Annotated in this window: 51 protein-coding genes and 1 riboswitch (1 of these 52 only partly in view); of the genes, 18 read left to right on the top strand and 33 right to left on the bottom strand. The window is 65.8% G+C overall.

Annotated features, from left to right (window positions below; translation table 11 throughout):
- Together DOM33_RS08025 and DOM33_RS08020 are read right to left on the bottom strand one after the other, a co-directional pair.
- Positions 1-1753 carry the 5' portion of an ABC transporter permease gene (locus DOM33_RS08025; RefSeq protein WP_110667723.1) on the bottom strand. The gene continues 767 nt to the left of window position 1, outside the view, so the window shows 1753 of its 2520 coding nt (coding positions 1-1753); the start codon lies at positions 1751-1753; the stop codon falls past the left edge of the window.
- The gene (locus DOM33_RS08020; protein WP_110667721.1) at positions 1750-2475 is read right to left on the bottom strand and encodes an ABC transporter ATP-binding protein; all 726 of its coding nucleotides are present in this window, start codon (positions 2473-2475) and stop codon (positions 1750-1752) included. The genes DOM33_RS08025 and DOM33_RS08020 overlap by 4 nt, the downstream gene beginning before the upstream one ends.
- Here DOM33_RS08020 and DOM33_RS08015 point away from each other — a divergent pair.
- Together DOM33_RS08015 and DOM33_RS08010 are read left to right on the top strand one after the other, a co-directional pair.
- Positions 2474-3166: an arylesterase gene (locus DOM33_RS08015; protein WP_110667719.1), complete on the top strand. Its 693-nt coding sequence runs from the start codon at positions 2474-2476 to the stop codon at positions 3164-3166. The genes DOM33_RS08020 and DOM33_RS08015 overlap by 2 nt on opposite strands.
- A gap of 93 nt (positions 3167-3259) precedes the next feature.
- Positions 3260-4249, top strand: a complete 990-nt coding sequence (locus tag DOM33_RS08010) for a zinc transporter ZntB (protein ID WP_110667718.1) — start codon at positions 3260-3262, stop codon at positions 4247-4249.
- A gap of 21 nt (positions 4250-4270) precedes the next feature.
- Here the strand turns inward: DOM33_RS08010 and DOM33_RS08005 are convergent, their stop codons facing one another.
- The gene (locus tag DOM33_RS08005) at positions 4271-4561 is read right to left on the bottom strand and encodes an Rdx family protein (protein ID WP_110667716.1); all 291 of its coding nucleotides are present in this window, start codon (positions 4559-4561) and stop codon (positions 4271-4273) included.
- A gap of 231 nt (positions 4562-4792) precedes the next feature.
- On the opposite strand from DOM33_RS08005, the gene DOM33_RS08000 reads away from it, so the two are divergent.
- From DOM33_RS08000 to ettA, 4 genes are all read left to right on the top strand, one after another.
- Positions 4793-6109, top strand: coding sequence for an MFS transporter (locus DOM33_RS08000; RefSeq protein WP_110667714.1), 1317 nt, complete (start codon positions 4793-4795; stop codon positions 6107-6109).
- Positions 6110-6228: 119 nt separating this feature from the next.
- On the top strand, positions 6229-6648 hold the full coding sequence (locus DOM33_RS07995) for a PAS domain-containing protein (protein ID WP_110667713.1): 420 nt from the start codon (positions 6229-6231) through the stop codon (positions 6646-6648).
- Positions 6649-6828: 180 nt separating this feature from the next.
- The gene (locus DOM33_RS07990) at positions 6829-7023 is read left to right on the top strand and encodes a PA3496 family putative envelope integrity protein (RefSeq protein ID WP_110667711.1); all 195 of its coding nucleotides are present in this window, start codon (positions 6829-6831) and stop codon (positions 7021-7023) included.
- Positions 7024-7186: 163 nt separating this feature from the next.
- The gene (ettA, locus tag DOM33_RS07985) at positions 7187-8848 is read left to right on the top strand and encodes an energy-dependent translational throttle protein EttA (protein ID WP_110667709.1); all 1662 of its coding nucleotides are present in this window, start codon (positions 7187-7189) and stop codon (positions 8846-8848) included.
- 161 nt (positions 8849-9009) lie between these two features.
- Here the strand turns inward: ettA and DOM33_RS07980 are convergent, their stop codons facing one another.
- The 14 genes from DOM33_RS07980 to DOM33_RS07915 form a co-directional block, all read right to left on the bottom strand.
- Positions 9010-9168, bottom strand: a complete 159-nt coding sequence (locus DOM33_RS07980) for a DUF1328 domain-containing protein (protein WP_110667707.1) — start codon at positions 9166-9168, stop codon at positions 9010-9012.
- A 172-nt stretch (positions 9169-9340) separates the two neighbouring features.
- Positions 9341-10255, bottom strand: coding sequence for an LpxL/LpxP family Kdo(2)-lipid IV(A) lauroyl/palmitoleoyl acyltransferase (lpxL, locus tag DOM33_RS07975; RefSeq protein WP_110667704.1), 915 nt, complete (start codon positions 10253-10255; stop codon positions 9341-9343).
- 12 nt (positions 10256-10267) lie between these two features.
- Positions 10268-11392, bottom strand: coding sequence for an alanine racemase (gene alr, locus DOM33_RS07970; protein ID WP_110667702.1), 1125 nt, complete (start codon positions 11390-11392; stop codon positions 10268-10270).
- Positions 11393-11525: 133 nt separating this feature from the next.
- Positions 11526-13064: a TolC family outer membrane protein gene (locus DOM33_RS07965; RefSeq protein WP_110667700.1), complete on the bottom strand. Its 1539-nt coding sequence runs from the start codon at positions 13062-13064 to the stop codon at positions 11526-11528.
- A 306-nt stretch (positions 13065-13370) separates the two neighbouring features.
- Positions 13371-14345, bottom strand: coding sequence for an RNA polymerase sigma factor RpoS (gene rpoS / locus DOM33_RS07960; RefSeq protein ID WP_110667698.1), 975 nt, complete (start codon positions 14343-14345; stop codon positions 13371-13373).
- Between the two features lie 291 nt (positions 14346-14636).
- Positions 14637-15821 carry a peptidoglycan DD-metalloendopeptidase family protein gene (locus DOM33_RS07955; protein WP_110667697.1) on the bottom strand — a complete coding sequence of 395 codons (1185 nt, stop codon included), beginning with the start codon at positions 15819-15821 and terminating at the stop codon, positions 14637-14639.
- Between the two features lie 70 nt (positions 15822-15891).
- Complete coding sequence (locus tag DOM33_RS07950; RefSeq protein WP_239495303.1) at positions 15892-16806, bottom strand: DUF368 domain-containing protein; 915 nt, start codon at positions 16804-16806, stop codon at positions 15892-15894.
- Positions 16803-17438 (bottom strand): protein-L-isoaspartate(D-aspartate) O-methyltransferase, encoded by a 636-nt coding sequence (locus tag DOM33_RS07945; RefSeq protein ID WP_239495302.1) that lies wholly within the window; start codon positions 17436-17438, stop codon positions 16803-16805. The genes DOM33_RS07950 and DOM33_RS07945 overlap by 4 nt, the downstream gene beginning before the upstream one ends.
- Positions 17439-17457: 19 nt before the next feature.
- Complete coding sequence (gene surE / locus DOM33_RS07940) at positions 17458-18210, bottom strand: 5'/3'-nucleotidase SurE (RefSeq protein WP_110668600.1); 753 nt, start codon at positions 18208-18210, stop codon at positions 17458-17460.
- Positions 18211-18281: 71 nt separating this feature from the next.
- Positions 18282-19331: a tRNA pseudouridine(13) synthase TruD gene (truD, locus tag DOM33_RS07935; RefSeq protein WP_110667694.1), complete on the bottom strand. Its 1050-nt coding sequence runs from the start codon at positions 19329-19331 to the stop codon at positions 18282-18284.
- Positions 19328-19807, bottom strand: a complete 480-nt coding sequence (gene ispF / locus DOM33_RS07930; RefSeq protein ID WP_110668598.1) for a 2-C-methyl-D-erythritol 2,4-cyclodiphosphate synthase — start codon at positions 19805-19807, stop codon at positions 19328-19330. Before ispF ends, truD begins: the two co-directional genes overlap by 4 nt.
- 2 nt (positions 19808-19809) lie before the next feature.
- Entirely contained in the window at positions 19810-20547 is a 738-nt protein-coding gene (ispD, locus tag DOM33_RS07925; RefSeq protein ID WP_110667692.1) for a 2-C-methyl-D-erythritol 4-phosphate cytidylyltransferase, read from the bottom strand.
- On the bottom strand, positions 20544-20864 hold the full coding sequence (ftsB, locus tag DOM33_RS07920; protein WP_110667691.1) for a cell division protein FtsB: 321 nt from the start codon (positions 20862-20864) through the stop codon (positions 20544-20546). The genes ispD and ftsB overlap by 4 nt, the downstream gene beginning before the upstream one ends.
- Positions 20865-21019: 155 nt before the next feature.
- Positions 21020-21577: an NUDIX hydrolase gene (locus tag DOM33_RS07915; RefSeq protein ID WP_110667689.1), complete on the bottom strand. Its 558-nt coding sequence runs from the start codon at positions 21575-21577 to the stop codon at positions 21020-21022.
- Between the two features lie 82 nt (positions 21578-21659).
- On the opposite strand from DOM33_RS07915, the gene DOM33_RS07910 reads away from it, so the two are divergent.
- Both DOM33_RS07910 and DOM33_RS07905 read left to right on the top strand, forming a co-directional pair.
- Positions 21660-22307, top strand: a complete 648-nt coding sequence (locus DOM33_RS07910) for a CoA pyrophosphatase (protein WP_110667687.1) — start codon at positions 21660-21662, stop codon at positions 22305-22307.
- Between the two features lie 37 nt (positions 22308-22344).
- Positions 22345-23040: a 2OG-Fe(II) oxygenase gene (locus DOM33_RS07905; protein WP_110667685.1), complete on the top strand. Its 696-nt coding sequence runs from the start codon at positions 22345-22347 to the stop codon at positions 23038-23040.
- Between the two features lie 37 nt (positions 23041-23077).
- On the opposite strand, the gene DOM33_RS07900 is transcribed toward DOM33_RS07905, so the two are convergent.
- Positions 23078-24403, bottom strand: a complete 1326-nt coding sequence (locus DOM33_RS07900; protein WP_110667683.1) for an MFS transporter — start codon at positions 24401-24403, stop codon at positions 23078-23080.
- 391 nt (positions 24404-24794) lie between these two features.
- On the opposite strand from DOM33_RS07900, the gene DOM33_RS07895 reads away from it, so the two are divergent.
- The 4 genes from DOM33_RS07895 (at position 24795) to DOM33_RS16360 (ending at position 29787) form a co-directional block, all read left to right on the top strand.
- Positions 24795-26165 (top strand): MFS transporter, encoded by a 1371-nt coding sequence (locus tag DOM33_RS07895; RefSeq protein ID WP_110667682.1) that lies wholly within the window; start codon positions 24795-24797, stop codon positions 26163-26165.
- A 250-nt stretch (positions 26166-26415) separates the two neighbouring features.
- Positions 26416-27714: a 3-dehydroquinate synthase gene (locus tag DOM33_RS07890; RefSeq protein ID WP_110667680.1), complete on the top strand. Its 1299-nt coding sequence runs from the start codon at positions 26416-26418 to the stop codon at positions 27712-27714.
- On the top strand, positions 27701-28915 hold the full coding sequence (gene eboE / locus DOM33_RS07885; RefSeq protein WP_110667678.1) for a metabolite traffic protein EboE: 1215 nt from the start codon (positions 27701-27703) through the stop codon (positions 28913-28915). The genes DOM33_RS07890 and eboE overlap by 14 nt, the downstream gene beginning before the upstream one ends.
- 56 nt (positions 28916-28971) lie before the next feature.
- Positions 28972-29787 carry a UbiA family prenyltransferase gene (locus DOM33_RS16360; RefSeq protein ID WP_239495320.1) on the top strand — a complete coding sequence of 272 codons (816 nt, stop codon included), beginning with the start codon at positions 28972-28974 and terminating at the stop codon, positions 29785-29787.
- A 171-nt stretch (positions 29788-29958) separates the two neighbouring features.
- Here the strand turns inward: DOM33_RS16360 and DOM33_RS07875 are convergent, their stop codons facing one another.
- Positions 29959-31446 (bottom strand): alkaline phosphatase family protein, encoded by a 1488-nt coding sequence (locus tag DOM33_RS07875; protein ID WP_110667674.1) that lies wholly within the window; start codon positions 31444-31446, stop codon positions 29959-29961.
- Between the two features lie 353 nt (positions 31447-31799).
- Between DOM33_RS07875 and DOM33_RS07870 the strand changes: the two genes are divergently transcribed.
- From DOM33_RS07870 to DOM33_RS07855, 4 genes are all read left to right on the top strand, one after another.
- Positions 31800-32681, top strand: coding sequence for an EboA domain-containing protein (locus DOM33_RS07870; protein ID WP_110667672.1), 882 nt, complete (start codon positions 31800-31802; stop codon positions 32679-32681).
- A gap of 1 nt (position 32682) precedes the next feature.
- A complete protein-coding gene (locus DOM33_RS07865; RefSeq protein WP_110667670.1) occupies positions 32683-33600 on the top strand; it encodes a TatD family hydrolase in 918 nt (305 codons plus the stop codon).
- Positions 33601-33837: 237 nt separating this feature from the next.
- Positions 33838-34251, top strand: coding sequence for a DUF4870 family protein (locus DOM33_RS07860; protein WP_162617935.1), 414 nt, complete (start codon positions 33838-33840; stop codon positions 34249-34251).
- Between the two features lie 67 nt (positions 34252-34318).
- Entirely contained in the window at positions 34319-35242 is a 924-nt protein-coding gene (locus DOM33_RS07855) for a lysophospholipid acyltransferase family protein (protein WP_110667668.1), read from the top strand.
- 90 nt (positions 35243-35332) lie between these two features.
- On the opposite strand, the gene DOM33_RS07850 is transcribed toward DOM33_RS07855, so the two are convergent.
- From DOM33_RS07850 to DOM33_RS07840, 3 genes are all read right to left on the bottom strand, one after another.
- The gene (locus DOM33_RS07850; protein ID WP_110668593.1) at positions 35333-36214 is read right to left on the bottom strand and encodes an NAD(P)-dependent oxidoreductase; all 882 of its coding nucleotides are present in this window, start codon (positions 36212-36214) and stop codon (positions 35333-35335) included.
- A gap of 118 nt (positions 36215-36332) precedes the next feature.
- A complete protein-coding gene (locus DOM33_RS07845; RefSeq protein WP_110667666.1) occupies positions 36333-37199 on the bottom strand; it encodes a pirin family protein in 867 nt (288 codons plus the stop codon).
- 108 nt (positions 37200-37307) lie between these two features.
- Positions 37308-38210 (bottom strand): LysR family transcriptional regulator, encoded by a 903-nt coding sequence (locus tag DOM33_RS07840; RefSeq protein ID WP_110667664.1) that lies wholly within the window; start codon positions 38208-38210, stop codon positions 37308-37310.
- Positions 38211-38330: 120 nt separating this feature from the next.
- Here DOM33_RS07840 and DOM33_RS07835 point away from each other — a divergent pair, with 120 nt between their 5' ends.
- Positions 38331-38756: a VOC family protein gene (locus tag DOM33_RS07835; RefSeq protein WP_110667662.1), complete on the top strand. Its 426-nt coding sequence runs from the start codon at positions 38331-38333 to the stop codon at positions 38754-38756.
- A gap of 83 nt (positions 38757-38839) precedes the next feature.
- Here the strand turns inward: DOM33_RS07835 and DOM33_RS07830 are convergent, their stop codons facing one another.
- Positions 38840-40081, bottom strand: coding sequence for an MFS transporter (locus DOM33_RS07830; protein ID WP_239495301.1), 1242 nt, complete (start codon positions 40079-40081; stop codon positions 38840-38842).
- A gap of 215 nt (positions 40082-40296) precedes the next feature.
- Positions 40297-40458, top strand: a riboswitch (TPP riboswitch).
- 74 nt (positions 40459-40532) lie between these two features.
- Between DOM33_RS07830 and tenA the strand changes: the two genes are divergently transcribed.
- Positions 40533-41201, top strand: a complete 669-nt coding sequence (gene tenA, locus DOM33_RS07825) for a thiaminase II (RefSeq protein ID WP_110667658.1) — start codon at positions 40533-40535, stop codon at positions 41199-41201.
- Positions 41202-41444: 243 nt separating this feature from the next.
- Here tenA and DOM33_RS07820 read toward each other — a convergent pair whose 3' ends face one another.
- The 10 genes from DOM33_RS07820 to DOM33_RS07775 all read right to left on the bottom strand — a co-directional run.
- Positions 41445-41633 (bottom strand): CsbD family protein, encoded by a 189-nt coding sequence (locus DOM33_RS07820; protein WP_110667656.1) that lies wholly within the window; start codon positions 41631-41633, stop codon positions 41445-41447.
- Positions 41634-41809: 176 nt separating this feature from the next.
- A complete protein-coding gene (locus DOM33_RS07815; protein ID WP_110667655.1) occupies positions 41810-42088 on the bottom strand; it encodes a peptidylprolyl isomerase in 279 nt (92 codons plus the stop codon).
- Between the two features lie 151 nt (positions 42089-42239).
- Complete coding sequence (locus DOM33_RS07810; protein WP_110667653.1) at positions 42240-42548, bottom strand: glutaredoxin family protein; 309 nt, start codon at positions 42546-42548, stop codon at positions 42240-42242.
- Positions 42549-42630: 82 nt separating this feature from the next.
- Positions 42631-43209 (bottom strand): EF-hand domain-containing protein, encoded by a 579-nt coding sequence (locus DOM33_RS07805; RefSeq protein WP_110667651.1) that lies wholly within the window; start codon positions 43207-43209, stop codon positions 42631-42633.
- A 38-nt stretch (positions 43210-43247) separates the two neighbouring features.
- On the bottom strand, positions 43248-43970 hold the full coding sequence (locus DOM33_RS07800; protein WP_204352645.1) for a transglutaminase-like cysteine peptidase: 723 nt from the start codon (positions 43968-43970) through the stop codon (positions 43248-43250).
- A 43-nt stretch (positions 43971-44013) separates the two neighbouring features.
- A complete protein-coding gene (locus DOM33_RS07795) occupies positions 44014-45933 on the bottom strand; it encodes a bifunctional diguanylate cyclase/phosphodiesterase (RefSeq protein ID WP_110667647.1) in 1920 nt (639 codons plus the stop codon).
- Positions 45934-45947: 14 nt separating this feature from the next.
- Positions 45948-47297: a TolC family outer membrane protein gene (locus DOM33_RS07790; protein ID WP_162617934.1), complete on the bottom strand. Its 1350-nt coding sequence runs from the start codon at positions 47295-47297 to the stop codon at positions 45948-45950.
- 62 nt (positions 47298-47359) lie between these two features.
- Positions 47360-48757, bottom strand: coding sequence for an HlyD family type I secretion periplasmic adaptor subunit (locus DOM33_RS07785; protein ID WP_110667644.1), 1398 nt, complete (start codon positions 48755-48757; stop codon positions 47360-47362).
- Positions 48747-50954 (bottom strand): type I secretion system permease/ATPase, encoded by a 2208-nt coding sequence (locus tag DOM33_RS07780; RefSeq protein ID WP_204352644.1) that lies wholly within the window; start codon positions 50952-50954, stop codon positions 48747-48749. Before DOM33_RS07780 ends, DOM33_RS07785 begins: the two co-directional genes overlap by 11 nt.
- A gap of 33 nt (positions 50955-50987) precedes the next feature.
- Positions 50988-57420 (bottom strand): VCBS domain-containing protein (locus tag DOM33_RS07775; RefSeq protein ID WP_162617933.1); only part of this gene is annotated, 6433 nt, incomplete at its 5' end.

Raw genomic sequence — 57420 nt, 5'->3', positions numbered from 1 at the left:
CTTCGTTGCCGTCGGGTAGCGTCTCGCGCCAGGTGAGATTGAGGTCGCGCCGCAGCGCACCGTCGTTGGCATGTTCGTCGGGGACTCGGGTCTGGGGCGGCTGACCGTCGATGGCGGTGAGCCGGCCGCGCACCAGCGGGTAGAGGCCACTCGTGCTCTTCGTATTCTCCTCGAGCAGCGTCTCGACGGCGTCGCGCTCCTGCGGCTGGATGTTGATCGCGAAGTAGTTGGGCGTATCCGTGGGCAACTGCGCCTGCCAGGTGGTGAGCAGATCCCCCCGCACCACCGCGATGATCGCCATGGCCGCGAAGGTCACCGAGAACGCCAGCAGCTGACCGAGACTCGCCTGGCGCCGGCGCGCGAGCTGACGACCGCCCAGCTGCCAGGCCCGGCTACCGCCACGCGTGGGCGTCAAGCGCGATAGTGCACCCAGCAGGGCGCCGAGGAGCAGATGGGCGACACCGGCGAGAATCACCAGCGCCGCCAGCCCGCCGAGGAGAATGCCGAGGGCGAGGAGCGGGTCGCCGGAGTAGAGCCACAGCAGCCCGCCGAAGACGAGACTCGCCATGCCCACGACCACCCAGCCGGCCGCCGGAATCGGATCGAGCTCGCGCCGCAGTACCTTGAGCGCACTGACCCGGCGCAGCCGGATCAGCGTCGGACCGGCAAAGCCCACCAGCACCGCCAGCGCGGTGAGGATGCCCATGGCGAAGGGAAGCCATCCCGGTGGCGGCAGTTCCAGCGGCAGAAAACGCACCAGCAGCGCCAGCAGCCCCGCCTGGCCGGCCAGCCCCAGCAGCGCACCAGTAACGGCGGCGGCCCCGGCGAGCCACCCCAGCTGCCAGGCGAAGAGCTGGCCGAGCTGACGCTGCGAGGCGCCGAAGCAGCGCATCAGCGCGGCGGTATCCAGATGACGATCGACGTAGCGCCGCGTCGCCATCGCCACCGCGACGCCGGCGAGCAGCACCGCCGCCAGTCCGGCAAGGCTCAGATACTTCTGCGCCCGCTCCAGCGAGCGCCCGAGGCTCGGCCGGTCGACGCGCACGTCGCGCACCTCGATGCCCGCCTCGCGCCAGCGCTCGAAACGATTCGACACCGCCTCCACCGCGGCCGGCGGGCCGGCCGCGAGCAGTTCGTACTCGATTCGCGAGCCCGGGCGGACCAGTTCGGTCGCCGCCAGATCGGCGCGATCGAGCATGATCCGCGGCGTCAGACCGGAGAAGCCGCCCTGCTGATCCGGCTCGCGATCGATCAGCCCGCCGACGCGCAGCGACGCCGATCCCACTTGAACCGTGTCGCCGATCGCCACCTCGAGCAGCCGCGCCAATCTCGGGGCGATCCACGCCTGCCCCGGCGGCGGGCCGTGCGCCAGCGCCTCGATACCGTCGCCACGATCGACCAGCACCTCGCCGTAGAGCGGATAGCCGTCGTCGACCACCTTGAGCCCCGCCGACTGGAAAGCGTCGCCCTGGGAGATCATCGACACCAGATCGACCTGATCGCTCAGGCGAAGCCCCGCCTCGCGCAGGGTTTCGCGCAGCTCATCGTCGAACGCCCGGCCCTGCTCGAGGACCAGATCGCCGCCGAGAAGCTGGCCGGCCTGACGTGTGAGTCCGCGATCGAGACGGTCGAGAAAGAAGCCGATCATGGTGGTCGCCGCGACCGCCAGCGTCAGCGCCAGGAACAGCGCCCGCACGTCGGCGGCGCGCAGGTCTCGTCTGAGCCCCTTGAGCGACAGTGCGATCAGACTCATGCGTCGGCCTCGACGCGTCGCGACATCTCGAGCGGGTGGAGCGCCCCGTTCTCGAGCTTGAGACAGCGGTCACAGCGCCGTGCCAGCGCCAGATCGTGAGTGACCAGGATCAGCGTGGTGCCGGACTCGCGATTGAGCGCGAACAGTAGATCGATGATGCGCCGACCGGTCTCCTCGTCGAGGTTGCCGGTGGGCTCGTCGGCGAAGACCAGGTCCGGCTCGGCGACGAAAGCGCGCGCCACGGCCACGCGCTGCTGCTCACCGCCGGAGAGCTGCTTGGGCAGATGCGAAAGACGCCCGGTCAGGCCGACCCGCTCGAGCCAATGGCGACTTTTCGCCTCGACGTCTTGCCGCGGCGACAGTTCGAGCGGCAACATAACGTTTTCCATGGCGGTAAGGGTCGGTAATAACTGGAAGTTCTGGAACACGAAGCCCACGCGACCGGCCCGCAGCGCAGCGCGCCCGTCCTCATCGAGTTCACCCAGTGACTGACCGAAGAGTTCCAGCGCCCCGGCGCTGGGCGCGTCGAGCCCGGCGAGCAGTCCCAGCAGGGTCGACTTGCCGGCGCCGGAGCTGCCGACGATGGCGACGCTCTCTCCGCGACCGACATCGAGCGACAACGCTTCGAGGATAACGAGCTCTCCTTCCCCGCTTTTTACCCGCTTGCTCAGATCGCTTGCGTATAGAATTCGATCCTGCTGATTCTCCGAGGAGTGAGACATGGTGTCTGTTTTTCCTGTAACGGGTGCGAAAAGGACCCTCTGCGCCGCGCTGGGCCGGGGCATGGGGGGAACGCTGCTCTGCGCTTTCGCGCTGCTGATGGCGTTGCCCGCCGCCGCCCGTGCAGAGACGGTTCTCGTCATGGGCGATAGCCTGAGCGCCGCCTACGGCATCGATCAGCAAGCGGGTTGGGTCAATCTACTCAAGCAGCGCCTCGACGACGAGCACGAAGTGATCAACGCCAGTATCAGCGGCGAGACCACCTCTGGCGGCGCGGCGCGACTGCCGGACATTCTGGATCAGCATGACCCCGATATCGTGCTGATCGAGCTGGGAGGCAATGACGGTCTACGCGGGCTCTCCCCGCAGCAGATGCAGGTCAATCTAGCCAAGATGATCGAGCGCAGCGAAACCAGCGGCGCCGAGGTACTGCTGCTCGGCATCGAAGTGCCGCCCAACTACGGCGCCTCCTACGCCAGTGCATTCCGCGGCGTCTTCTCCCAGCTCGCCGAGGAGTACGAGGTTCCCCTGCTACCCTTTTTGCTCGAGGGCGTCGATCTCTCGACCATGCTGCAGGGCGACGGGATTCATCCGACCGCCGAGGCGCAGCCGATCATTCTCGACAACGTCTGGTCGGCGCTTGCGCCGATGCTCGACCCTCAAGCGTCGGTCGCGCCCCAGCAGAACCCGTGAATCGACGCTTGGCAGTATTGCCGCCCTGACCCGTCGCCGTGAGCGCTCGCGGCGACGGCGAGCCCCTCATCAAGGAAAGGACGAGGAGAGAAGATGGAGAGTCAACCCGCCCTGGAAGGGGAAACGGCCCTGGTCGCCGCTTACGAACTCGACGGACGTGGCGGTGGTGAACTGCTCAGCGTACGCGGGCTTTCCGAGGCATGGGCGGACCCGTCGCGCATGCTGTGGATGCATCTGGACTTTCGCCACGAGGACGTCGGCCGCTATCTCAACGACCTCGCCCAGCTCGACGAGGCGGCGGTCGAGGCGCTGCTCGAAGAGGATACGCGTCCCCGGGTCGGCAAGTTTCGCAATGGCGTGGTGAGCACGCTGCGCGGCATCAACCTCAACCCCGGCGCCGCCCCGGAAGACCTGATCTCGCTGCGGATCTGGATCGCCCCCAACCGGTTGATCACGCTGCGCCGGCGCCCGCTGCGCTCGGTCAGCGAGGTGCGGGAACGCATCGACAGCGGCGACGGCGCGCTGTCGATCCCGGATCTGCTCGCCTGGCTCACGGAGACGCTGGTGGACAAGGTGGGGGATGTCGCCCACCAGATCGACGACGGTCTCGGCGAGCTGGAAGAGGACCAGCTGAGCGATCGTGACATCGAGCCCGACGATCTCTCGCGCTTTCGCCGCTCGCTGATCACGCTCCGGCGCTTCATGGGCCCGCAGCGCGACTGTCTCGAGCAGCTCGCCCACGGCCCGGACTGGTTCGACGACGATACCAAGGTGTCGATTCGCGAGAGCGCCAACCAGCTATCGCGCTACGTCGAGGACTTTCACGCCATGCAGGAGCGGGCACTGGTCCTGCAGGAGCACCTGTTCAGCGAACACAACGAACGCATGAACCAGCGCATGTACATGCTGGCGATCGTCACCACGGTCTTTCTGCCACTGAGCTTTCTGACCGGGCTTCTGGGGATCAACGTCGGCGGGATTCCCGGCGCGGACAACCCCTACGGCTTCGCGATCTTCCTGGCGATCACGGTCGTGGTCGGCGGCTGGGTGATGCTGCTGCTCAAACGCAAGCGCTGGTGGTGAGCGGGAGCGCGCGGGCGGGTTTCACTCGCTCGGCGTTGGCGCGGCGCGATCGGTATGCCCGAGATCACGCCCGGGGTCGAGCCGGTCGCGCACGCGACGCTTGAGCTCCTTGACGTCGGGAAAACCGCCGTCGCGCTTGCGCTCCCACAGCGACTCGTCGTCGTAGAAAACCTCGAAGTGGCCGCCGTGACTCGGTGCCAGTGCGACCTGCTCGAGCCCTTCGCCGAAGGTCTGCAGCAGCTCCTGAGCGTACCAGCCGGCGCGCAGCAGCCACTGACACTGGGTGCAGTAGTGAATTCGAATCCGTGCCATCCGCGGACCTCCAGAACGTCGTGACTCATAAAGGTGATGATGAACATCGCACACCGCCGTGCATGATGCGCGGGGGTATCCGGGCGCTCAAGTGCCGGATCCGCACACCGCGAGGAGCGGCGTGCGCTCCGTGAGCCACCGACTCAGAGATTCACACTCTCTGAGATTCACTACTCAAATATTCACCCACTCAGATATTCACTACTCAGAGATCCACAGGAAACGCCGTCGATGTCCTCCAGAGTCACCCCCCTCACGCAGCTGGTCGAGCGCCTCACCGGCGACGACGACAGCCGCCTGTGCCGCGATATCTCCGACGAGGCGTGCCGCGAGCAGCCGGGCAACTTCGTGCGCCACCTGCTCGCGGCGCTGGGCAACAAGCTCGCCGACGAGCTTTCTAACGCGCGGTTGATCCTGCCCTGGCTCATGGGCGCGATCGGCGCGCCGGTGTGGATGGTGGGACTGCTGGTGCCCATCCGCGAAGCCGGCGCGCTGCTGCCGCAGCTGCTCATCGCGGGCTACATCCGGCTGCGCGCCGTGCGCAAGTGGGTCTGGGTGCTCGGCGGCATCGTGCAGGCCGTCGGGGCGCTGGCGCTGGCACTGCTGGCGCTCTTCGGACAAGGAAGCTGGGCGGGGGCGCTGGTACTGGTGGCCTTGACCGGCCTCTCGCTGGGACGCGGTCTCTCCTCGGTGGCTACCAAGGACGTCTTGGGCAAAACCATCGCCAAACAGCGTCGCGGCACGCTAATGGGCTGGAGTGCCGGCATCGCCGGCGCGCTGACGCTACTGGTCGGGGCGGCCTTCGTGCTGCTCGGTAACCATCCGGGGGCCGCAGCGATCGCGGTGCTGCTACTGGCCGCGGCCGCCGGCTGGCTGCTCAACGCGCTCTGTGCGGCACTGATTCATGAGGCGCCGGGAGCGACCGATGGCGGCGCCAATGCCTGGGAGAGCGTCAAGGAGGGGCTCGGGCTGATGCGCCGAGATCGACGTTTTCTCCACTTCAATCTGGCACGCGCCCTACTGCTCTCGAGCGCGCTGGCGCTGCCCTATCTCGCCCTGCTGGGCCAGCAAAACAGCGGTACGGATCTCACAAGTCTGGGTATCCTGATCGTCACGTCCGGGCTTGCCGGCATGGTCGCCGGGCCGATCTGGGGCCGCCTAGCGGATCGTTCGAGTCGTCGCGTCATGCGCACGAGTGCCGTCGGCGCGGCCCTCTGCTGCCTCGCCGGCGCTGCCTGCGGACTGCTGCCGGCATCGATTCGCGAAAGCGTCTGGCCGTATGCCGCGGTCTACGGCCTGCTGATGATCGCCCATGCGGGCATTCGCCTGGGTCGCAAGACTTACGTCGTGGATCTCGCCGACAGCGATACCCGCGCACTCTACGTCGCGTTCTCCAACACCTTTACCGGCATCGTGATGCTGATCCTGGGGCTCGTCCTCGGCGGGCTTGCCCAGTGGCTGGGAAGCGCCGGCCTTCTCCTGATACTGGCGCTGCTGGGAGCGGCGGCAGCGGTGAGCGCGCACGCGCTGGCCGAGGTCGAGACCTAGGATTGTCAAAGCGTTGTAATCCCTCGACGTCGTGGCATCATGAGCCGGCGTATCGTCCCTACATTCGTCGGATGTCCAGCCTGGAGGCAAGGATGGCCAGTAACCAGAAACGTCCCCCTATGATCAGTCCCGCTCTGCTCGAGCGGATCGTCAATGCCTCCGACGACGGCATCGTCGTCGCCGAGCAAGAGGGTGACGAGAACATCCTGATCTACGTCAACGAGGGCTTCGAGCGACTCACCGGCTACAGCATCGACGAGATCCTCTATCGCGACTGCCGCTTTCTACAGAATGGCGACCGCGACCAGCCCGCCATCGACCGGGTACGGACCGCACTACGAGAAGGCCGCCCGTGTCGCGAGGTACTCCGCAACTATCGCAAGGATGGCAGCCAGTTCTGGAACGAGCTGTCGATCACGCCGGTTCACGACGAGGAGGATCAGCTCACCTACTTCGTTGGCGTGCAGAAAGACGTCACCGGTCTCGTCGAGGCCCTGCAGGAGCTCGAAACGTTGAAAGCGGAGCGCGACCCGGCCTGAGGCTCGCCGCCCTCGCCTGCGTTCTTTCGCCGCTGCCCTCCTCCCTTTCTTTGCTTCCCTGTTATCGCCGCCCACTGCGGCGATAGTTTTTTTTAAACTCTCGATACTTGCCCGGGTACACGTTCGGCGATATATAGCGCTCAGGCATCAAGGAGATGCCATTGATCGGGAGGGCTTAGCATGAGCCGAGAACAGTATGCCGATGAGCAGGCACTGCTCGACGCCGTCAACGATGAACAGTTCGAGCGTCCGCGCAGCAGCAAGACGGATACCTTGAAAGCACGCCGTCAGGTCGAGGCGCTACTCGAAGAGCGCCGTTTGAAGCGCGCCATCGACGACGACTGGTACTGCGATTTCGGCGACGAAGAGGAGTGATTGCCTCCGAACCGGGGCGTTAGCAATTGCCCCGGTAGTCGTTTACCCTGCCTACTTTGAGACCCGCGGCCCAGCGTCCGGGCTCGTCTCTCGAACTCTCGTTTCGGGTCCCTGCATTCTCGGTGACCCCCCTTACTTACCAACGCGATACGACCGGATTTCCATGGCGCAATACGTCTACACCATGAACCGGGTGGGCAAAGTCGTCCCCCCGAAGCGCGAGATCCTCAAGGATATCTCGCTCTCCTTCTTCCCCGGCGCCAAGATTGGCGTTCTGGGTCTCAACGGGGCGGGCAAGTCGACGCTTCTGCGGATCATGGCCGGCGTCGATACCGAGTACAACGGCGAAGCGCGCCCCATGCCGGGCATCAATATCGGCTATCTCCCTCAGGAGCCTGCGCTCGACGACGACAAGAGCGTGCGCGAGACCGTCGAGGAGGCACTCGGCGAGGTCAAGGCTGCGCAGGAACAGCTCGAGGCCGTCTACACCGCCTACGCCGACCCGGACGCCGATTTCGATGCGCTCGCCGCGGAGCAGGCGCGCCTCGAGAACATCATCGAAGCCGCCGACGCCCATAACATCGAGCGCAAGCTCGAGGTGGCCGCCGAGGCGCTGCGTCTCCCCGCGTGGGACGCCCGGGTCGGCCATCTCTCCGGCGGCGAGCGCCGGCGCGTCGCGCTCTGCCGGCTGCTGCTGTCGAGCCCCGACATGCTGCTGCTCGACGAGCCGACCAACCACCTGGACGCCGAATCGGTGGCCTGGCTCGAGCGCTTCCTGCATGACTACCCGGGGACGGTGGTGGCAATCACCCACGACCGCTATTTCCTCGACAACGTCGCCGGCTGGATTCTCGAGCTCGACCGCGGGCAGGGCATTCCCTTCGAAGGCAATTATTCTCAGTGGCTCGAATCCAAGGAGAAGCGCCTCGAGCAGGAAGCCAAGGCCGAGGCCGGGCGCCAGCGCGCGATCAAGCAGGAGCTGGAGTGGGTTCGTCAGAATGCCAAGGGTCGTCAGGCCAAGAGCAAGGCCCGTCTGAATCGCTTCGACGAGCTGCAGTCCGGCGACTACCAGAAGCGCAACGAGACCAACGAAATCTACATTCCGCCCGGGCCGCGCCTCGGCGACAAGGTCATCGAGTTCCACGACGTCGCCAAGCGTTTCGAGAACAAGCTCCTGTTCGACAATCTGTCGTTCCAGATTCCGGCCGGCGCGATCGTGGGCATCGTCGGGGGTAACGGCGCGGGCAAGTCGACGCTGTTCAAGCTGGTCGATGGCAAGGAGCAGCCGGACAGCGGCGAGGTCGTCCTTGGCGAGACCGTCGACATCGCCTATGTCGAACAGCTACGCGATCACTTCGACGACACCCAGACGGTGTGGGAAGCGGTCTCCGGTGGGCACGACATGCTCAATATCAACGGCTACGAGGTCTCGTCGCGAGCCTATGTCGGTCGTTTCAACTTCAAGGGCACCGATCAGCAGAAACGACTGAGCGAACTGTCCGGGGGTGAGCGCGGTCGATTGCAGCTGGCGCAGACGCTCAAGCAGGGTGCCAACGTCCTGCTGCTCGACGAACCCTCCAACGACCTGGACATCGAGACCCTTCGCGCACTCGAAGAGGCACTGCTTGCCTTCCCCGGCTGTGCGATGGTGATCTCTCACGATCGCTGGTTCCTGGATCGCATCGCCACGCACATTCTTGCCTACGAGGGCGATTCGAGCGTGGTGCTGTTCGAGGGTAACTACACCGACTACGAAGCCGACTATCGCAAGCGAGTGGGAAGCGACACGCCCAAGCGCATGAAGTACAAGCGCATCGACGCCTGAGGCGATCGACGCCGGCATAACGGTCTTGTCGGCCCGATCACGCGAAAACCCCCGCCAGACAGTGTCTGGCGGGGGTTTTTCGTTGGCGCGGCAGGCTTGCTGGTGCGCCTGATTCCGCGCGCGGCGCTCAACTCAACGTAGGACGATCACCGCATCGAGCGTCAGCGTCCACGGCCTCGAATCAACGACACCACGAAGAGGATGAGGAATATCACGAAAAGCACTTTCGCGACGGTTGCGGCAACGCCAGCGACACCACCGAACCCGAGCACCCCGGCGATGATGGCGACGATGAGGAATATCACGGCATAACTGAGCATGGCAGTACTTCCTGTGTTGGCCCATTAGACTTGCCGCAGCCGCTTCTCGATCGGCCTTACGACAACCCGCTCCCGATATCCTTGAGAGCACCTTAAGACTCGATTGTTCGCGTCTCGACGTCAAGCGGATGACGTTACAGTCTGAAACCCCATGTTATTCGCCCCGCTTCGTTCAATAGAGCGAGGCCTCTCCGGGCGGGCGCGTCTTGAAGCGCCGATGCAGCCAGAGGTACTGCTCGGGATGTCGACGTATCGCCGTCTCGATGAAGGCATTGACCTTGGCGGCATCGGCTTCATCGTCACCGCTGGGGAAATTCTCGAGTGGCGGCAGGTACTCCAGCGTATAGGTACGATCGTCCGGATTGCGGTGGAACATCAGCGGCATGACCGGCGCCCCCGTCATACGGGCGATCTTCGCGGTCAGTTTGATGGAAGCGGCTGGCACCCCGAAAAACGGCGCAAACACGCTCGCCTCGCGACCGAAATCCTGATCCGGCGAATACCATACGGCATGCCCGGACTTGACTCGACGCACGACGCCGCGCAGATCGTGACGGTCGATGGCGGCCCCGAAAATGCCGCGCCGGGCCCGGGTCATGAAGTCTTCGAACACGGGATTGTCATGGGGTCGATAGACCACGTCGGCGGGAAAGAACAGCGAGTGCAGTGCACCGCCGAGATCGAGCGTCGAGAAGTGGATGCCGATGATCAGCGCGCCCTTGCCCTGTGCCATCGCCCGCTCCATGTGCTCGGTGCCGCGAAACGTTACCCGGTGACGCAGATGTTCGGGATCACGACACCAGCCGGTCGCCGTCTCGAGAATACCGATGCCGTTGGCGATGAAGGTCCGTTGAACCAAGTCCGCGCGCTGGCGTTCGTCGAGCTCGGGAAAGCAGAGTGCCAGATTGGTCTCGGTGATATGGCGACGTCGCTTGGCCAGCCGCCAGGTGGCAAGACCGAGGCCCTTGCCGAGAGCCAGCTTCAGACGCCACGGCAGCACCGCACCCAGGCGCATGAGACCGATCGCGAACCAGGTTCCCCAGTAGCGAGGATGAAGACGGTTGGCGGGATAGACTTTCTTGGCCATGACGGTTCCTGGTCAGTGCTCGCGTTCGGCGACAGTGTCACCGGGCGAGCCTTGCAAATAGTGTCGCGAGACCCGCGGCAGGACCCCGGTCAGCAGCGTATAGGCGATGGTGTCGCAGTGTCCGGCCACCTCTTCGACCGGCAGGCCGTGCCCCCAGAGCGTGACGTCGCTGCCGACCCGGGCGGCGGGATGCTCACTGAGATCCACGGTCAGCATGTCCATCGACACGCGCCCGGCGAGACGACAGCGCTTGCCGTCGACCAGTACCGGCGTTCCGTCGCGGGCGTGACGATCGTAACCGTCTCCGTAGCCCGCCGCGACCACGCCGATACGGGTCGCGTGCGGGGTGCGAAAACGGCCACCGTAACCGATCGTCTCTCCGCCGTTCACCGACTGGATCGCGATCAGTTTCGAACGCAGTGTCATGACGGGTTTCAGTGCGTCAAGGGAGACGGCGGTGACGGGCGACTGCAGCGGATCGACGCCGTAGAGCATGACGCCGGGGCGATTCCAGGCACCGTGGCTTGCGGGTTTGACCAGCGTGGCGGGCGAGTTGGCAGCGCATATCGGGGCACTCAGTGCGCGGCTGAGCGTATCGATCACGGCCCTCTGGGTATCGAACAGCGCACTATCGCGCTGATCGGCGCTGGCGAAATGGCTGATGAGATGCAGATTCGCCACCCGATCGGTCGCACGACTGAGCTTCTGCCAGCGCTCGGGGAACGCCTGCGGCGAAAACCCGAGACGATGCATGCCGGAGTCGAGTTTGAGCCAGACCGTGAGCGCGCGGCGCGGGGTGAAAGCGAGCAGCGCCTCGATCTGCCAGTCACTGTGAACGACCTGCCAGAGATCGAGCGAATCGACCCACTCGAGTTCGCTGGGTTCGAAAATACCCTCCAGCAGTAGCAGCGGCGTTTCGATGCCTGCCTCGCGCAGTGTCACCGCCTCTTCGATCGAGGCGATACCGAACGCTGGCGCCAACGGCGCCAGGGCCGAGGCGCAGGCCACCGCGCCATGCCCGTAGGCGTTGGCCTTGATCACGGCCATCGATTGACTGTGGGGAGCGAGTCCTGCCGCAACCCCAAAATTATGACGCAGTGCGTCGAGATCGATCTCGGCTCTAATGGGCCGGCCCATGACAACTCCTGAATACGCGAACGCCGACAGGGTAACGCGTTTCGACGGCGAGCAGCCGCAGGAAACGCGGGACGCTCTCTCACGAAAACGCCGCTGTCGAAGCAGCGGCGTCAGCCGAATGCGGGATCGAGGCTCAGAGCGTCGGCGGGGTCGGACGCTCGCCAATATCGTCGATGGCCGACATGCCTTCGTCGGGCATGTCGAGTTCGACGCTTTCCTCGTCGCGCAGCCACTCGTTGACCGAACGCAGCACGTCGAGGTTGAGCGTACCGGCCTGCTGACGAAGCTCGAGAAGGTCGGTCACATAGGTGTAGCGGGCGTCGGCATAGTCGGAAATCGCCTCATAGAGGGATTGCTCGGCATCGAGTACGTCGACGATGTTACGCGTCCCCACTTCGTAACCGGCGCGTGTCGCTTCCAGAGCGCTACGGTTGGACACGATCGCCTCGCGCTGCGCCTGCACGGTCTCGACATCGTTGGCGACCTGGGTGTAGAGCGAGCGAACCTGCTGCGTGGTGAAACGACGCTGATCCTCGAAGTCGTACTGCGTCGCTTCCAGCGCGTAGGTGTTCTGCCTGACCGAGGCGCTGGTCGAGCCCCCCGTATAGATCGGCAGGTTGGCCTGCACGCCGAACTCGACGCCTTCATTGTGACCGCGCAGCTGTTCCTGGTCGTTGTTCGAATAGGTGTAGTCGCCGTAGGCGCTGAGCGTCGGCAGATACCCGGCCCGGGCGATATCGACGTCGGTTCGCGAAAGCTCGACCGCCTGCTGCGCAAACTGAATCGACGGGCTGCTCTCCATGGCGAGATCGACCCATTCGGTCCGGCTGGCGGGCATCGGCGGCTCGATCGGCAGATCGTCGGCGAGACCCTCGATACTGTCGTACTGCTGGCCGGTCAAACGCTCCAACGCTTCGAAGCTCACCTGCAGTTCGTTCTTGGCAGCGATGCGCTGGGCACGGGCGGAGTCGAAGGCCGCCTGGGCTTCGTTGACGTCGGTAATCGCCACGATGCCCACGTTGAACTGCTCCTGGGCCTGCTCCTGCTGACGTGCGATCGCCTTCTCCTGTGCCTGGCGCGCCTCGAGTACTTCGCTCGCCCGCAGAATCTCGAAGTATGCCGAGGAGACATCGTAGAGAAGCTGCTGCTGATCGATTTCCAACTGCAGTGCCTGCTGGCCGACCTGCTGCTTGCTCTGCTCGTACTGATACCAGTTGGTGGCGTCGAACAGCGCCTGGCTTACGCTCACGCCGAGACTGCCGCCGTTGTAGTTGTCGTCCGAGCCGCCGCCAAGACCGCCCGCTCCGCCCGCGCCAACCGCAGCGCCGCCGCCGACCTGGGTCCCGTTGCCGGCACCGGCTTCCGTCTCGGTATCGGTGTCGGAACCGAAATCGGCGTCGCCGGTATCGTACTCCTGGCTCTCTATCGTGCGCGTGTGATAGACGCTTCCGGTAGCGCTGATCTGCGGCAGCAGTGCACCGCGCGCGACGCCTTGCGCCGCCTCGGTGCTGCGAAACGTGGAGCGTGACGAGTTCAGACTCGCCGAGTGATTGAGCGCATCCTGAGAGATGGCGAGCAGGTCCGCCGCCTGCACGGTAGGGACGAACGACGCCGCGACGAGCAGCGAGATGGCGTATCGCAAAGGCAAGCGCGACGGAACATGAGGCGACATCGGGACGATTCCTATCGTAGAGCGTCAGGTGACAGAGACCGATCGACTGGTTGACCTGACCATCGCCGCGTTTCTGATGTGACCTAGACACCCGATAATGACTGATTCAGGGCGGCTGGCATTGCCGACAGGGGCGCCGACGTTGGCCGCTCGACAAGCGGCCGAGGCGCTGACGCTTGGGTCAGCACCTCGGCCTGGAGTTTACATACAATGCCGCATGTAAGCGGTTCGATCAATAGCCGAACACCGTGATGCCGCGCTTTTGCGCATTGGCCCAGCGGCGGCATCGCGTCTCTTTTCAGCAGTTCACTCGAAGATCGAATCCATCGAAAGCCCCTGCTTTTCGAGCATCCGCCGCAGCTTCTTCAGCGCCTCGACCTGGATCTGACGCACCCGTTCGCGCGTCAGGCCGATCTCTTCACCGACCTCCTCGAGCGTCGCGGCTTCATGTCCGCGCAGGCCGAAACGGCGCACGACGACTTCGCGCTGCTTTTCGCTGAGCTCGGCCAGCCACTCGTCGACATGCGTCTTGACATCGTCATCGACCAGATTGGACTCCGGACCGTCCTCGTTCTCGTCGGCGAGCGTATCGATCAGCGGTTTGTCGCTTTCGGTGCCCATGGGGTAGTCCACCGAGGAGACACGCTCATTCAAGCCGAGCATCTTCTTGACCGTGGCCACCGGCTTGTCGAGATGCTCTGCGATCTCTTCCGCCGTTGCCTCGTGGTCGAGCTTCTGCGTCAGCTCGCGTGCGGCACGCAGATAGATGTTGAGCTCTTTGACGACGTGAATCGGCAGGCGAATCGTGCGCGTCTGATTCATCAGCGCCCGTTCGATGGTCTGACGAATCCACCAGGTCGCGTAAGTGGAGAAACGAAAGCCACGCTCCGGATCGAATTTCTCGACGGCGCGGATCAGACCCAGGTTGCCCTCTTCGATGAGATCGAGCAGCGACAGACCGCGATTGAGATAGCGTCGGGAGATCTTGACCACCAGGCGCAGGTTGGACTCGATCATGCGCTGACGACCTGCCGGGTCACCGGCCTGCGCCAGACGTCCGAAGTGGACTTCTTCCTGCGGTGTCAGCAGCGGGGAAAACCCGATCTCGTTGAGATAGATCTGCGTCGCATCGAGGCTGTGGTGATAGTTGTTTTCCTCACGGCTCAGCGCTTTTTCGAAGGCGCTCTCTCCATCCTTGCCATCCGTGTCTTCGGCTTCGGCCTGCGTTCGACCTTCACCTTCGAGCTCAACATCCTGAATATCCCGTTCAAGCATGCTCATCTCCACTACCCCTAACTGGGCTTCCTGAGTACCGCGTCGAGAGACGACCTGCGACTCACGACGACCGTGCGTTCCTTGCCTATTCTGAGTCTTTCCCTGTCACTCGCGGGCGCCCGAGCCACCGAACGGCGTCGTCGACTTCCATCGCTCGACGAGCGCAGCGTCTGACTCGAAGACGATACGCCCGTCGAGATCGAATGGATGCCAACAATGCATCGATCTCGACGTTGGAAGATTCGGTGGTTCGAAGAACACTCGCGATATCGTCGATACCGCACAGCGGTTCGCGATTCAGCGTTTGGGAAGATATTGCAGCGGATCTTGAGGCTGGCCGTTGACGCGCACCTCGAAATGTAGCTGTACCTGGTCAGCATCCGTCTGCCCCATGGTAGCTATCGTTTCTCCGGCCTCGACGACATCGTTTTCCTGGACTCTCAACGTGTCGTTATGTGCGTAGGCACTCAAGAAACGGTCATTGTGCTTGAGGATGATGAGATTCCCATACCCCCTCACACCGTCGCCGGCATATACCACAATCCCTGGCCCTGCCGCTTTCACAGGTTGCCCCTTTTGACCGGCAATATCAATGCCGGGCGTGATGCTGGTCTGGTCGTCGAAGTTGCTGACGACACGCCCCGCGACCGGCCACTGCCAGGGCACGTTGTCCACCGGTTTGTAGGTTCGATCGGATCGATCCGGCGCACCGCTGGGCTCGCCCGCCACCTCCGTCCCCGCATCGTTGCCGGCGGCAGTGCGGGTATCGGTATTGGCCATGGAAGCAGACGACGATGACGATCCCGTGTCAGCGCCGGCGGCCGGTGTACTGGGTGTTTCGGCCTGCGCCGCGGCGGGGGCCGGCTCGGACGCGGACGGCGAAGACGGCGCGCGCTCGTCACGCGAGGCCACGTCGCTCGAGCCTGCGCCGCCCGCTGGCGCCGAGCCGGCAGTTGTGCTGGAACCCGGCAAAGTCGCCCCCCCCGCGGCGGGTTGCGAACCGCCACCGCTCTGACCCGCACTTGCCGAGGCGCCCGCCGCTGAAGCACCGGCCGCTGCCGAACCACCGGCGGAGGGCAGTAGCCAGGAGGGATTGTCGCTGCCGGCGCTACCGCTGCTATTACTACCGCCGCCGCCCCCAAGGGGCGTCGCCGTCGCCGCGGCATTCGTGTTGCTGGCGACCTGGGGCTGACTTGTGAGCTCTGCGCCCGAGCGCAGCCGGAGCTGCTGGCCCGGCTCCAGACGGTAGGGGGGTGAAATGGCATTCATCTGCGCCAGATCGCGAAAGTCGACCCGATTCTGCCAAGCGATGCCGTAAATGGTATCGCCGCTCTTGACGGTATAGGTCTGACTCGCCTGACTGCTGCGACTCACCGAGAGATCCTGCACCTGCGGGCGGCCGCTCGACGTGGTGCAGGCGTTCAGCCCCATGGCCGCCACGGGTAGCAGCGAGAGCAGCAGCGCGGTACGACGCTTGTTCATGAGAAGTTTCCTTTTCGTGATGAAGAAGCGCCGTCCCACGCCGCTTCGATTTCCTTTCACCGATTCGCTTTCACCCAGGCTTGCGTTCGCCGAGCCATGCCACGAGGGCGATCCCGAGCCCGATCAGACAGGTCGCCAGCAGCCAGTGCGAGGCCTCGCCGGTATACGCCGTGTAGTCCCACGGCGAATGATACTGATACGCCAGCGGCACCGCCGCGCCATCCGCATCCATACGGTAACTGGCGAGTTGCCGCCAGGGCCAGAGCTGCGGCAGCGAGCCGAGAATAAACCCGGCGATGGACATCAGGGTAACGCCGTGATGATGACGCAGCAGCCACGAAAGCAGCCGCGAGAAGGTGAAGAGCCCGACCGCGCAGCCGGCGCCGAACACGGCAATCAGAGTGACATCGGCACTTTTGATACCGTTCATCACCGTGGCGTAGAGCCCCATCACCAGTAGCAGGAAGCTCCCAGAGACACCCGGAATCAGCATGGCGCTGATGGCGATGGCACCGGCGAGGAAGAGCACCCCGTTGCCGGCCTGGCTCATGTCGGGCAGTAGCGTCGGCAGGTAGATCGCCACCATAGCTCCCAGCAGCACCGGCGACAGATAGCGCCAACGCCAGTGTCCGACTTGGCGCCAGACCGCCCAGACGGAGGCGAGCACGAGACCGAAGAAGAAAGCGTTGAGCAGCAGCTCGTGGCGCTGCATCAGCCAGGTGACCAAGTGCGCCACGGTGACCAGACTGATCAGGATGCCCAGCACCAGCGGAGCCAGGAACCCGAGGTTGAGGTAGGCGATCGCCGCCCCGACACCCTCTCGACGCCACACCGTGACAGCGTGGGGGCCAAAGCGTTTGATCGTCTCGATCAACTCCTGATAGATACCCACGATCAGGGCAATGGTGCCGCCGGAGACCCCCGGTACGGCATCCGCCGCGCCCATTCCCATGCCTTTGAAAACCGTCGTCAAGACACGCTTCAACGAATCACTCCTTCCAGGAGCGGCACGAATCTGACCTCTTCGAGCCGCTGATGATCGTACACCTGGCCACGCCGACGCACTCGTGTGAGCCACTGTCGCCCCCGCTCGTCTTCGAGCGGCGCGATCAGTACGCCGTTGTCGCGCAGCTGTGACAAGAGCGCCGCCGGCAGTTGACCGGCGCACGCTGTGAGTAAAATGAGATCGAACGGCGCCGCCTGCGGCCAGCCGAGCCCGCCGTCGGCATGCCGAAGGCAGACGTTGTCGGCACCGAGGCGCGTCAAGCGCTGCTCGGCGCGATCCTTGAGTGCCGCGATGCGTTCGACGCTCCAGACTCGTGCCACCAGGCGCGAGAGAATCAGTGTCTGATACCCCGACCCGGTGCCGATCTCCAGCACCCGCTGGGGCTCGGCCAGCGCCACCAGCTCGCTCATGCGCGCCACGATCCACGGCTGCGAGAGCGTCTGCCCGAGCCCCAGCGGCAGCGACGTATCCTCGTAGGCCCGGTGCGCCAACGCCTCGTCGAGGAACAGATGTCGCGGCGTGGTCGCCATCGTCTCGAGCACGCCCGGATGCCGAACCCCGGCCGCTGCCAGGCGTTCGACCATGCGATTACGGGTTCGTTGCGACGTCATGCCGACGCCGCTGAGCTCTTCAGGCGTGTGACAATCCATCCAGCCAACCCTGTACGGCGTCGAGCGCCTGATGACGCGTCAGGTCCGTCTGCAGCGGCGTGATCGACACGAACCCACCCTCGATGGCGGCGAAGTCGGTGTCGGGACCATCGTCGGCGTTTTCCGAGACCGCGGCGATCCAGTAGCGGTCACGCCCGCGTGGATCGCGCATGTGGATCGGCTGACTGGCCGGACCGCGATAGCCGAGCCGCGTGACCCGAAAGCCGCGAATCTCGCTCCACGGCAGGTCGGGCACATTGACGTTGAGCAGGCTGCGCGGTGGCAGCGAGAGGTTGGCCGCCGCCCCCACCAGGCTTGCCGCCACCTTCCCGGCAGTCTCGAAGTGGCGCTGGCCGCAGAGCGACATGGCGATTGCCGCCATGCCCAGGTTGCGCCCCTCCATCGCCGCGGCGACCGTCCCGGAATAGAGCACGTCGTCACCCAGGTTGCCGCCATGGTTGATCCCGGAGATGACCAGATCGGGCTTCTCCTCCCACACCCCGTTGACGCCGAGATAGACGCAGTCGGCCGGCGTGCCGTCGACGCTGTAGAACCCCCCGTCCACCGGCGTCAGCGCCAGCGGACGGGTCAACGTCAGCGAGTTGCTCGCCCCGCTCATATCGCGGTCGGGGGCGACGACACGAAGTCGCGCGTGGGGTTCGAGCGCCTCCGAGAGGGCCTTGAGTCCCGGTGCATGAACACCGTCGTCGTTGGATAGCAGCACTCTTCGCATCATCTCGCTCCTGATCGATCTTGGCTTGTCGGTCTGGCCCGGGCGCGACGCCGTGTCTCGGGTACCGGGCCCTAGGTCAGACTGGCGTGGGTGAACAGCTCGCGCAGCAGTGCCGTCGCGAAGGCACCTCGCGGCAGCGCAAACGTCACCTCGACCCCCTCGTCCATCGTCTCCCAGTGGGGCTTGGCGATCCGAACGCGCAGCGGTCGCCTCGCCTGACGCGCTCCAGCGGCCTCCAGCCCGTCGCGAAGCACGGGATGCGCGTCGACGATGCGCGTCTCGCGCTCGGCGACCGCTGCCGCACTCTCGAGCTCGCCCTTGCCCCAGAGCGCCCCGGTGGGATGAATGTCCCCGCTTGCGAGCCGCGCCTCGAGTTCGGCATCCAGCGTCTCGCCGGCGAAGCGGCTCTGGGTGCCGTCGAGATTGAAGACATCGCCGGCCAGGCCACGGCACCAGCTGCCGTCAGCGACCCGCGCCGACAGCATCTGGTTGAACAGATAGCTTCGTGCGGTCGACAGCAACAGCCCCTGGGGATCGTCGCGCTTGCGCCAGCCGCGGGCGAACAGCGCCTCGGCGCGCTGCAGGTTGCGTCCGTCCGGGCCGAATCGCTGCGGCCCGAAGTAGTTGGGCAGGCCCTCATGGACTCGACGCTGCCAGCGCTCGAATGTCGCCGGCTCGGCGACCGCCTCGCCCCGCAGCCGCAGGCGGAATCGATTGGCGCGATGGACGCCCCGCTTCAACTTGCGCGGATGGCGACACGCCTCGAGCACGCGAACGCCGCGTTCGGCAAGCCCGGCGTCCCAGCCGGCAGCCAGCTCGCGACCGGGCAGCGCCAGCGACAGCCACTGACGAGTGACGCCGTCGCGATCCTTGAGCCCGCTGAAACCCACGTCACGTACCGCGATCTCGGCGCGCTTGGCGAGCAGTCGCGCCAGATCCGGCGTCGTCACGCCGCGCTTCTCGACCCATACCCAGAGATGCTCGCCCTCGCCTTCCGGTGCAAATCCCAGCTCCTCGTCGACCACGAACTCCTCGGGGCGCTGACGATAGTGGCCGGCAAGCGTGGGCTCGCCTTCGACGTGGGCCCACTGCGGCGGCCACGCTCGCTCAGACGGACTCACGCGTCCGCCGCGGTCAGCAGCACGACCGCTTCGGCGGCGATGCCCTCGCCGCGGCCGGTAAAACCGAGGCGCTCGGTGGTCGTCGCCTTGACGTTGACAGCGCCGGGACCGACCGCGAGATCGGCGGCGAGCGTCTCGCGCATCGGCGCGATCCACTCCGCCATGTGCGGGGCCTGAGCGAGGATCGTCGCGTCGAGATTGCCGACGCGAAAGCCCTCGGCCTGGATCAGCGAGACGACATGGCGCAGCAGTGCCCGACTGTCGGCGCCCTTCCAGGCGGGATCGGTATCCGGGAAGTGACGACCGATGTCGCCCAGTGCGCAGGCGCCGAGCAGCGCATCGCTCACCGCGTGGAGCAGGACATCGCCATCCGAGTGGGCGACGAAGCCGCGCTCGAACGGCAGCCGCACGCCGCCGATCATCAGATGGTCGCCCTCGCCGAAGCGGTGGACGTCGAATCCGTGGCCGATGCGCAGTGTCATGCTTCGATCTCCTGATCGCTGGGGGTGTCGTTGGCGATGTCGATACCGGCGCGCTGCAGCGTGAGAATGCGCGACGCCATGGCGAGATCTTCCGGGCGGGTGATCTTGAGATTGTCGCGACTGCCGTGAATCAGCCGGGGCGCCAGCCCCATCGCCTCGATCGCCGACGCCTCGTCGGTGATGCTCGCCCCGGTGGCGAGGGCGGCATCCAGCGCCTGACGCAGCAGGTCGAAGCGAAACGCCTGCGGCGTCAAAGCGTGCCAGAGTCCGTCGCGGGGTTCGGTATGGCTGACGCGGCCCCGGGCATCGGCGCGCTTCATGGTATCGGCGGCAGGGGCGGCGAGCAGCGCACCGATCGCCTCGTCCTCCAGCGCCTCGCGCAGCGCCGTCAGATCGGCCAGCGGTACGCAGGGACGGGCGGCGTCGTGCACCAGCACCCAGTCATCGTCGGCGGCCTCTTCGGCCAGCGAGGTGAGGCCGCGGCGGACGCTATCGGCCCGCTCGCCGCCGCCGTCCACGCGCTGCCAGCGCGCGAACGGCACCTCGTCGGGGTCGAAATGGACGTCTTCGGGGTCGAGACAGAGTCGCAGCACCGCCTCGGGGAAGGCCAGATGCAGGCGCTCGAGGGTGCGAGCGAGCACGCTGCGCCCCTCGAGGGAGAGATACTGCTTGGGGCGGTCGGCCTGCATGCGCGTGCCGCGACCGGCGGCGGGTACGATCAACCAGAGCGTCATGGCTGGATCACCCCCGTCTGCGCTGCGGGGCCGGCGCCGGTGTCGACACCCGGCACCCAGTAGAACTGCTCGTCCTGACGCACCATGCCGAGATCGCTGCGGGCGCGCTCCTCGATCGCGTCGAGTCCCGTCTTGAGGTCCACGACCTCCGCGGCGAGGCGATCGTTACGCGCCTTGAGCGTGTCGGTGGCGCCCTCCAGCGTGTCGGCCCGCGCTTGAATGTCGTTGTATTCGCGAACGCCGCCTTCACCGACCCAGAGTCGGTACTGCATCAATCCCAGCATGACGGCCAGAACCAGAATGACCCATTTCCCCATTGCACCCCATCCCGATCGACGACAATTCGTGAACTGCCCCGCCAGGACGTCGAATGTCACGCTCAGCGGGGCCCGCCATTATGCCATCATCGCGTCAGGCGGCCCACCGCTGCCGATTGGCGGCGCCGGGTGTCGGTCGGGTGTCAGGCCCGGGCTCAGGCGGAGCCGAAATAGCGCTCTCGCTCTTCGGCGCCGATGCGGCTGAGATGCAGTTCGAAGGTCTCCTGGCGACGATCGTCGAAGAAGTGCCTGAGCGTGCGTTCGATGGTGGGGAAAGCGAGCTCGTCCCAGGGAATCTCGCTTTCGGCGAAGAGTTCGACCTCGAGGCTCTCCGGGCCAGCGGCATAGTTGCCCTCGAGTTCGCCACGAAAGATCATGTAGACCTGGTTGATGTGCGGCAAACTGATCAGCGTGTAGAGTGACGGCTCGATCACCGCGGCGCGGGCCTCTTCGCGGGTCTCGCGAAGCGCCGCTTCCTCCACGGTCTCGCCGTTCTCCATGTAGCCCGCCGGCAGCGTCCAGAACCCCTTGCGCGGCGAGATGGCCCGGCGGCAGAGAAGAACCCGCTCGCCGCAGACCGGCAGGGTCCCGGCGACGATCCGCGGGTTCTGATAGTGGATGGTGCCGCAGGCGTCGCACAGAAAGCGCGGACGGTCATCGCCGTCGGGAACGGCAAAACGCACGGCACTGCCGCAGTGGCTACAGTAATTCATCGGCGCCTCTCGAGTTCGGTGATGCCTTGCAAAGCCTGCCAGGCAGCCGTCGACGGCGCCAGCCAAACAGGGGCAGCAACGCATGTTAGAGACACTTCGCGAACGTCTGCAAGCGCATCGGCCCGCAAGGCTCGACGACGCCTTTGCCCAGGCGGCGGTGCTGCTGCCCATCGTTGCCCGCGACGCGCCGACACTGCTGTTCACCCGCCGCACCGCGCACCTCAAGCAGCATGCCGGACAGGTCGCTTTCCCCGGTGGTAAACGCGAAGCGCAGGACGCGGACCTGCTCGCCACGGCGCTGCGCGAATCCGACGAAGAGATCGCCCTTCGCGCCGAGGACGTGCAGATCGTGGGTCGCCTGAGCGACGTCATGTCGCTCCACGGCCTGCGGGTGACCCCGTTCGTCGGCATCGTGCCGCCGGATCTGACGCTGGTGGCGGAGCCCGGCGAGATCGCCGCCATCTTCGAGGTGCCGCTGACGCACTTCTTCGAGGATCGCCGCACCCACACCGACGTGATTCCGGTCGACGACGCCGAACTCTACGTGCCCAGCTACCGTGTCGACGACCACGTCATCTGGGGACTCTCGGCGATGATGCTGGTGGAGCTGCTGGCGATCGGCTTCGGCCAGCCGATCTCGCTGACCCGTCCCCCCGAGCGCGGCGAGCTGCGCCGCCATCCCGGCCGCCGGCGCGCCACCGTCCGCGCGGCGTCAACGTCCTCGCGCTGAGCTGACGCCAGCGCCACACCCGCCAGGAGCCGCTGTCATGCCGGAGTTCGATGCCCGCCCTATCGCCGATGCACGCACGTCCCCCGGACCCCACGCCTGGGACGCACGCCAGCTTCCCGCGCTGATCGACGGCCTGGTCGAGCGCGGCTACTACGTCGGCGAGCGCTTCGTCGACGCCGGCCTGTGCCAGTCGCTCTTCGCGGAGATCGAGGCGCTCGAGGCGAAAGACGCCCTGCAGGCCGCGGGTATCGGCCGCGGCGAGACGCATACGCTGCGTCGCGACATCCGCGGAGACGCCATTCGCTGGCTGGATCGGGAGAGCCTCGCCCAGCGGCGCTATCTGGAACTGATGGGTACGCTGCAGCACGAGATCAACGCCGCGCTCTATCTGGGGCTTTTCGAGTTCGAGGCGCACTTCGCGCACTACCCGCCCGGGGCGTTCTACCGCAAGCATTTCGATAGCTTTCGCGGACGCGCCAACCGGGTGATCTCGACGGTGCTCTATCTGAATGCGGATTGGCCCGCGGATGCCGGCGGCGAAATGGCGCTGTTCGACGAGCACGACACCGAGCGCGAGGTGGGCCGCGTGGTACCGGAGGCCGGCACTTTCACCTGCTTTCTCTCCGACCGCATCCCCCACGAGGTGCTGCCGACCCACCGCGCCCGCACCAGCATCGCCGGCTGGTTCCGGCGCAACGCCTCGCTCAACAACACCCTCGACCCCGAGCGCTGACGCCGAAACCGAGAAGATCGATTCAGCGAAGCGCGGCTCAGCGGGGTTCGAACGCGTTCGCCGTCTCCGGCATCGCCGTCTCGACGTCCGGTACCGCCTGCGACAGATCCTCCTGATGCTCGTGCTCGATCGCCCCCTGGACGAGCGCCTCGGTCACCACCAGCTCCGCGCCCATGACCGACTGCGGCGGATTGGGGTTGAACGGCGCCACCGGCATCGGCGCCGGACGCTGACTGCGCCGCCAGACGAAAAAGCTTCCCAGCGCCAGGCCGAGTGTCGCCAGGCCGAGAAAGAAGCCGGCATCCCCCACGCGGGCCATCAGCGGCGTGATCAGCGGCGGACTCAAGGTCGCGCCGAGGGCGTTGATCAGCAGCAGGCCCTGACTCATGCGCACCAGCGCCCCCGCCGGCGCCCGGTCGGCGGCGTGGCTTACCGCCACCGGGTAGAGCGCGAAGATGCCACCACCCAGCAGAAAGAGCATGACCGGCAGCAGTCCGGCGAGCGTGGGCAGCAGCGCGATGGCCGCGCAGATCGCGGTCATCGCCGCGGCGATCAGTATCAGCACGATCTGGCGGTCGTGGCGATCCGACCAGCGGCCGATGGGATACTGCAGCAGCATCCCGCCGAGAATCAGCACCGCCATCATTTCGCCGATCTTCTGCACGTCGAGCCCGCTTCGCTGCAGATAGAGCGGCAGCAGGCTGTAGACCGCCGAGAGCACCAGCCCGGAGCCGAAACAGCCCATCACGCCGGTCGGCGTCAGGGTGATCAGCCGCCACGGCGAGAGCGGCTCGGCCTGCTCCATCAGCGGCGACACCCGCGGGATCATCCCCAGCGGCAGCACCGATAGCGACGCCAGAATCGCCACGATCATGAACGGCTCGCTCGCCCCCGCGCCATCGGCGACGCCGAGCAGCAGTTGGCCGATCACGCCGGCGCCGTAGAGCGAGATCATGTAGAGCGCGAGCAGACGCCCGCGAACGCGCGCGTCGGCGGAGGTGAGCAGCCAGCTCTCGATGACCAGATAGACGCCCAGCGTCGCCCAGCCGCCGACCAGCCGCAGCGTGAACCAGAGCCCGGCATTGAGCCACAGCCCCTGGAGCAGCACCGTGACCGCCACCAGCGAGGCGAAGCAGGCGTAGGCGCGGATGTGCCCGATGCGCAGCAGCAGCCGGTCGTTGACCAGTGCCCCCACCGCCAGTCCGATGTAGTACGCCGCCGATACCCAACCGATGGTGGTCGCCGACTCGCCGGCGGCATCGAGCCGCAGCGTGATCAGCGAGGCGAGGAAACCGTTGCCGATCCCCAGAATGAACAGACCCAGAAGCGGTGCCAGCGCCAGAGAGAGCAGCTGCCGAGACATAGTGCCGACGAACCTCGAACGGAGCCGCCGCGCGCGAAGCGCCGCGACGAGACGGGAAGAAAAAGGAGGGAAGCTTCCCCCGACCGCGGGGGAAAGCGAGCGCACTATACGCCCGCGCCCGAGGGATAAGAAGTGGAATAACGGTGCAAAACCCGGCCATTCCTCGGGGTGGGTCGCGCACGATCCGCGACCTCTTGCGTTGTGGCTCCGGCCCCCTTCCACGCCCCCGGCGGGCGTGCGGGAAGCGGCTTTTCCTGGCGCGAGCGAGTATGCTTGAGCGATTAGCAGGCTACGGGGTTGCTTTCGACTGCCCTTCGCCGATGACAACGACCCGCTCCCGCTATCGGCTCGCTGTCGGTAACGATCCCCTCTCGGTCACAAGCAGGAGCGCATGCGTCAGCCCGTCGATCCCCCGCCCCATACCTCATCCGATGCTTCCGCGTCGTCTTCTGCCGCCGAGCCGGCGGCCGAGACCGTCGCGGCGGGATCTTTCGACAGCGGCCGCGGCAATATCGACGCGAGCGTAGACGAGCGCGTGCCGGTCTACCGCCAGCCCGGCTTCGTCCCGTTTCTGGTCGCGCGGCTGGCCGCCGTCTTCGCCATGCAGATCCAGGCGATCGTGGTCGCCTGGCAGGTCTACGATCTCACCCGCGACCCGCTCACGCTCGGCTACGTCGGGCTCGCCCAGTTCCTGCCCATGGTGGTGCTGTTACTGCCCGCCGGCGACGTGGTCGACCGCTTCAATCGCAAGCGCATTCTGCAGCTGAGCTGGTTCGCCCAGGGGCTCTGCAGCGCGGCACTGATCGCGCTGTCGCTCGCCTCGCCGCAGAGCGCCCTGCCCTTCTACGCCGTGCTGGTGCTCTTCGGCGCCGCCCGCGCCTTCACCGGCCCCACCCTGCAGAGTCTGCTGCCGCAGATCGTCCCGCGGGCCCGTCTGGGGGAGGCGATCGCCCTCAACTCCTCGATCATGAAGATCGGCGTGATCGGCGGCCCGCTACTCGGCGGTGTGCTCTACGCGCTGGGTCCGGCGACCACCTACGGCGTGGTGCTCGCCTGTTTCCTGCTCGCCCAGCTCACCCTCTTCGGGGTGCCCGTGCGCTACGCCTTCGAGCGCCGCCAGACTGACGACACCGCCTGGCAGCGCTTCACTGCCGGCATCCATTACATCCGCACGCGCCCGGTGATCCTCGGCGTGATCTCGCTGGATCTCTTCGCCGTGCTTTTCGGCGGCATCGTCGCGCTGCTACCGGTCTACGCCCACGAGATCCTTCACGTCGGCCCGGAAGGCCTCGGCGCGCTGAGAAGCGCCGTGGCCATCGGCGCGCTGCTGATGGGGCTCTATCTCGGCGTTCGCGCGATCAAGCGCCACGCCGGTATTGTGATGTTCGCCGCGGTCGCGGTGTTCGGTCTCGCCAACCTGGTCTTTGCGCTGTCCCACGTGTTCTGGCTGTCGTTCGGCGCACTGCTGGTCGCCGGCGCCGCGGACATGATCAGCGTCTACGTGCGCTTGACGCTTCTGCAGCTCGCCACGCCCGACGAGATGCGCGGGCGGGTCAACGCGGTCAACATGCTGTTCATCGGGGCCTCCAACGAGCTCGGGGAGTTCGAATCCGGTGTCACCGCCGCCTGGTTCGGCACCGTGCCGGCGGCGGTGATCGGTGCGGTCGGCACCCTCGGCGTGGTCGGGCTCTGGATGTGGGCCTTCCCGGTGCTGCGTCGCGCCGACCGGCTCGACGACATCGAGGAGCAGGCCGTGCGCTGAGCGCCTGCAGCGCCACCCCTGACTCACGATTCATGCTCGCGAACCAGGCCGACCTCATTCTGCGTAGTAAAAGAACCATTCTTGTCGCCTGCGCTGCCAAGCACCGAAGCTAGCCCGGTAACGGCGAGGCCGCCGCTCCGAGAAGACGGCCCGCTTTCGACGTCGGCGCTGTCGTACTCGGCGCCCTCGCTATCGGCGCGCTCTGACGATCGGCGCTCTGGCTATCCGACCCTCTACGCAGACAAGTCCCATGAACCGACCCGTAGTCTCGTTTTCGAACGGCGACGACGCGGCGCGTCCCGACGCTCTCCACCGGGACGCCTCGCGCGTCGTCGAACACTCCGCCAACGATGGCGAACGCCCAGCGTCGCTCGAGGCGCTGCAGTGGCAGCGCTTCGACGTCGCTTTCGACTATCCGGTGGCCTTTACCCGCGAGCTGCTGGCGACGGACAATCCGCTGCTCGTCGACGTGATCGCCCGCCGCGAACCCCACAAGCGCCATCGCTGCCTGGTCTACGTCGATGCCGGCGTCGCGCTGACCTGGCCGGATCTCAACGCGCGCCTCGTCGCCTATTTCGCCGCCCACGCCGAGCGTCTGCAGCTGCTCGGCTCGCCGGTGGTGCTCCCCGGCGGCGAGGTGATCAAGCGCGACCTCAACGTCGTCCAGCGCGTGCTCGACGACGTTCAGCGCCACGGTGTCGACCGCCACGCCTACGTTATCGTGATCGGCGGGGGCGCCGTGCTCGACGCGGTGGGGCTCGCCGCCGGCATCGCCCATCGCGGCGTGCGCCTGGTCCGACTACCGACCACGGTGCTGTCGCAGAACGACAGCGGCGTCGGCGTGAAGAACGCGGTCAACTTTCGCGGCAGCAAGAACTTCATCGGCACCTTCGCCCCGCCCTGGGCCGTGCTCAACGACTTCGATTTTCTCGGCACGCTGTCACGGCGCGACCGGCTGGCGGGCATCTCGGAGGCGATCAAGGTCGCACTGATCCGCGACGCGGCGTTCTTCGAGTGGCTGGAAACCCACGCCGACCGGCTGGCGATCTTCGATGCCGAGGCGGAAGAGACGATGATCCGCCGCGGCGCCGCACTGCACATGCACCAGATCGGCCGCGGTGGCGATCCCTTCGAACTCGGCTCCGCCCGGCCGCTGGACTACGGCCACTGGTCCGCCCACAAGCTGGAATCGCTGACCCACAACGGCGTCGTCCACGGTGACGCCGTCGCGATCGGCATGGCACTGGATGCGCGCTACGCGGTGCTTGCCGGGCTGCTGCCCGCCGGCATCGAGTGCCGCATCGTCTGGCTGCTCAAGCGTCTCGGCCTGCCGCTGTTCCATCCGCAGCTGCTCGAGCTCGACGACGAGGGCCGCCCCGCCCTGCTCAACGGACTGCGCGAATTCCGCGAGCATCTCGGCGGCGAGCTGAGCGTGACGATGCTGACCGGCGTCGGCCACGGCGTGGAGATCCATCACATCGACGAGGCGCTGATGATCGACGCCATCGAATGGCTGCAACAGGAGGCGCGCGTTCATGCAACTCGATAACGACCTGGGTCATCTGACCTACTGCCTCAACATCCACCCCACCCAGACCTGGGAGGCGGTGCGCGAGGCCCTGACCGGCCCGCTCAAGCGGATTCGCCAGGCCGTCGCCCCGGAAGCGCCCTTCGGCGTGGGTCTGCGCCTCTCCGCCCAGGCCCTGGAGACGCTGCGCGAGCCCGAGGCACGCGCCGAACTCAAGGCGATCATGGCGCGCGAGAACTACCGGCTGGTCACCATGAACGGGTTTCCCTTCGGTCCCTTCCACGGCGTGCCGGTCAAACAGGCGGTGTATCAGCCGGACTGGAAGCAGCGGGCCCGGCTCGACTACACCTGCTGGCTGGCGGACCTGATGGTGGAGCTTGCCGCCCCCGGTGACACGCTGAGCCTGAGCACCGTGCCCGGCACCTTCCGGCCGCTCGGTGCGGGCAGCGAAACGCGGATGGCAGAGAACCTGCTCAAGGCGGTGGCACACTGCGTGAAGCTCGCCCGAGAGACCGGCGTAGTGATCGCCATTGCGCTGGAGCCCGAGCCGCACTGCTTTCTGGAGACGATCGACGACACCGTCGCCTTCTTCAAGGCGTACCTCTACAGCGATGCCGCCGTCGAGACGCTCGCCGACCTCGGTGGACTCGGCGCGGAGGAGGCGCGGGCGGCACTGCCCCGCCATCTGGGCGTGTGCTACGACGTCTGCCACGCCGCCGTGGAATTCGAAGATGCCGCCGGATCCCTCGTCGCCCTGCGCGAGGCCGGCATTCCCATCCACAAGCTTCAGCTGAGCGCGGCGCTGCGCGTGCCTTCGCTGGACGCTGGCGCCCGCGCGCGCCTCGCCGATTTCTGCGAACCCACCTACCTGCACCAGGTAGTGGCGGAAACACCGGACGGGCTCGTGCGCTACGCCGACCTGCCGGAGGCCCTCGGCGATGCCGCGCGACAGGACGGCGAGGAGTGGCGGGTGCACTTTCATGTGCCGATCTTCGTCGCCGAGATCCCCCCGTTCGCCACCACGAGAGACTTTCTCGAAGAGATTCTGGCGCTGCACCGCGCACGTCCCATCTCGACACACCTGGAAGTGGAGACCTATACATGGCAGGTACTACCGGAGACGCTGCGCGACCGCTCGGTGGAGAGCGCCGTGGCGCAGGAGCTGAACTGGGTTCGCAAGCAGCTCGGCGTCCACGCGGGCGAAGCGCTCGCCTCTGGCTAGAGCTCGGCCGTGTCTCCAACCTGCCGACGGTCTGGAGCAACGTCCTTGCCGGCGGCGTGCTGGCGGGTGGCGCGATCGTCACCCAGCCGTCGGCGACGCTCCCGTTAGCGGTCGTCATCGTCGCGCTGACGCTCTGCTATCTGGGCGGGATGTATCTCAACGATGCGTTCGATGCAGTCATCGACGCCCGGGAGCGGGCCGACCGCCCCATTCCACGGGGCGACATCGACCGGCGCACGGTGGCCTGGCTCGGCGCGCTGATGCTGATCCTGGCTGTGGCGCTGCTCTTCGCCGTGTCTCCGGCGGCGGGGTCGGCAGGCGTAACGCTCGCCGCCACCGTCGTCGCCTACGATGCGTGGCACAAGCGCATCCGGTGGGCCCCGCTGCTGATGGGCGGCTGCCGCCTGCTGACCTACGGCGTCGCCGCGCTGGCGCTGACCGGCGGCGCGCTCGACGGCGAGACGGTGCCGACGGCGCTGGGCTGGGGCGCACTGGGTCTCTTCTGCCACGTGGTGGGGCTGACCTACGCCGCCCGCCAGGAGGCTTTCGATCGCCTCGACGCCGCCTGGCCGCTCCTGGTACTGGCGGTGCCGGCGCTGCTCGGGGGCGTGTTCGTGTTCTCGGCGCCCGAGGTGTCGCTGCTGGCGCTGGGGCTCTGGGCCGGCTATCTCGGCTGGGGCGGGCGCTGTCTGCTGTGGCTGCGTCGCCGGGCGCGAGGTGACGTGCCCCGCGCGGTGGTGGGGCTGATCGCCGCGATCTCGCTATTCGATGCGACCCTCATGGCCGCACTCGGCGCGCCGATCCTGGCGATGCTGGCACTGCTCGCCTTCATCGCCACGCTCGGCTTGCAGCGCCTCGCATCGGGAACCTGAACCGGTGGCGTCTCGGTAGCCCTTGCAATAGCCCCTTGCGCTAGCCCCTTGCGCTAGCCCCCTACACAAGCCCAGCGACGAGCGCCCTACGACGAACGCCCGACGGCCTGCCATAGGCCGCCGGGCGTTTCGTTGCCCCGTTCGACGGGCGGCGTGCGCGCCGCGTCGTCTTTACTTCTGCGTACGGACGGTCTGCGCCTGTCGCATCTCACCCGGGTTCTCGTCGCGGTTTTCGGCTGCGGGTTTCACGACGGCTGCGACGGCGGTCTCGTCATCGGGCTGGAAAACGTGGGCGAGCACCAGCGCCTTGAAATCAGTGGCGGCAACGGCGCCTTCGGGCATGAGATCCGCCTGCGAAGAGATCACCAGCGGCCCCATCGTCGGGTCGTCGGTGACGCGGCCGTGGGCGCCTTTGACCAGCCGGGTGTCCTTGAGCGAGATGACGTCGAGCAGCTGGAGCATGCCAAGCCGGCGCTTGGCGAGCCGCCAGCCGGCGGAGAACTTGGGGGATTTCAGCGCCGGGTCGAAGAAGAGCTCCACCGGGTCGTAGCCGGGCTTGCGATGAATGTCGACGGTGCGGGCATAGTCCGGCGCCCTCGCGTCGTCGAGCCAGTAGTAGTAGCTGAACCAGCGATCCGCCCGGCTGATCGCCACCAGCTCCCCGGCGTTCGCGTGATCCAGTCCGTTGGCGCGCTTCTCCGCTTCGCCCCACACCGCCTCCACGCCCTCGAGCCCTTGAAGCCGCGCACGCACCGCTGGAATCGTCGCCGCGTCGCGCACGTAGACGTGGGCGATCTGATGATCGGCGACGGCGAACGCCGCCGACGCCCCGGGGTCGAGCTGCTCGCGACCGCGCTCGTCGCGCACCGCCAGCCAGCCCGCGTCGCGCAGGGCGCGATTGATGTGAACCGCGTCGCTCACCGGCGTGATGCCGTACTCGGAGACGACGATGACGCGGCGCCCGTCGCGCTCGGCCTGATCGATCAGCTCGCCGCAGAGCGCGTCGACGTCGCGCAGGTCGCGCTGCAGCTCGGGATGATCGAGATCCGGGCCGAGCCGCTGCAGGTTGTAGTCCAGATGCGGCAGGTAGGTGAGCGTCAGCGTCGGGTTACGGGTCGTCACGACGTGCCGCGTCGCATCGCTGATCCAGCGGCTGGAGTCGATGCTGGCCATCGGCCCCCAGAAGCTGAAGAGCGGAAAGGTGCCGAGCTCGGCGTCCAGCTCGTCATGAAGCTCGGGGGGGTACGTGTAGTGATCGGGCAGCTTGCGGCCGTCGGCGGGGTACATCGGGCGCGGCGTCGCGCTCCAGTCGGCGCTTGCGTACATGTTGTACCACCAGAAGAGCTTGGCGCAGGTGAAATCGGGATCGCGGCGCTTGCCGGCCTCCCAGACCCTTTCGCCGGCGATCAGGCGGTTGGACTGTCGCCAGAGCCAGATTTCACTGAGGTCGCGAAAGTACCAGCCGTTGGCGACGGCGCCGTGCTCGCCCGGCGGCAGGCCGGTCAGCAGCGTCATCTGCGCGCTGCAGGTGACCGCCGGGGTGACCGTGTCGAGGGGGCGCAGCGCACCGCGCTCGGCCAGTCGCTTGAGGTTCGGGGTGTGCTCGCCGACCAGCGCCGGCGTGAGTCCGACCACGAGAATGACCAGGGTGTTGTGCATGGCGATCGTCGTCCAAGAGAGAAACGCGGCGCGCCGCGACCGACAGCGCGCGCATGATCACCGAGCCAATCGATGACCCTGGCAAACGCAGGCGGCGGTTCGCAACGCAGTGTCACCGCTGATTACCAAGGCCATACGCGAGCAGCAATCACCATCGCTCCTCGCGAGCGAATTTCAGTCGGTTCGATGAGAACGCTCCTCTTTTCGCCGACGATTCACGCCAGAAAGTTCATCGTATCGTCAGATGGCGACACCGGCGCGACGCGTCGATTTCGGTAAACAATCCATCTTGGGTGCGCCATGGCCGCTCGCTACAGTGACGCTTCGCCAATCCGTAAAGGTCGCGTTACAAAATGGCTACACCTCTGGGGCTATTACGACGCTGGGTCGCGCGTCAGGCCGGCCCGCACGCGGCCTGGTTCGACGCGAAAATCGACGCCCTGACGCATACCGACGACGTTCGAGAACTTCATCGGTTCCTCGGCCTCGCCCCGCGTCGACTCGGGCGGGCGGATCTGGCACTGACGCCGTCGGAGCTTGCACTCGCCGACACCGCCCACGCCGGCTGGAACCCGCAAGGGTGGAGCGTCGACGGGGCGGCCCGGGTCGCCGCGCTGCTCGCCTTCGACGCGAACGGCGCCGAACGCGTAGCGAGGTTTCCGGCGCGTTTTCACGACCTGATACGCACCGCGGATGCCCGCGAATTGGTAGCGCTCTTTCGCGGCCTGGCGCTCTACCCCGCCGAAGCGTGCGCGCTCGATGCCGATGTCGGCGAGGGGCTGCGCTCCAACATGCGCGCGGTGTTCGAGTCGATCGCCCACGCCAATCCCTACCCGTGCGAGCACTTCGATACGCACCGCTTCAACCACATGGTGCTCAAGGCGCTGTTCGTGGGTAGCGCGCTCTCGCCGATCGTGGGTCTCGACGCGCGGGCCAACCCCGAGCTTGCGCGCATCCTCCTCGACTACGCCGCCGAACGCCACGCAGCGGGACGCCCCGTCTCGCCGGAGCTCTGGCGCGGTGTCGCCCCGTTCATCGATTCGCTCGACGCCTATCCGGCGCTGGCGCAGGCACTGGCCGGTTCAGTGCCGGAGCGCGCGGCGGCGACGCTGGCATTGCTGCAGGCCGATACGCCTGCCGCCCGCGAACTGCTGTCCGGGGTACCGGAACTCACCGCGCTTGCCGCCACCGGCACGCTCCACTGGAACAATCTGCCCCGCCAGGAGGCCGCCTGAGATGTTCATCGACCCGCACGCCCACATGGTCTCTCGCACGACCGATGACTACGAAGCGATGGCCGCTGCCGGCGTCGTCGCCGTCATCGAACCCGCGTTCTGGGTCGGCCAGCCGCGCACCTTCGTCGGCACCTACGTCGACTATCTCTCTTCGCTGGTGGGCTGGGAGCGTTTTCGCGCCGGGCAGTTCGGCATTCGCCACTACTGCACCGTGGGGCTCAACTCGAAGGAGGCCAACAATGAAGCGCTGGCCGACGGCGTGATGGAGTGGCTGCCGCGTTTCGCCATGAAGGAGGGGGTCGTCGCCATCGGCGAGATCGGCTACGACGAGCAGACCCCGCTGGAGGACAAGTACTTTCGCGCCCAGCTCGCCCTGGCGGTGGAGCTCGAACTGCCGGTGATGGTGCACACCCCGCATCGGGACAAAAAGCGCGGCACCTCGCGCTCGATGGACGTCTGCGAGGAGATGGGGCTCGACCCGTCCTGGGTGGTGATCGACCACAACAACGAGGAGACGGTGCGCGAGACGCTGGATCGCGGCTACTACGCCGGCTTTTCGATCTACCCCTCGACCAAGATGGGCAACGCGCGCATGGTCGAGCTGCTCAGGCAGTACGGCGGTGAGCGGATCATCGTCGACAGCGCTTGCGACTGGGGCATCTCCGACTGTCTGGGGGTGGCGAAGACCGCCCGGCTCGCGCTCGACAGCGGGATCGACCCCGAGATCGTGCACCGGGTCACCTATGCCAACGCGCTGGCCGTCTATGCCAAGAGCGGCCAGATGCACGAGGACGACTGGCTCGACCCGCCGCCGATCGATCAACGCACCCTCTTCGAAGGCAACTCGATCCTGCGCGGCGGACGCGAACCGCGAATCGACGGGCCGAATCCGCGTCGCGACGCGCGGTTCATCGATTAGCTTCCCGCGGCGAAATCACCTTTATATCCGTCTTCCGACGGGGCGCGTCTGTCACTTCTCTTGCGTCGGTCACTTCTCTTTCTCGTACGTCTCGCACGTCTCGCGCCGGGGTCGAGCACGCTGCGTATACGGCGGCACCGACGGCGTATCCACGCCCCGTGACCGGCTCGGACTGGAACGCGACGCCCGGCAACGGCAGAATGCAGGCAGCGATCGACAGACCGACAAGGGGAACCGATGTCATTACACGCCGACGAGCCGTCGTCGAGAGAGGACGCCACGTTCAGTGACCGCACCGTTGCCGAATCCCATACTCAGGCCCGACGCCCAGATACCACCCTGGCGCTGATCGTCTACGCCCTGCTGCTGGGGGTATTCGTCACCGGCGTCACGCCGGTGATCGGCGCGGTCATCGCCTACGTCTATCGCGGTAACGGCCCGCGCTGGCTGGACGAGCACTATCGCTACCATATCCGTACCTTCTGGATCGGCCTGCTCTACGCCGTCATCAGCTGGGTGCTGGCCTTCGTGCTGGTCGGCTTTCTGCTGATGGCGCTGCAGGCGATATGGCTCATCGTGCGCTGCGTCAAAGGATTCAAGGCGCTCAGCGAACGGCGAGCGCCGGACAACGTCGACAGCTGGCTATGGTAATGCGGACATCACGGCCCTATTCGATCCTCCCGTGCGCCGCCAGCGTTCGCCAGAACGAGAGGTCGGCATGACGCAAGCGCTCCAAGCTCGCGCCATTCATGCGCTCTGGCGCTGGCTCGCCCACTGTCGCCCGACCGCTACCTGGAAGCTCGCTGGCGTGCTCGCGCGGGGTCTCTACGCGCTATCGCGCCGCGAGCGCCACGTCACCCGCCGCAATCTCGAGGTCGCCTTTCCCGATGACAACGTCGACACCCGGCGTCAGCGAGTGAAGAGCAGCCTGCGCCACTCCACGGCGACGATGCTGGAACTCGGCTTCGCCTGGCTCGGCGAGCCCAAGCGGGTCGAGGCTTCGATCGTCGACGTCCATGGCCGTGAACTGCTCGACGACGCCCGCGCGGAGAACCGAGGCGTGATCGTGCTGGCACCGCACTTCGGCAACTGGGAGGTGCTCAACTTCTGGCTCTCGAGCCACTTTCCGTTCACGGCGATGTACGAGCCGCCCAAGATGACGCAGCTCGATCCGGTCATCCGTAACGGCCGCGAACGCATGGGGGCCGAACTCGTGCCCACCAATCCCCGCGGCGTCGCCGCTCTGCTCAAGGCGCTCAAGCGTGCCGAGGCCGTGGGCATCCTGCCGGATCAGGAGCCGGACTGGGGCAGCGGCGTCTTCGCCGACTTCTTCGGTCGCCCCGCCTACACCGCCACCCTGCTGCCCAAGCTCGTGGCCCGGACCCAGGCGCGGGTGGTCACTGGCGTGGCCAGGCGCCGTGCCGGCGGCGACGGTTTCGAGATTCACTTCCTCGCCGCCGACGAGCGGGTCTACGCCCCGGAAGAGGCGACGTCGGCGGCCGGCGTCAACGCCTGCGTGGAGTCCGCCGTCGCTCTCGATCCCGTGCAGTACCAGTGGGAGTACAAGCGCTGGAAGAAGACCGAGCAGGAGGCTCGCCACGAGCCCGACCACCGGCGTTATCGTCTCTACACTAAGCGTTGACGGGCCAATCAGCGTTGACGGGCCCGCGACACCGATCTTGGCCGCGATACCGCGCCCGGACGAACACCGCTCGCCGGGCCGCGCTATCGACTACCTCGGCAGGTTTGCGCGGCGAAACGGTGTCTCGGCCATGGCGGCCCAGTCCTTTTCGCCGTCGCCACGGGCCATCGCGTCCAGCAGGCTATCGCGAAGCACGCCGGCGAACGGGAGCGGCACCCTGCCTTCCTGAGACGCCTGCAGCGCCAGTCCGACGTCCTTGAGCCCCCAGCCCATCCGCATGCCCGCCGGTTCGTAGCGCGCCTCGCGAATCAGTTTGGCATAGCCCTGATAAGCCGGCGCCGCAAAGAGCGTGCCGGTGACGATCTCGAGAAAATCGTCGCGGCCGACGCCGTGGGCTTCGGTCAGCGCGCTGGCCTCGCCCATCGATTCGATCGCGGTGGCGAGCATGAGGTTGGCGGCGACCTTGACCACGTTGGCCCGCTCCGGCGATTCGCCGAGCGGCCACACCTTCTGGCCCATCGCGGCGAACAGCGGCTGTAGACGCTCGAGCACCGCGGCATCGCCGGCTGCCAGGATGTTGAGTTTGCCTGCCGCGGCGACATCGGGCCGGCCCAGGACCGGCGCGGCGACATAGTGCGACCCCAGACGCTGATGCAGCGCCTGCATGCCCCGCGCGAACCCGACGGAGACCGTGGCCATGTTGACGTGCACGCGGTCCTTGCCGAGCGCTTCCAGCGCCTTCGAGGCGACCAGCACCTCGTGGGCGGCGTTGTCGTCCGGCAGCATGCTGATGAGCACGTCGCTCGCCTTGGCAAGCTTCACCGGCGACTCGCTCACCGCCGCGCCGTTCGCCTTGGCTGTTGTCACCGGGCCCGGCGAGCGGTTCCAGACCGTCACCTCGAATCCCGCCTCGAGTAGCCGAGAGACCATCGCCTGGCCCATTGCCCCCAGCCCCATGAAACCGATCTTCATCTTGAATCTCCCCATATTGATTGCCTGCTCGATCACTTCACTCGATCACTTCGCCCAGTAACGCCGCTGCGCGCGACGGTACCGCTTGCCCCTGCCAGGCTTGGCGCTTTCGGTGACGCTAGGCGTCGAGCCCGCCGAAACGACCCGCCTGATAGTCGGCGATCGCCTCCCCGATCTCTTCTCGGGTATTCATGACGAAGGGCCCGTGGGACGCCACCGGCTCGCCGATCACCTCGCCGTGGCCGAATAGCAGTCGGGCGTCCTGAATCGCGGCGATCTCCACCTGGTCGCCCTCACGGTCGAGCTCGAAGAGATGGCGAGCCGTGACCGTATCGCCGCCGATATCGGCCTCGCCGGAGACGACGTAGAGGAAGACCTGACGCCCGGGCGCCACCGGCAGGGTGACGGTGCTGCCCGCGGCGAGCGCGAGCGTCGACATGAAAAGCCCCGTCGCGGTCGTCACCGGCCCGATGTCGCCTTCCAGCTCACCGGCGATCAGCGATAGCTCGACGCCCTCGCCGAGGGTGCAGCGGGGGATGGACTCGCGCTGCAGGCCGACATAGCGCGGCTCGCTCATCTTCAGGCTTGCCGGCAGATTGACCCAGAGCTGCAGGATCTCAAGCGGACCGCCATCGCGCAGGAACTCCGGCGGTGACACTTCGGCGTGGACGATGCCGCGACCCGCGGTCATCCACTGCACGCCACCTTCATGGATCACGCTCTGATGATCGGCGCTGTCGGCGTGGGCGAGCGAGCCCGCCAGAATGAAGGTCACGGTCTCGAAGCCGCGGTGCGGATGCGGGCCGAACGGCAGCCCGCGATTGCCCGCTGGATAGGTCTGCGGCCCGTGATGGTTGAGAAACAGAAACGGGTCGAGCTGATCCAGCCCGGGCCCCGGCAGCGGGCGCCGAGTGGTGAGATCGCCGATATCATCACGATGAGCGGCGTGCTGAGCCACAACGCGACGAGCAGTCGATGTCGACATGGTCGACTCCTTGGGTAACGAGAACGATGTCGCCAGTCTAGGCCAACCGGGACGCAAGAAAAGCGAACGATTTACGCGTTTTCGTTGCAGAGATTCGACTCATCGCGCCTATTCACCCGCTATCGAGTCGGACGGCGGGGTATCGCCCGGCGGCATTGCCAGAACGGCGTTTTCGATCATCGCCACTAGCGGTGACTGCGACGGCGGCAGCCGCGATACCAGCACCAGTTCACGATGGAAGGTGCGCTCTCCCAGCTCGAGAAGGCGCACGGGCAGCGGTGATCGGCGCTGCCACATACCGGTGAGCGGAATCAATGCGACGCCGAGACCGGACTCGACCACGCGGGCGATGGCATCGATCTCGTCGAGCTCGAGGCGAACGCGCGGCTCGAGGCGCGCGCGTTCGAGAAAGCGCACCACTTGGCGCCCACCGAACGAGCCGCGGTCGTAGCGCACCAAGGGATAGGCCGCGAGCAGCGCCTCGACGCTCTCCTCTTCGGTCTCTGCCGGCGCGATCATCACGAAAGGTTCGCGGGCGATCACCCGAGTATGCAGATCCGGTGGCAGTGCGAACGGCGGTCGGACCATCAGCGCCATGTCGAGATCGCCCTTGTCGACCTGATCGAGCAGCGACAGCGAAACGCCGGGCACGACCCGCGTCATCACCTCGGGGGCCTCCTTACCCAGCGTGCTCAGGATGGTCGGCAGCATGCCGCTCTGAACGCTGGCGATGGCACCGAGGTGAAACTCCCCGGAGAGCTGAGAGGCCGCCGGTCGACGGATGCGCTGAGCGAGCGCGAGCATCTCCTGCGCCTGGGGAAGCAGCCGGCGGCCGGCGGCATTGAGCCGCACCGCGCGGCCAGTCCGCTCGAACAGCGGCTCGTCGAGCTCGCTCTCCAGATTGCGGATCTGGGCGCTGACCGCCGACTGGGTCAACCCCACCGCCTCGCCGGCGGCGGAGAAGGTGCCGTGTTGGACCACGGCGAGAAAGGTCTTGAGGGCACGGAGCATGATGTAAGCCTTCGGTGACGAATCCATTTTTTGTGATGGCAGACTGCAAAAATAGGCGTTTCCCATCGAATTATTTCGCCGTCAGAATACGCCAACACGTACAACATCGAGGAGACTTGCATGGCGCTTTCCCCGTTTCACCTGGCGATCCCGGTTCACGACCTGCCCGCCGCCCGCCGCTTCTACGGCGAAACCTTCGGCCTGAGCGAAGGCCGTTCCAGCGAGCAGTGGGTCGACTTCGACTTCTATGGCCACCAGCTGGTGATCCACGAACATCCCAAGACGCCGGCGCAGGACAACGCCCACACCAACCCGGTCGACGGTCACGACGTGCCGGTACCGCACTTCGGCATCGTGCTGAGCTGGCCGGAGTGGGAAGCGCTCGCCGAGCGCCTGCGCGGCTTCGATACCCAGTTCGTGATCGAGCCCTACGTTCGCTTCAAGGACCAGCCGGGCGAACAGGCGACCATGTTCCTGCTCGACCCCTGCGGCAATGCGCTGGAGTTCAAGGCGTTCAAGGACATGGGCCAGCTCTTCGCGAAGTGAGCCGTCGATTCCATAAGGGCATCGACGCAACAAGGCCGCCGATCCGAGGATCGGCGGCCTTGGTCGTCGAGACGTCGGCAAGGCTACCCCAGCCGGCGCAGATGCAGCCCGCCGATCGCCAGTGCCAACAGCAGCAGCGCGGCGATGAACCCCGCCACCCCGTTCCAGCCGGCCCAGTGCCAGAAGGCCCCGCCGAGCGTGCCGGCGACGCTGGAGCCGAGGTAGTAGCTGAACAGATAGAGCGACGAGGCCTGCCCCTTGGCCTGAGTCGCCCGACGCCCGACCCAGCCGCTGGCAAGCGAATGCGCGGCGAAGAAACCGAAGGTGAAGATCAGCACGCCGACCAGAATCGCCGCCAGTGGCGCTAGCATCGTCACCGCAAGCCCTACCAGCATCATCACGATGAACAGCCAGAAGATGCGCTCGCGTCCCAGCCGGTCGGCCAGCGACCCGGCCCAGGCCGAGCTGTAGGTGCCCGAGAGGTAGGCGATGGAGAGCAGCCCCACCAGCGCCTGGCTCACCGCGTAGGGCTCGGCCAGCAAGCGGTAGGCGATGTAGTTGTAGAGCGTGACGAAACCGCCCATCAGCAGGAAGGCTTCCAGAAACAGAAACGGCAGGCCGCGGTCGCGAAAATGCACCGTAAACCCCGAGACGATGCTTCTCACGTTCAGCGGTCGCGGCGTGAAGTGCTTCGACGGCGGCAGCCAGCGGATGAACAGTAGCGCCACCACCAGGGCGATGACGCCGATGATACCCAGTGTCCAGCGCCACGGCACGAAGTCCACCATGACCCCGCTGATCAGCCGCCCGCTCATGCCACCGATGGCGTTGCCGCTGATATAGAGCCCCATGGAGACCCCGACGTAGCGCGGATGAATCTCCTCGTTGAGGTAGGTCATCGCCACCGCGCAGAGCCCGGAGAGCGACAGCCCCACCAGCGCCCGCAGTACCAGCACCCCCGACCAGTTGGGCATCGCCGCCGCCAGCAGGCTGAACAGGGCGGCGGCGAGCAGCGCCACCGACATCACCGATTTGCGCCCGACGGCGTCGGAGATCGGCCCGGTGATCAAAAGCCCGATGGCGAGCATGCCCGTGGCTACCGATAGCGACAGGCTGCTGGTGGCCGCATCGATATCGAACGCGTCGGATAGGATCGGCATGATCGGCTGCACGCAGTAGAGCAGCACGAAGGTCGAGAACGCACCGAGAAAGAGCGCCAGCATGGTCGGGCGGTAACCCGGCTTGCCGCGTTCGATGTACGGGGTGGCGTCGTCTTGGCGACCACCGGCGTGCGCGGTGGCGGGCGATGAAGGCTGGCTGGACAAGAAAGCTCTCCGCGTTGCGCTGGCCGCGCGGGTCATGAAGGGCCACGAGCTCGCTACGGTAAACATCGAGGGACGATAACCTACGCCGCCGCTCGCTGGTTTTCTAGCGGCGCGCGCCAAGCATCGTTCCGTTGTGCCGCGATTTCTTCGCCGTGCCAAGGACTTGACCGCACTGGCGACGTCGCCACACACTGCCGGAGGCGATGCCAGTCATCGCCAGCTTGACGGGGTGCCGGTGATATCCGGCTGAGATGGCGCAGGGCGTATCCTTTTAGGGCGCCGAGCGCGGGTCCCGCTGAACCTGATCCGGCTAATGCGCTGCGACTGACATGTCGGGCAGCGAGGGTACCGGCGGAGGGATCAAGCGATGGCGCCAGCGCTCTCTTCGCTGCCCCGCGCCACTTCCTCGATCTTCTTCCCCGCCCTTCGGATCGATACTCCCGGAGGATGTATGGGCTACTGCTTTACCGATCTCACCACCGCCTGTCAGAACGACTGGCACGCCTATATCGAGCACGATTTCGTGCGCCAGCTCGGCAACGCCACGTTGCCGGAAGCCTCGTTTCGCCACTACCTCAAGCAGGATTACCTGTTTCTCACCCACTTCGCCCGCGCCTATGCGCTCGCCGCCTACAAGAGCGCCACCCTGGCCGACCTGCGCCAGGCCCACGAGAGCATGAAAGCCATCGTGGACGTGGAGCTCGACCTGCACGTGGGCCTTTGTGGCACGTGGGGCGTCAGTGAAGACGAGCTAGCGGCAATGTCCGAATCCCGAGCGACGCTCGCCTACACCCGCTACGTGCTGGATACCGGCAGCCGCGGCGATCTGCTCGATCTGCACGTGGCGATGGCACCCTGCCTCATCGGTTACGGCGAGATCGCCGACCGACTGAACGCTCGGGCGTCCACGGTACGCGGCGCGGCCAACCCGTTCGATGCCTGGCTCGCCGTCTACGAAGGCGACGAGTTCCAGGCCGCGGTGCGTGCCGAACGCACGTGGCTCGACGCGCGTCTGGCCGAAGTCACCTCGGGGCGCTTCGCCGAGCTCGCCAGGATCTTTCGTGACGCGACGCGTCTGGAGATCGACTTCTGGCAGATGGGACTGGACAGGATGGACTGACACGCCGAGCGCAGCTTCGTCGCCCGCCGAACCACTGACGACGACTCATCTATCCACGCAGGCCTACTAAAGACGGAGACTCACTGTCGACGAAGGCTCACTATCGACGAAGGCTCACTATCGGCAAAAAGTCGCTAAGGATAGTGCTTTCTTAACGACAACGGCCCCGACGTGGTGTCGGGGCCGTCCTCCTGATTCAGCGGCAGATTCGAAGTCTGCCCTTTCGAGAAACGCGGTAACGAATTACTTGGTGCTCTTGGCCGCGTCTTTCAGATTGCCTTTCGCAGTCTTGGCATCACCCTTGGACTGCTGGGCTTTACCTTTGGTCTCGAGCTCTTGGTCCTTGGTGACCTTGCCGGCGGCTTCCTTTGCCTTGCCTGCAGCCTTGTCGACCTTACCTTCGGTTTTGTCGGACTTCGAATTCTGAGTCATGTGAACTCCTCGCTGACGTGGGACTTCCATTTCGCGTCGCGACCGCTGGATCGATGACCGCAGGGTCGTTGACGAGGCGCGCCGAGCAAGTCGGTGCGCACCTCTCAGCATAGCTGGTCACACTCAAATGCAAGCACGGATTGCGTAATTTTTCGTGCTCGTCTCGCCAGCTGACGTTAGCCGCGAGATGTGACTTCCAGCAGGTGATAGCCGAACTGCGTCTTGACCGGACCGTGAACGCGGTTGAGTTCACCGTTGAAAACGACCTCGTCGAACTCCTTGACCATCTGGCCGCGGCCAAAGGTGCCCAGGTCGCCGCCCTGGCGGCCCGAGGGGCAATTGGAGTGCTGACGGGCAACTTCGGCAAAGTCGCTGCCATTCTCGATCTGCTGCTTGAGTTCGAGGCACTGCTGTTCACTGTCGACGAGAATATGACGGGCGCTGGCCTGGGTCATGATCGGCTCCTGGAAAAAGGCGTGAAAGCCACGCGTGAGGGAGCACACATTCTACGTCAGGCGCCCGCCGGGGCAAGCGATGGCGCCGGCGGCCTGGCGATACCGTACGCCGAGCGTCATGCACGCTATCTCCTTGGCGAAGCGCTGCCCCCTAGTCGCCGAAGCGCTGGGCCAGGTAGCGGTTGATGTCCGCCGACTCGTACATCCACTCGGCGCCGCGCTCGCCCTTATCGATACGCAGGCACGGCACCATCGTACGCCCGCCACCCGCCATCAACTCCTGGCGATAGCGCGGTTCGCGCTGGATGTCGCGCTTCTCGATGGGTAACGCCAGCCGTTCGATCTGCTGGCGTACTCGGACGCAGAAGGGACAGCGCTCGAAGTGATAGAGCGTGAGCGACTCTACCTCGCGGTCGACCTCGGTCTGACGTTCGGGGGATCGTTCGATTGTCTGAGGCATGTTGCGTTACCACCACTGGCGTTGGCTGAATCGATCAGGCGTGGGTCGGAGCATACCGCGTCGGCCCGTCTGGCAAGCACTCTCACTCGCCATCGGTATCGTCCGGTGCGGCGTCGACACGCTGCGCCGCCCGGTCGATGTTGGCGGCATCTTCGTCATCGAGCAAGACCGGCACCATCACCGGCACGCCCGATGGCAGCGACAGCGACGACGAAGAGAGGCCGGTGACCGGCGACGGGCGGTAGTTCTGTTCCTCGGAGAGCGGGGGGAGCCGGTAGGAATCGGAAACCGCGGGCCGGAGGTCGGTCGGATCGCTCGGCAACGTCAGCGTCGCTTGAACCAGCGGCATGGCGAAGGTCTCGCGAAACTCCCGTGGCGACAGCTGGCCGTTGCCGTCGAGATCCAGCGTGTGCCAGTTGCCGCCAAGCCCGAGCGACTCGAGCTCCTGCGGCGAGAGCGTGCCGTCGCCGTCGGTATCCGCGGCGGCAAAGGTCGCATTCGCACTTGCCTCGATCGGCGCCATCTCGCCGGGGCGTGTCACGAGCACATCGCCATCGGTGGGCTGTCCTGCACAGCCTGCGAGCACGAGGCTCACCGGCAGCAGTGGCCACCATCGGCCATGCAATCGGCGAGCCGGGCTCGTGTCTCGTGGGTCACTCATCGTCGCTTCCTCGCTGTTCGTGCCGGGGCCAACCGTTGTTAATCGCGCGGGTCTCTCAGCGTTTTCGCCTCGAGGCGCCGCTGCCAGTCCTGCCACAGGCTCAGCCGGCTGGCGTCGCCCACCTGACGGCCGGTATCGCCCAGCTTGCTGATCCAGAGATGGCTGGTGTTGAAACTGTAGATCGGCGTCAAGTCGTTGCGGGCGCTGGCCGGCTCGATCGACTTGACGATGTTGTCGAGCACCAGGGGCTGCGCGCCGGGCGATGACGTCCAGGTCACCACCATGTGAAACTGATCGAACGGAATGTATTTGACGTAGTGCAGTCGCAGCGTCTCGTCCGCGACACCCAGCTCGATCAGCGTCAGGTATTTCGCCATGGCGAAATCCTCGCAATCCCCGGCACCGACGCCGAGAAACTCAAGCGGCGTCGCCCAGTAATCCTCGACGTGCCAGACATCGACATCGTCGACGAAGCGCAGCTGATTGAAAAACGCATTGACGCCGGCGAGCTGCACCTCGATCGGCTGTCCACGAAGGCGCTCGACCAGCGTCGGCCATTGCTGCATGCGCTGCCAGCCCGCCTCGCCGTAGGTCGATACCGCTGCCTGTCGGGTGGGCAACTCGGGCAGCGAACCGGCGCCGTTCGCCGGGTACGTGACACCCACGATGCCGAGCGCCGCCATCAGACAGAGTGTCGCCGCCGCGGTGCGACAGCGCCGCAGAACCGGGCGCGGCCTCTCGTATCCCTGGAAACGGATCACCGTTTCACACTCCAAGGCGACCGGCTCACGTGGGCTCTGCCCCTCACTCCAACGCCAGCGGCGCACTCGGCGCGAGATACCCCTGATAGCCGTCGGCGCCGACCGCAGCCATCCGCTGTCGCTGGGCGTCGGACTCGACTCGCGTCACGATGACCTGCGATCCGACCTGATGCGCCGCCATGCAGAGACTGCGCAGGAATTCGGCGTCGACTTCGTCACGCGCGAAGAATCCCTGATCGATCTTGAGATAGTCCGGGCGCAGCCGCGCGAGATAGGCCATTGCCTGCAGATTGCGGGCGAATCGATCGACCCCGCAGCGCATGCCCAGTCGGTGGCCGAGCCGGAAGAGCGACTGCACGTTGTCGATATGTTCGAGGGCGACCTCCTCGCTGACCTCGATGTCCAGCGCCGCCGTCAGCGACGGATGCGCTTCGAGCCAGCCGGTGAGGGCACCGAATGCCTCGGCGTCCGCTACCGAATCCGGCGTCAGATTGATGGCGAGCCGCCCGGGCGAGCGCTGGCGCCGCGCCGCCAGGCTCTCCAGTACGGCCAGGTCGAGTCGTGCGCCCATACGGAAATGGTTGATCACGGGCAGGAAGCGGTAGGCCGGATGCACCTCGTCGCCTTCCAGCAGCCGCACGAATACCTCCCGGTGCAGCTCGCTCTCGTCAGCGAGCAGAACCGGCTGCGCCACCAGGCTCAGTCTTCGCGCCTCGAGCGCCTGATCGATGACCTGCCGCCAGGCCTGACGGCCTCTCACCGCCAGCACGTTCTCCGGACTCACCACCACCCAGCGCTTGCCCAGCTCGATCGCCTCGCGCAGAGCGCTATCGGCCCGCGCCAGCAGCCCCTCGCGCGTCATGCCGGTATCGCGGAGCACGATTCCCGCGCGGGTGTGCTCGACTCGGCTCTCCGAGAGCGGATTGGCATCCACCATGTCATCGATACGATCCAGCGTTTCCGCCAGCCAGCGTTCGCGAACGGCGTCGTCGCAGTCGGGCAGCAGCAACGCGAACTCCTCCGCGGAGAGCCTCGCGGCCTGCACGTCACGCCCCTCGATCTTCGCGCCCTGAAGTGCCCCACCGATGGCGCGAATGGTCTGATCGCGCACCTCGAACCCGTCCTGCCGATAAAGCACCTGCAGATGCTCGATTCGCAGAATCGCCAGCGCGCCGCCGACCGGCGCGGCCAGCCACTCGTCGAGTACGCGGGCGAGATAGGCGCGATTGCCGAGCTGCGAAACCGCGTCCTGCTCGGTGAGCCGCTGCAACCGCACCACCTGCTCCGCCTGCTGATCGAACTGCGCGTTGAGCCGCGCGCCCAGCAGGTTGACCGATTCGGTGATGCCCTGAAGCTCGCGTACCCGACTGGCCGGCAGCGGTTCGTCGAAACCGTCGATCTGCATGTCGGAGACTCGCCGCGAGAGCCGGTTGAGCGGCTCGAGCAGACGTCTCAGGCCCACGGCGCAGAGCACCAGCACGATCAGCATGCCCAGCACCAGCCAGAGCAGAAGCTGCCCCGCCAGCGACCAGAGCTGATCGTAGGCCTCGGCGCTATCCGATTCGACGCTCACGCTACCCAGCGCCGACCAGCCGCCGCTGATCTCGCGCTCGCTGATCACGTCGGGCAGCCCGATCGCCTGCTGGAACCAGGCCGGCGTGTCGCTGGAGGCAGGGGTTTCGACCACCAGCGGGGTGTCGCGACCGACGGCCTCGAGGGCGAGCCGATGTATGCTGCCGCCATCGCTCACTGCCCGCATCAGCGTTTCGGCGCTGGTCCAGTCGCCGATCTCGACGAACGGAACCAGCGACAGGCTCAGCGCCTGGGCGAGATTGTCGACGGTGACCTGCTGGCGTTCCGCCAGCGAGGCCCGCGTCTGATGCACCTCTATGCCGAAGATCCCCGCGGCGAAGAGCAGCAGCAGGCCCAGCATGATCGCAACGGCGCGACGAAACAGACTCATGGCGTTGTCTCCGTTCAGCCGCGCGGACGGTTGATGGCCGTCGGCGGTTGGGGATAGCGATCACCGGCGTCGCCGATCATCCCGACGTTCACTTCCAGGGTGTCGAGCAACTGGCCGGTGGCGGAGAGCAGACGGTAGTTGGCGCGACGCAGGGCAAATTCCGCCTGCACCTCGGCCTGCTGAGCTTCGAAGAGCTCCGTCTCGCTATCGAGCATGTCGAGCAGCGTGCGCCGACCGATATCGAACTGCTTGCGGTAGTTGACCCGGGTCTTCTGCGCCGAATCGACGTACTGCGACAGGAAGCCGACCTGGCTCGACACGTAGTCGCGGGCATTCCAGGCCAGGCGGAGCTCGTCACGAATTTCGCGCAGCGAGCGGTCGCTGTCATAGCGCACAGCGCGCAGCGCCTCCTCTCGCGAACGCATCTGTGCGGTATCGATTCCGCCGCGATAGAGGTTCCACGACATCACCAGGTCGGCGTTCCAGTCGTCGGCCTGGTTGCCGTCGTAGTCATAGTCGCGACTGGCGAGACGGCTGGCTTCGGCCCGGAACGTCGGCAGGAAATCACCGCGCTCGGCCGCGACTTCGTGCTGGGCGGCGGCAATGGAGTGTGACGCCGAGATGACCAGCGGATTCTGTGCCGTTGCCATCGCCATCGCGGCATCGAAGTCGTCGGGCACCGCCGACGTGTCGACCGCATCGGGCAGCGTCAGATTCCGCGGTGACTCGCCGACGTAGCGCAGGAAACTGGAGATCGCGTCGTCGAGATTGTTGCGGGCGGCGATCAGGCTCGCCTGCGCCTGCGCCATGCGTCCCTCCACCTGCGTGGTGTCGGTGGCGGTTCCCGCACCGAGCTCCCCGCGCCGGCGAATGTCGGCGGCGATCCGCTGATGCGTGTCGACGTTGCGCTGCGCAAGCTCGAGCAGCCGCTGGCGCAGCAGCACGTCGAGATAGCTTTCGATGGTGACCAGTCCCACCTGATTGGCGGCGGCGGCGACCTGCCAGCGCTGGTAGTCGCTCTCGGCGTCAGCCTGGCGGATCCGCTCCAGCGTGGTGTTGCCGTCCCAGATCAGCTGCGAGAGCGTGATCTGACCGCGGCGGTAGCTGTGGGGATCGCTCGTTCGCGAAATACCGTCCGTCTCGGTTTCGTTCTCGCCATAGCCGACGCGCGCCTCGACGTCGATCGAGGGCAGATAGGCGCCGCGCTCGGCCCGGGCATCCTCGAGATTCTGCTGATAGCGCGCCATTTCGGTACGCGTGGTGGGGTACTCCATGACTGCCCGCGTGACCGCTTCGGTCAGCGTCTGCGCCTGCGCGCTACCGGCGAGCGCCGCCAGCCCCGCTCCCAGAATCCACTGCCTCATAGTGCCGCCTTCCCTTTCATTGTTCTCTCCCTCGCATCGGCGCGCGTCATCGCTGGAATGCGTCATCGCTCGCGCATCGCTGACTGCTGGGCCCGCAGAATCGGTTTGAGCAGATACTGCAGGATCGTCTGCTCGCCGGTAATGACGTCGACCGTCGCCTGCATGCCGGGAATGATCGTCAGGTCGTCTTCGTTGGGACCGAGATGATTGCTATCGGTCCGCACGGTCACCTCGTAGTAGGTGTTGCCCTTCTCATCCTCTTCGGTATCCGGACTGACGCGAAGCACTTCGCCATCGAGTCCACCGTAGGTGGTGAAGTCGAATGCGGAGAGCTTCACCTTCGCCCGCTGCCCGGCATGGAGGAAGCCGACGTCGCGCGGGGCGATACGCGCCTCGACCAGCAGCTTGTCCTCGACCGGCACGATCTGCATCAGGCTCTCGCCCGGGTCGATGACCCCGCCGATGGTGGTGACGTTGACCGACTGCACGATGCCCCGTACCGGTGAGGTGATCAGGGTGCGATCCACCCGATCCTGCAGACTCACCCGCCCTTGCTGAAGGCTATCGAGCTTGCCGCGCGCCTCGCTCAGCGCATCGGCCGCCCGCGAGGTGAACTGAGCGGCGACGTCACGACGCTTGCTGATCGCCTCCTGCAGCTCCGACTGCTTGGACGGAATCGACAGCTGGGCGGATTCTAGCTGCCCGCGCTGGTCGTTGACCTCGCGTTGCAGGTTGATCAGATCCACCTGGGAGACCACGCCCTCCTCGACCAGCGGCGCAGTGATACCGAGCTGCTGACGCGAGAGCTGATAGCTTCGCGATAGCGAGCTCGCACGCGCCCGGGTCTCCTGAAGCTCCTGCTGACGCTGCTGGATCTGCGCGGTCGCCTGATCGAGCTGCGAGCGCAGCCCGCTAATCCGGGCGCTGTAGGCATTCTGCGCCGCCGAGAAGATGTCCGAGTTCTCTTCCTGGAACTCATCGCTGAGCGGTAGCGATTGGGGCGAAATGAGCACCTGGGCACTCCAGTCGCTGGCCTCGGGGTTCAGGGCGACGGAGGTGATCTCCGCCTGGTACTGCGCCACCGAGGCCTGCAGGCCGGCGAGCGTCGAGTTGCGCTCGGCGAGATCCGAGGTGGCTCGGGTCGGATCGATACGCGCCAGCGGCTGTCCCGCTTCGACGATGTCGCCCTCGCTGACCGAAACCTCGCGCACGATCCCGCCTTCGAGATTCTGAATGGTCTGAAGGCGAGAGGATGGCACCACCTGCCCCGTACCTCGCGTCACCACCTCGACACTCGAGAGCCCCGCCCACACCAGAAAGGCGATGAGCAGCGCCAGCAGTGCCCAGACGAGAATCCGGGATCGCCACGGGGTCGCCAGCAGCGTCGCCGCGCTGGCGTCATCGGCGAGTTCGAGCTCCCGGGCCGTGGGACGCGGCCACTTGCGGGGATTATCCGCCATGTCGCGCCCCCGGCGATGCCGCGGCCGGTGGTTCGGGGTCGGTGGGCGCCTGCACCCGGCCCTCGTTGAGTGCCTTGAGCACCGTCTGCTTGGGCCCGTCGGCGATGAGGCGGCCCGAGTCGAGGACGATCACCCGGTCCGCGACCTCGAGCATCGAACTCTTGTGCGTCACCAGAATCAGCGTCTGACTGCGCGGCATGTCGCGCAGCGTGCGACGCAGCAGCGCCTCCGCCCGGTTGTCCATGTGCGAGCCGGGTTCGTCGAGCAGCAGCAGCGAGGGATGCGTCAGGATCGCCCGCGCCAGCAGTACCGACTGACGCTGGCCGCTGGAAAGCAGTCGGCCGCCCTCGCCCACCTGACGATCGAGCCCGTCCGGGTCGCGCCGAGTGAATTCGCTGACGCCGCTGACGTCGGCGGCGCGCTGGATCGCTTCCTCGGCAGCGTAGGGCTGGCCGAGGATGATGTTGTCGCGGATCGAGCCGAAGAAAAGTGCGCTGTCCTGCCCCGCGAAACCGATTTGCCGGCGCACGTCGGCGGGGTGGATCTGGTTGATATCGAGTCCATCGATACGAATGCTGCCCTCGGTGGCGCGATAGAGCCCGCTCATCAGCCGCTGCACAGTGCTCTTGCCCGCGCCCATGCGGCCGATGATGGCGACCCGCTCACCGGGTTCGATGGAGAACGAGACGTCGCTCAACACCGCCGGCGACTGCTCGCCATAGCGGAACCCGACATGATCGAACTCGAGGCGCATGCTGAGCCGGTCGCGATGAACGTAATTCTTGTCCTCTTCCACCTCGTCGGGTAGCTGCATGATCTGATCGATCGCCGCCATGGCACTGCGGGTCTGGCCAAAACGGGTGATCAGCAGCGCGGTCTGTGCCAGCGGCTGCAGCGCGCGCCCGGTGAGCATGACGCCGGCGATCAGTCCGCCCATGGAGAGCTGCGCTTCGCTGATGAGGTAGACCCCCACCACCACCAGCGCCACCGTCGAGATCTGATTGACCGACATCGTCAGCGACGAGACCGAGGTCGAGAGGTTACGGCTCTTGACCCCCCACTTGGCGATCTCGCCCACGGCGCGCTCGTAGCGCCGCTGGGTTTCGCCCTGGGCGTTGGCGAGCTTGATGCTTTCGAGGCCCGCGACGCTCTCCACCAGCCGGGCGTGCTTTTCGGTGGCGAGGCGCGAACCGAGTTCGATCGAGTGCTTCAGCGGCCACTGGATCGCGATCGCATAGCCGATCAGCACGATCAGCGCGACGATCGGCACGATCACCAGGGGCCCGCCGATGATCCAGACGACGACCAGGAAGAGCAGCGCGAACGGCAGATCCACCAGCGTGGTCATGGTCATCGAGGTAAAGAAGTCCCGGACCGAATCGAACTCCTGCAGGTTCTTGACGAAGGCGCCGACCGAAGCCGGACGGGCATCCATGCGCAGGTTCATCACCTTGGCGAAGATCTTGGCCGAGAGCAGGATTTCCGACTTCTTCCCCGCGGTATCCAGAAACCAGGCCCGCAGCTGTCGCATCAGCAGATCGAAACCGACAATGATCGCCATGCCCGTCGCCAGCACCCAGAGCGTATCGAACGCCTGGTTGGGGACCACCTTGTCGTAAACGTTCATGGTGAACAGCGGCGCAGCCACCGCGAACAGGTTGAGCAGCAGCGATGCGAGCAGCACGTCGCGGTAGATCGGCGTCGAGAGTTTGAGCGTCGACCAGAACCAGTGCCCCTCGGCGAGTTTGACGGTCTCCGGCGCCCGGGCGTCGAAGCGATGCTCGCGGCGCACGTAGACGATCTGTCCCGTGGCCTGTTCGAGCAGTGACGCCATGTCGACGACCTGGGTGCCATCCGCCTCCGGCAGGTAGACCGTCGCCTCCTTGCGCTCGGCATCGCGCTCGAGCATGACGACCGCTCGCCGGCCGTTGAGCACGACGACGCACGGCAGCAGGATGTCCGCCACGCGATCCGGTCGCTGGCTGACGAGCCTGGCCGACAGACCGGCGCGCTCTGCCGCGCGCGGCACCAGCGACAGCGTCAACCGCCCCTCGTCCAGCGGCAGACCGTCACTGATCACCTCCGCGGTGCGCGGCGTGCCGTGATACCGCGCGAGAAAGACCAGCGACCCCAGCAGCGGGTCCGCCTCCTTCTCGCCGATCGGTTCGGGGCGAAGCGGTGTCGGTTCTTCAGCCAAACCTGCTTACTCCTGTCTCGCGACGGCCAAGCTCTAGCCGTCGAGGTTCGTCTTGAGATTGCCGTGCTCGAGCAGCGTCTTGATGATCTCCGTATCGGAGCCGCCCAGCTCGGTCATGTCGATGTTGCTGAACACGATCTTCTGCGTCACGGCGCCGTCCGGCCCCTCGGTCTTGACCTCCAGCGTGGAGCCATTGGTGCTCGGCGCACCCGGTGCGCCACTCGCCTCGCCCTTGACGAAATGCAGGTACTGCGAAGCCAAGGAGGCATCCAGCGAGTTGCCGCTACCGATGTCCAGCATGTCGGAGAGATCGAGCGTATCCCCACCTCGCCCCGTGGTGAAATCGGTCACTCGATCGATCGCCGGCGACGTCGTGGAGCCTTGATCGCCACGCATCCACGCGAAGGTGTCGCTACCCGTGCCGCCGGTGAGAATATCGTTGCCCTTGCCGCCCTCGAGGCGGTCGTTGCCGGCGCCACCATCCAGAATGTCGGCGCCGCTCCCGCCGTAGAGGCGGTCGTTGCCGGTACCGCCGCGCAGCGTATCATTGCCTCCATAGCCGAGCAGGACATCGTTGCCGTCTCCGCCGGTGAGAATGTCGCCACTGGACGTTCCGATCCCGAGGTCGTCACCAGCCGTACCGGTCAGATTGGAGCCCGTGCTGACGCTGGTATATACGCCACTATCGTTCGCCGAGAGCGTGACCGTCTGACTGGCGCTCTGGGTGCCATGCCCGTCGACGGCCGTAAAGCCAAAGCTGTCGCCTTTGGGTCCAGCGTCAGAGGTAAAAAGGCCCGTGCCAAAGAACGACGATTTTTGATCTGCCGGATTGTAGGTGATCGATTTGCCGTCGAAGACCGTGCCATTGGCAACATCGCTTTCAGTAATGGCAACGCCGCCGGCGTAGAGCACGCCGCTGGTCGGCAGGCACGTGATCGTGATGCCGAGCCCGGACCCACTCTCGATATCTCGCAGGTTAGCGCTACTGGCAAAGTCGACGTAAACCGTGTCATTGGCGATGCTGCGGTTGGTCAAACCGACGGTAAAGCCGCTGGCCGTCGGCGCATTATTGACCGTCGCGCCGGTCACGTTGACCGCCAGTGAAGCCGTCGCCGTGCCGTCCTTGCCATCGCTGATGGTGTAGCTAAAGTTATCGCTCGCTTTGCTACCACCGAATAGCCCACGCGTCGTCGGCCGCTCGGCATCCAGCGTATAGGTGTAGCTGCCATCGGCTTTCAGCACCAACGTGCCGTAGACGCCAGCAATCGCCGTCGCGGTCGCCGCCGTTACGGTAGCGCTACTACTGGCGACGCTATTGGAAATGGAGGAAACGATCAGCGCATCCCCATCCGGATCGGTGTCGTTGGTCAACACGTTGCCGGACGTTTGCGCGGCGCCCGGATCGATGGCACTGGCGCTGCCATAAAGCGTGCCGCCGTCCAGCGCTGTCAGCGTCGTCGGGGTACCCAGTGCCCGTGTATCCACGTCCATCGGCGTGGCTTTGTTATCGGTCGTGACGATCAGCAGATGCCCTTTGGCATCCTCGGCCAGACCGTAGACCTGGGCCGGCATGCTCGCCACCAGAGTGGTGCTGACTGCCCCTGTGCTGCTGGTCTTGATCGAGCCGTCACTATTGAGCGCAATCTCGAAGACTCGACCGTTCTGGTCTGAGACATAGAGATGCCCTTTCACATACTCCAGATCACCGCCGGCACCGAACCCGGTATTACCAACCTGGGTCGCAACGCGGGTGGCAGGGTCGATGGCATAAAGCCTGCCATCGGCGTAGTTCGCACCCAGCAGCTGCCCTGTCGGCATCAACGTCAGTGCGACGAGATTGGCTGCGCCGGAGATAGCCCCTAGCGATGTCGCAAGACCCGTCGAAGCGTTGATGCTGTACAGCGTCGTACCGCTGGCCCCTCCGGAGTAGACGACACCATAAAGCTTGCCAGGCGTGCCGCTGACGGCGATATCGCCAAGACCGGCGACCGTCGTGCCCGCGCCGGTCTTGATGGCGACGCTAGTCTGCGTATTGGTGGTCAGGTTCCAGGTTTCCAGCGTTCCCTGAACGGTCGACAGATAGACCAGATCCGGCTGCGCCGTGACCGTGCCGACGTCACCAACCGCTGTCGGCGCATCGTTGACGTTATGCACGACCACCGGCACGGTCACGCTCGTCGTCGCGGTATCGCCGTTGCTCGACTCCTTGGCAGTCGCCGATACCGATAGATTGAACGTGCCGTCATAGTTGGCCGCCGGCTTGACCGTCAACGTATTCAGGTTCCAGCCGGTGATGTCCTTCGTGGTCGTCCCCGCCGTCGCAACGAAACTGTGGGTCCCGTCGCTTAGGGTCGCCCCCACGGGAATTCCGCTGATCGCCACTCGGCTCAACGTTTCCGAGCCATCGGTATCGGTCAGCGTCGCAGCCACCTTCGACAAATGAATGGTCGAATTCTCGTCACCCTCGTTCATGGCGTAGCGCTGATAGTAACCGTCGCCCTTGCCATCGCTGCCAAGCAGGCCGGAGTGGTTGACGTTGGCGGCGTCCAGCGCGCTGACGTCCTGCATCAGCACGAAGTCGCCGGTGTTGAGCGGCTTGGCTGTCCCGCCATTGACCCCCACGTTCAGCGAGTAATTGCCTGCCCCCGCCTGATTGTGGTGATAGAGATCCAGCGTGTAGTAGCCGGAGACCTTCGGTGCATAAGGAGTCTGGCCGTTGCCGTATTGGCCCTGAGTGCCCGCTCCCCAGGTCGTCTCGCCAACGACGGTTCCCCCGATGAGAACGCGGATACTGTCGTCGCCGGCGCCGCTGAAGGTATACGTCTTGCCGGCCTCTAGGTACATCAGTCCCGAGATATGCGTACCCGTACCTGCGGCGACGTTACTGTTCGCGGCGTTCGTGGTGTTACCGCTACTGGCGGGCGTACCGGCACCGTCGATGGCGGCCTGCATGGTGGCAGGTGCCGCACCGTTGCCGTTGGTGCCGAGCGTGTTAAGCGAGAACGTCTCTTTCAGCAGCCCGGTACCCGCAGCGGTATAGCCGCTCAGACTGATCGAGGGCGCATCGGCAACCGCGGCGACGTTCACCGTCGCCGTGGCCGGTGTCGCATCCTTGCCGCCGTTGTTGTCCACCGCGGTGTACTGCAGCGAGCTCGACCCAGACCAGTTGGTCGCGGGCTTGAAGTAGACCGTCGCACCGTTGGCCGTCGCATTGACCGTCGAACCGACCGAAAGCGCCTGTGTTCCCGCCGCATCGGCGTAGAAAGTGCCATTGGCACCGACGCTGCCGATCTGGAAGCTAGCCACCGCGCCGTCGCTGTCAGTCCCCGCGAGGCTTACCGGAATTAGCGAAGCGGGATCTTCTTCGCGGGTCACGATCGTATCGAGCGTTGTCGGCAGCTCGTTGGTGCCAACGACCGTCACCTCGATCTTCTGACTCGTGCCGTCGATCGTCTTGACGGTAAATGTTTCGACTTTCTGCTCACCCGCCTTGAGGTACTGCACGGCACTATTCGCGACGCTGTAGTTCCACGCACCGTTGGCGTTGATCGTCAGCGCCCCCAAGGTTCCCACCGAAGCGGTGGCCGAGCCGGCCTGGAAGCCGGACGGGCCGGCATCCGGGTCGACAGCCGTCAAGGCACCGGAAGCAACCAGATTGCCCACGGCGTTGACGTTCGCGTCTTCGGTCACGCTACCCGTCGACGTGCCCGTGATCGTCGGCGCATCCGCCGAGCCGTTGAGGGTCACGGTGATGGTCTGGGTCGCCGAGCCGTCCTGACTTGTGACCTGGAAGGTTTCGACCTTCTGGTCATTGGCGCCCAGGTACTGAACGCGGCCGTTATCGACGCTGTAGCGCCACTCTCCCGACGCATCGAGACTCAGCGTCCCGAGCTGAGTGCCACCGCCGGTATAGCTGACGTTGTCGGTGCGGAATGCCGCTTCTCCAGCGTCGATATCGGTGACCGTCAGCTTGCCGGTGCTCGTGAGAATGTTACCGGCACCGACGTTGAGGTCCTCGGTTACCGATCCGGTGGCGGCCCCATCGATCCGCGCCTCGTCGTTGGTACCCACGATCGTCATGGTGATCGTTTTCGTCGCCGTGCCGTCGGCGCTAGTCACGTCGAACGCCTCCGTGACGACCTGTCCGGCCTTCAACGACTGCACGCTGTGGGAAGCGTTGTCGAGTACGTAGGTCCACTCGCCGCTCGCGGTAACGCTGAACGTACCGTACTGGCCCTTGCTGCCGCTCTGCGCCACCAACAGCGCTTCGCCAGCATCCGCGTCTTCTACAGTCAGGGTGCCCGTGGCCAGCGTCGTACCGTCTTCGCTCAACCGGCCCTCGTGAGTGCCGTGGATATACGCTTGGTCGTTCGTTCCAGCGATCTCGATGGTGATCGTTTCCGTCGTACCATCGGCCGTCTTCACGCTGAACGTGTCGGTGACCTTCTCTCCCTCTCTGAGGGCTTGGACATAGGGCTGCCCGTTATCGAGGGAGTAGCGCCAGACACCCTGTGTGTCGATGCTGAAGTGACCGTAGGGACCCGTGACGTTATCTGCCACGAAGCTTGACTGCCCGGCATCAGCGTCGGTAATCGTCAAATGTCCTTCGGTATGCGTCACCCTGTCTTCTACCACGCTACCCGTGAACGCACCCTCGATGACCGGTGCGTTATCGGTACCCGTAACAGTGAACGTCGCTTTCTGCGCAACCTGCGCGCCCTGGCTGTCACGGATGACGTAGTCGACGACCACGTCTCTAGTCTGGCCGGCAGTCAGTTCCTGGTAGGCGGCGTTAGACGGGTCGAGCGTCAACTGGCCGGTCGCGGCATCGAACAAGACGCCCGCTGGCAGCTGGTCCGGGACGACGGCGATAAGCACATCGCCCTCATCGACATCAGAGGCACCGGTGAGCAGATCGAGCGATACCGTGTCGCCATCCTCTATCGCCCTGGCCGTCAGCGGCCCATCCACTGTTGGAGCATCGTTCACGGGCGTGACGAAGAGCGTTACAGTCGCCGTGTCGCTGCCACCCTGTCCGTCGCTGATGGTGTACTCGAACGTAGCAGGGCCGTTGTAGTCGGCATCCGGCGTGAAGACGATGGCGCCATCAATGAAGGCCACGCTGCCGTGGCTGGCGTTGCCCACGCCGGTCACGCTCAACGTGTCACCGTCGATATCGGTATCGTTGGCGAGCAGGTCTTCAGGGCGTAGATAGATCGCGGTGTCTTCTGCGGTGGTGAGCGGCGCTTTGACGACATACTCGCCTAGCGGTTTGTAGTCGCCACCTTCGGCGCGTAGCTGGGGCTCGAACATCGCCACCCCACCCTGATCCCAGTAGACGATCTCAATGGAGTGCGTCCCGCTCTGATCGATCGTGAAACTGTCGTGTTCGAGTGGCGTGTAGCTCTGATTGTGATCGAACCTGGCCACTGGCTGGCCATCGATCAAAATCTGGTAGCCGTCGTCCGCATACACATTAAAGTTGTACTCGCCCGCATCGAGCTCGACCACCCCCCGCATACGCAGAATCGCATCGGTGCCGGTCGCAGGCTCCGCTGTGCTGAGCGACGCCGCATCGCCTCTCAAAAATTTCTCTAGATTACCGTCACCAGCCAGCGGATTACCGATGTAATCATAGAAAACCGAACTCGCGGTGAAGGTCGCATCGGGCGTGCCTTTCTCGGCGATGAAGGCGTTGGCCTGCGCAATGATCGAGAGATTCGGGCCGTCTGCCCCTTCCTGATAGGCAAAGTACTCGGCGTAGAGACCGCCAAGCCGATCAGTCGTTTTGTAACTGTCGTCAGTGGCCACCGGGGCATCGTTGGTGCCGTTGATGGTGATGGTGACCGTCTTGGGCTCGCTGATGCCGCCGTCGTTGTCGGTCGCGGTGTAGCTGAAGGTAACGTCGCGGCTCTCGCCGGTAGCCAGAGCGTCGAAGTCGGTGCCGGGGACGAAGGTGTAGCTGCCATCGCTATTGAAGCTGAGACTGCCGTTGCCCTGACCCACGTCGGTCGTGAGCTGATAGCCCTCGACCGTACCGTCGACATCGGTCGCCACCGGCACTTGCCCGCTGAGAACGCTGTTCTCTTCCGTCGTGGCCGTGGCCGCCTGAGCGACCGGGGCGTCATTGGTACCTGTGACGGTAAACGTCGCGGTCTGGGCAACCTCCGCGCCCTGACTGTCACGGATGACGTAGTCGACGACCACGTCGCGGGTCTGACCGGCGGTGAGATCCTGGTAGGCGGCGTTGGCCGGATCCAGCGTCAGCGAACCGGTGACGGCGTCGTAGCTCACGCCCGCCGGCAGTTCGTTCGGAACCACGGCAGTCAGCGTGTCGCCGCTGTCGACGTCGGTCGCACCAGTCAGCAGATCCAGCGACACCGGTGCGCCATCCTCGACCGCATCGGCGATGAGCTCGGCAGCGACCGTTGGCGCATCGTTGGTGCCGGTGACGGTAAAGGTGGCG

Source organism: Salinicola halophilus, from assembly GCF_003206155.1.
In the GTDB taxonomy this organism is placed as follows: Bacteria; Pseudomonadota; Gammaproteobacteria; order Pseudomonadales; family Halomonadaceae; genus Salinicola; species Salinicola halophilus.
This window is presented reverse-complemented; position numbering and strand designations above follow the sequence as displayed.

Excerpts from the sequence above, each read along its gene's own strand:
- DOM33_RS08015 (WP_110667719.1), top strand. The coding sequence starts at position 2,474 with ATGGTGTCTGTTTTTCCTGTAACGGGTGCGAAAAGGACCCTCTGCGCC.
- DOM33_RS08020 (WP_110667721.1), bottom strand. The coding sequence starts at position 2,475 with ATGTCTCACTCCTCGGAGAATCAGCAGGATCGAATTCTATACGCAAGC.
- DOM33_RS08010 (WP_110667718.1), top strand. The coding sequence starts at position 3,260 with ATGGAGAGTCAACCCGCCCTGGAAGGGGAAACGGCCCTGGTCGCCGCT.
- DOM33_RS08005 (WP_110667716.1), bottom strand. The coding sequence starts at position 4,561 with ATGGCACGGATTCGAATTCACTACTGCACCCAGTGTCAGTGGCTGCTG.
- DOM33_RS08000 (WP_110667714.1), top strand. The coding sequence starts at position 4,793 with ATGTCCTCCAGAGTCACCCCCCTCACGCAGCTGGTCGAGCGCCTCACC.
- DOM33_RS07995 (WP_110667713.1), top strand. The coding sequence starts at position 6,229 with ATGATCAGTCCCGCTCTGCTCGAGCGGATCGTCAATGCCTCCGACGAC.
- DOM33_RS07990 (WP_110667711.1), top strand. The coding sequence starts at position 6,829 with ATGAGCCGAGAACAGTATGCCGATGAGCAGGCACTGCTCGACGCCGTC.
- ettA (WP_110667709.1), top strand. The coding sequence starts at position 7,187 with ATGGCGCAATACGTCTACACCATGAACCGGGTGGGCAAAGTCGTCCCC.
- DOM33_RS07980 (WP_110667707.1), bottom strand. The coding sequence starts at position 9,168 with ATGCTCAGTTATGCCGTGATATTCCTCATCGTCGCCATCATCGCCGGG.
- lpxL (WP_110667704.1), bottom strand. The coding sequence starts at position 10,255 with ATGGCCAAGAAAGTCTATCCCGCCAACCGTCTTCATCCTCGCTACTGG.
- alr (WP_110667702.1), bottom strand. The coding sequence starts at position 11,392 with ATGGGCCGGCCCATTAGAGCCGAGATCGATCTCGACGCACTGCGTCAT.
- DOM33_RS07965 (WP_110667700.1), bottom strand. The coding sequence starts at position 13,064 with ATGTCGCCTCATGTTCCGTCGCGCTTGCCTTTGCGATACGCCATCTCG.
- rpoS (WP_110667698.1), bottom strand. The coding sequence starts at position 14,345 with ATGAGCATGCTTGAACGGGATATTCAGGATGTTGAGCTCGAAGGTGAA.
- DOM33_RS07955 (WP_110667697.1), bottom strand. The coding sequence starts at position 15,821 with ATGAACAAGCGTCGTACCGCGCTGCTGCTCTCGCTGCTACCCGTGGCG.
- DOM33_RS07945 (WP_239495302.1), bottom strand. The coding sequence starts at position 17,438 with ATGACGTCGCAACGAACCCGTAATCGCATGGTCGAACGCCTGGCAGCG.
- surE (WP_110668600.1), bottom strand. The coding sequence starts at position 18,210 with ATGCGAAGAGTGCTGCTATCCAACGACGACGGTGTTCATGCACCGGGA.
- ispD (WP_110667692.1), bottom strand. The coding sequence starts at position 20,547 with ATGACGCTCTGGTTGATCGTACCCGCCGCCGGTCGCGGCACGCGCATG.
- ftsB (WP_110667691.1), bottom strand. The coding sequence starts at position 20,864 with ATGGGGAAATGGGTCATTCTGGTTCTGGCCGTCATGCTGGGATTGATG.
- DOM33_RS07915 (WP_110667689.1), bottom strand. The coding sequence starts at position 21,577 with ATGAATTACTGTAGCCACTGCGGCAGTGCCGTGCGTTTTGCCGTTCCC.
- DOM33_RS07910 (WP_110667687.1), top strand. The coding sequence starts at position 21,660 with ATGTTAGAGACACTTCGCGAACGTCTGCAAGCGCATCGGCCCGCAAGG.
- DOM33_RS07905 (WP_110667685.1), top strand. The coding sequence starts at position 22,345 with ATGCCGGAGTTCGATGCCCGCCCTATCGCCGATGCACGCACGTCCCCC.
- DOM33_RS07900 (WP_110667683.1), bottom strand. The coding sequence starts at position 24,403 with ATGTCTCGGCAGCTGCTCTCTCTGGCGCTGGCACCGCTTCTGGGTCTG.
- DOM33_RS07895 (WP_110667682.1), top strand. The coding sequence starts at position 24,795 with ATGCGTCAGCCCGTCGATCCCCCGCCCCATACCTCATCCGATGCTTCC.
- DOM33_RS07890 (WP_110667680.1), top strand. The coding sequence starts at position 26,416 with ATGAACCGACCCGTAGTCTCGTTTTCGAACGGCGACGACGCGGCGCGT.
- eboE (WP_110667678.1), top strand. The coding sequence starts at position 27,701 with ATGCAACTCGATAACGACCTGGGTCATCTGACCTACTGCCTCAACATC.
- DOM33_RS07875 (WP_110667674.1), bottom strand. The coding sequence starts at position 31,446 with ATGCACAACACCCTGGTCATTCTCGTGGTCGGACTCACGCCGGCGCTG.
- DOM33_RS07870 (WP_110667672.1), top strand. The coding sequence starts at position 31,800 with ATGGCTACACCTCTGGGGCTATTACGACGCTGGGTCGCGCGTCAGGCC.
- DOM33_RS07865 (WP_110667670.1), top strand. The coding sequence starts at position 32,683 with ATGTTCATCGACCCGCACGCCCACATGGTCTCTCGCACGACCGATGAC.
- DOM33_RS07860 (WP_162617935.1), top strand. The coding sequence starts at position 33,838 with ATGTCATTACACGCCGACGAGCCGTCGTCGAGAGAGGACGCCACGTTC.
- DOM33_RS07855 (WP_110667668.1), top strand. The coding sequence starts at position 34,319 with ATGACGCAAGCGCTCCAAGCTCGCGCCATTCATGCGCTCTGGCGCTGG.
- DOM33_RS07850 (WP_110668593.1), bottom strand. The coding sequence starts at position 36,214 with ATGAAGATCGGTTTCATGGGGCTGGGGGCAATGGGCCAGGCGATGGTC.
- DOM33_RS07845 (WP_110667666.1), bottom strand. The coding sequence starts at position 37,199 with ATGTCGACATCGACTGCTCGTCGCGTTGTGGCTCAGCACGCCGCTCAT.
- DOM33_RS07840 (WP_110667664.1), bottom strand. The coding sequence starts at position 38,210 with ATGCTCCGTGCCCTCAAGACCTTTCTCGCCGTGGTCCAACACGGCACC.
- DOM33_RS07835 (WP_110667662.1), top strand. The coding sequence starts at position 38,331 with ATGGCGCTTTCCCCGTTTCACCTGGCGATCCCGGTTCACGACCTGCCC.
- tenA (WP_110667658.1), top strand. The coding sequence starts at position 40,533 with ATGGGCTACTGCTTTACCGATCTCACCACCGCCTGTCAGAACGACTGG.
- DOM33_RS07820 (WP_110667656.1), bottom strand. The coding sequence starts at position 41,633 with ATGACTCAGAATTCGAAGTCCGACAAAACCGAAGGTAAGGTCGACAAG.
- DOM33_RS07815 (WP_110667655.1), bottom strand. The coding sequence starts at position 42,088 with ATGACCCAGGCCAGCGCCCGTCATATTCTCGTCGACAGTGAACAGCAG.
- DOM33_RS07810 (WP_110667653.1), bottom strand. The coding sequence starts at position 42,548 with ATGCCTCAGACAATCGAACGATCCCCCGAACGTCAGACCGAGGTCGAC.
- DOM33_RS07805 (WP_110667651.1), bottom strand. The coding sequence starts at position 43,209 with ATGAGTGACCCACGAGACACGAGCCCGGCTCGCCGATTGCATGGCCGA.
- DOM33_RS07795 (WP_110667647.1), bottom strand. The coding sequence starts at position 45,933 with ATGAGTCTGTTTCGTCGCGCCGTTGCGATCATGCTGGGCCTGCTGCTG.
- DOM33_RS07790 (WP_162617934.1), bottom strand. The coding sequence starts at position 47,297 with ATGAGGCAGTGGATTCTGGGAGCGGGGCTGGCGGCGCTCGCCGGTAGC.
- DOM33_RS07785 (WP_110667644.1), bottom strand. The coding sequence starts at position 48,757 with ATGGCGGATAATCCCCGCAAGTGGCCGCGTCCCACGGCCCGGGAGCTC.